This window comes from Enterobacter sp. RHBSTW-00593, assembly GCF_013784105.1.
Classification (GTDB): Bacteria; Pseudomonadota; Gammaproteobacteria; order Enterobacterales; family Enterobacteriaceae; genus Enterobacter; species Enterobacter ludwigii.
The window spans coordinates 2,125,279-2,181,415 of sequence record NZ_CP056393.1 but is presented as its reverse complement, the minus strand read 5'-3'; the positions used below and the strand labels follow the sequence as shown (position 1 = coordinate 2,181,415).

53 protein-coding genes and 2 pseudogenes (2 of these 55 running past the window's edge) are annotated in these 56,137 nt (G+C 55.1%); 22 read left to right on the top strand and 33 right to left on the bottom strand.

What is annotated here, in order from left to right:
* Window positions 1–343 carry the end of a LysR family transcriptional regulator gene (locus HV242_RS10340; protein WP_014169947.1) on the top strand. It extends 593 nt beyond the left edge of the window, so the window shows 343 of its 936 coding nt (coding positions 594–936); its start codon lies off the left edge, out of view; the stop codon is at window positions 341–343.
* Window positions 344–379: 36 nt separating this feature from the next.
* On the opposite strand, the gene HV242_RS10335 is transcribed toward HV242_RS10340, so the two are convergent.
* Window positions 380–748: a MerR family transcriptional regulator gene (locus HV242_RS10335; protein ID WP_020884230.1), complete on the bottom strand. Its 369-nt coding sequence runs from the start codon at window positions 746–748 to the stop codon at window positions 380–382.
* Between the two features lie 96 nt (window positions 749–844).
* On the opposite strand from HV242_RS10335, the gene HV242_RS10330 reads away from it, so the two are divergent.
* The 4 genes from HV242_RS10330 to HV242_RS10315 all read left to right on the top strand — a co-directional run bounded on the left by HV242_RS10330 (window position 845) and on the right by HV242_RS10315 (window position 6,791).
* The gene (locus HV242_RS10330; RefSeq protein ID WP_032681083.1) at window positions 845–1,663 is read left to right on the top strand and encodes an SDR family NAD(P)-dependent oxidoreductase; all 819 of its coding nucleotides are present in this window, start codon (window positions 845–847) and stop codon (window positions 1,661–1,663) included.
* A 273-nt stretch (window positions 1,664–1,936) separates the two neighbouring features.
* Window positions 1,937–2,551, top strand: coding sequence for a TetR/AcrR family transcriptional regulator (locus tag HV242_RS10325; protein WP_014169944.1), 615 nt, complete (start codon window positions 1,937–1,939; stop codon window positions 2,549–2,551).
* A gap of 74 nt (window positions 2,552–2,625) precedes the next feature.
* The gene (locus tag HV242_RS10320; protein WP_050736753.1) at window positions 2,626–3,735 is read left to right on the top strand and encodes an efflux RND transporter periplasmic adaptor subunit; all 1,110 of its coding nucleotides are present in this window, start codon (window positions 2,626–2,628) and stop codon (window positions 3,733–3,735) included.
* Window positions 3,732–6,791 (top strand): efflux RND transporter permease subunit, encoded by a 3,060-nt coding sequence (locus tag HV242_RS10315; RefSeq protein ID WP_050736752.1) that lies wholly within the window; start codon window positions 3,732–3,734, stop codon window positions 6,789–6,791. The genes HV242_RS10320 and HV242_RS10315 overlap by 4 nt, the downstream gene beginning before the upstream one ends.
* Here the strand turns inward: HV242_RS10315 and HV242_RS10310 are convergent.
* Window positions 6,714–7,694, bottom strand: a complete 981-nt coding sequence (locus tag HV242_RS10310; RefSeq protein WP_044868249.1) for a LysR family transcriptional regulator — start codon at window positions 7,692–7,694, stop codon at window positions 6,714–6,716. The two genes, HV242_RS10315 and HV242_RS10310, sit on opposite strands and share 78 nt — an antisense overlap.
* A 128-nt stretch (window positions 7,695–7,822) precedes the next feature.
* Here HV242_RS10310 and HV242_RS10305 point away from each other — a divergent pair, with 128 nt between their 5' ends.
* On the top strand, window positions 7,823–9,217 hold the full coding sequence (locus HV242_RS10305) for an amidohydrolase family protein (protein WP_050736751.1): 1,395 nt from the start codon (window positions 7,823–7,825) through the stop codon (window positions 9,215–9,217).
* Here the strand turns inward: HV242_RS10305 and HV242_RS10300 are convergent.
* Window positions 9,214–9,501: a DUF1330 domain-containing protein gene (locus tag HV242_RS10300; protein WP_014169939.1), complete on the bottom strand. Its 288-nt coding sequence runs from the start codon at window positions 9,499–9,501 to the stop codon at window positions 9,214–9,216. The genes HV242_RS10305 and HV242_RS10300 overlap by 4 nt on opposite strands.
* A gap of 149 nt (window positions 9,502–9,650) precedes the next feature.
* Between HV242_RS10300 and HV242_RS10295 the strand changes: the two genes are divergently transcribed.
* The gene (locus HV242_RS10295; RefSeq protein WP_050736750.1) at window positions 9,651–10,556 is read left to right on the top strand and encodes a LysR family transcriptional regulator; all 906 of its coding nucleotides are present in this window, start codon (window positions 9,651–9,653) and stop codon (window positions 10,554–10,556) included.
* Between the two features lie 220 nt (window positions 10,557–10,776).
* Window positions 10,777–11,688 (top strand): omptin family outer membrane protease, encoded by a 912-nt coding sequence (locus HV242_RS10290; protein WP_407027317.1) that lies wholly within the window; start codon window positions 10,777–10,779, stop codon window positions 11,686–11,688.
* Window positions 11,689–11,783: 95 nt separating this feature from the next.
* Here the strand turns inward: HV242_RS10290 and paaY are convergent, their stop codons facing one another.
* The 13 genes from paaY to paaA form a co-directional block, all read right to left on the bottom strand.
* Entirely contained in the window at window positions 11,784–12,380 is a 597-nt protein-coding gene (gene paaY / locus HV242_RS10285) for a phenylacetic acid degradation protein PaaY (RefSeq protein WP_020884237.1), read from the bottom strand.
* Window positions 12,381–12,389: 9 nt separating this feature from the next.
* Complete coding sequence (gene paaX / locus HV242_RS10280; protein ID WP_014169935.1) at window positions 12,390–13,325, bottom strand: phenylacetic acid degradation operon negative regulatory protein PaaX; 936 nt, start codon at window positions 13,323–13,325, stop codon at window positions 12,390–12,392.
* Window positions 13,326–13,447: 122 nt separating this feature from the next.
* The gene (paaK, locus tag HV242_RS10275) at window positions 13,448–14,764 is read right to left on the bottom strand and encodes a phenylacetate--CoA ligase PaaK (protein WP_014169934.1); all 1,317 of its coding nucleotides are present in this window, start codon (window positions 14,762–14,764) and stop codon (window positions 13,448–13,450) included.
* A 26-nt stretch (window positions 14,765–14,790) separates the two neighbouring features.
* Entirely contained in the window at window positions 14,791–15,996 is a 1,206-nt protein-coding gene (gene pcaF / locus HV242_RS10270) for a 3-oxoadipyl-CoA thiolase (protein ID WP_044867799.1), read from the bottom strand.
* Window positions 15,996–16,418, bottom strand: coding sequence for a hydroxyphenylacetyl-CoA thioesterase PaaI (paaI, locus tag HV242_RS10265; protein ID WP_020884240.1), 423 nt, complete (start codon window positions 16,416–16,418; stop codon window positions 15,996–15,998). The genes pcaF and paaI overlap by 1 nt, the downstream gene beginning before the upstream one ends.
* Window positions 16,408–17,835, bottom strand: a complete 1,428-nt coding sequence (gene paaH, locus HV242_RS10260; protein WP_050736748.1) for a 3-hydroxyacyl-CoA dehydrogenase PaaH — start codon at window positions 17,833–17,835, stop codon at window positions 16,408–16,410. Before paaH ends, paaI begins: the two co-directional genes overlap by 11 nt.
* Window position 17,836: 1 nt before the next feature.
* Window positions 17,837–18,625 carry a 2-(1,2-epoxy-1,2-dihydrophenyl)acetyl-CoA isomerase PaaG gene (gene paaG / locus HV242_RS10255; protein WP_104439964.1) on the bottom strand — a complete coding sequence of 263 codons (789 nt, stop codon included), beginning with the start codon at window positions 18,623–18,625 and terminating at the stop codon, window positions 17,837–17,839.
* Complete coding sequence (gene paaF / locus HV242_RS10250; protein ID WP_050736747.1) at window positions 18,625–19,392, bottom strand: 2,3-dehydroadipyl-CoA hydratase PaaF; 768 nt, start codon at window positions 19,390–19,392, stop codon at window positions 18,625–18,627. The genes paaG and paaF overlap by 1 nt, the downstream gene beginning before the upstream one ends.
* The gene (gene paaE, locus HV242_RS10245) at window positions 19,389–20,459 is read right to left on the bottom strand and encodes a 1,2-phenylacetyl-CoA epoxidase subunit PaaE (RefSeq protein ID WP_050736746.1); all 1,071 of its coding nucleotides are present in this window, start codon (window positions 20,457–20,459) and stop codon (window positions 19,389–19,391) included. The genes paaF and paaE overlap by 4 nt, the downstream gene beginning before the upstream one ends.
* 7 nt (window positions 20,460–20,466) lie before the next feature.
* On the bottom strand, window positions 20,467–20,964 hold the full coding sequence (paaD, locus tag HV242_RS10240) for a 1,2-phenylacetyl-CoA epoxidase subunit PaaD (RefSeq protein ID WP_025204283.1): 498 nt from the start codon (window positions 20,962–20,964) through the stop codon (window positions 20,467–20,469).
* Window positions 20,965–20,978: 14 nt separating this feature from the next.
* On the bottom strand, window positions 20,979–21,725 hold the full coding sequence (gene paaC, locus HV242_RS10235) for a 1,2-phenylacetyl-CoA epoxidase subunit PaaC (protein ID WP_032678084.1): 747 nt from the start codon (window positions 21,723–21,725) through the stop codon (window positions 20,979–20,981).
* A gap of 8 nt (window positions 21,726–21,733) precedes the next feature.
* On the bottom strand, window positions 21,734–22,021 hold the full coding sequence (gene paaB / locus HV242_RS10230) for a 1,2-phenylacetyl-CoA epoxidase subunit PaaB (RefSeq protein WP_050736745.1): 288 nt from the start codon (window positions 22,019–22,021) through the stop codon (window positions 21,734–21,736).
* An 11-nt stretch (window positions 22,022–22,032) separates the two neighbouring features.
* Window positions 22,033–22,962 (bottom strand): 1,2-phenylacetyl-CoA epoxidase subunit PaaA, encoded by a 930-nt coding sequence (gene paaA, locus HV242_RS10225; protein ID WP_014169925.1) that lies wholly within the window; start codon window positions 22,960–22,962, stop codon window positions 22,033–22,035.
* A gap of 284 nt (window positions 22,963–23,246) precedes the next feature.
* Between paaA and paaZ the strand changes: the two genes are divergently transcribed.
* From paaZ to HV242_RS10210, 3 genes are all read left to right on the top strand, one after another.
* Window positions 23,247–25,286: a phenylacetic acid degradation bifunctional protein PaaZ gene (paaZ, locus tag HV242_RS10220; protein ID WP_050736744.1), complete on the top strand. Its 2,040-nt coding sequence runs from the start codon at window positions 23,247–23,249 to the stop codon at window positions 25,284–25,286.
* A gap of 165 nt (window positions 25,287–25,451) precedes the next feature.
* Window positions 25,452–27,728 carry a primary-amine oxidase gene (tynA, locus tag HV242_RS10215; RefSeq protein ID WP_050736743.1) on the top strand — a complete coding sequence of 759 codons (2,277 nt, stop codon included), beginning with the start codon at window positions 25,452–25,454 and terminating at the stop codon, window positions 27,726–27,728.
* A gap of 261 nt (window positions 27,729–27,989) precedes the next feature.
* Window positions 27,990–29,096, top strand: a complete 1,107-nt coding sequence (locus tag HV242_RS10210) for a GGDEF domain-containing protein (protein ID WP_050736742.1) — start codon at window positions 27,990–27,992, stop codon at window positions 29,094–29,096.
* 41 nt (window positions 29,097–29,137) lie between these two features.
* Here the strand turns inward: HV242_RS10210 and HV242_RS10205 are convergent, their stop codons facing one another.
* A complete protein-coding gene (locus tag HV242_RS10205; protein WP_050736741.1) occupies window positions 29,138–30,637 on the bottom strand; it encodes an aldehyde dehydrogenase family protein in 1,500 nt (499 codons plus the stop codon).
* A 241-nt stretch (window positions 30,638–30,878) separates the two neighbouring features.
* Here HV242_RS10205 and feaR point away from each other — a divergent pair, with 241 nt between their 5' ends.
* Window positions 30,879–31,787: a transcriptional regulator FeaR gene (feaR, locus tag HV242_RS10200; protein ID WP_050736740.1), complete on the top strand. Its 909-nt coding sequence runs from the start codon at window positions 30,879–30,881 to the stop codon at window positions 31,785–31,787.
* Here feaR and HV242_RS10195 read toward each other — a convergent pair whose 3' ends face one another.
* From HV242_RS10195 to HV242_RS10180, 4 genes are all read right to left on the bottom strand, one after another.
* Entirely contained in the window at window positions 31,788–32,105 is a 318-nt protein-coding gene (locus HV242_RS10195) for a YdbL family probable chaperone protein (protein WP_014169919.1), read from the bottom strand.
* A 7-nt stretch (window positions 32,106–32,112) separates the two neighbouring features.
* The gene (locus tag HV242_RS10190; protein WP_014169918.1) at window positions 32,113–32,304 is read right to left on the bottom strand and encodes a YnbE family lipoprotein; all 192 of its coding nucleotides are present in this window, start codon (window positions 32,302–32,304) and stop codon (window positions 32,113–32,115) included.
* Complete coding sequence (locus HV242_RS10185; protein WP_014169917.1) at window positions 32,301–34,940, bottom strand: YdbH family protein; 2,640 nt, start codon at window positions 34,938–34,940, stop codon at window positions 32,301–32,303. Before HV242_RS10185 ends, HV242_RS10190 begins: the two co-directional genes overlap by 4 nt.
* 217 nt (window positions 34,941–35,157) lie before the next feature.
* Window positions 35,158–35,481 carry a hypothetical protein gene (locus HV242_RS10180; RefSeq protein ID WP_020884249.1) on the bottom strand — a complete coding sequence of 108 codons (324 nt, stop codon included), beginning with the start codon at window positions 35,479–35,481 and terminating at the stop codon, window positions 35,158–35,160.
* Window positions 35,482–35,733: 252 nt separating this feature from the next.
* Between HV242_RS10180 and HV242_RS10175 the strand changes: the two genes are divergently transcribed.
* Window positions 35,734–36,723: a 2-hydroxyacid dehydrogenase gene (locus HV242_RS10175; protein ID WP_050736739.1), complete on the top strand. Its 990-nt coding sequence runs from the start codon at window positions 35,734–35,736 to the stop codon at window positions 36,721–36,723.
* A 38-nt stretch (window positions 36,724–36,761) separates the two neighbouring features.
* Here HV242_RS10175 and HV242_RS10170 read toward each other — a convergent pair whose 3' ends face one another.
* Window positions 36,762–37,958 (bottom strand): MFS transporter, encoded by a 1,197-nt coding sequence (locus tag HV242_RS10170; RefSeq protein ID WP_049022805.1) that lies wholly within the window; start codon window positions 37,956–37,958, stop codon window positions 36,762–36,764.
* A 219-nt stretch (window positions 37,959–38,177) separates the two neighbouring features.
* On the opposite strand from HV242_RS10170, the gene HV242_RS10165 reads away from it, so the two are divergent.
* From HV242_RS10165 to iraP, 3 genes are all read left to right on the top strand, one after another.
* The gene (locus tag HV242_RS10165) at window positions 38,178–38,786 is read left to right on the top strand and encodes a TetR/AcrR family transcriptional regulator (RefSeq protein ID WP_072126414.1); all 609 of its coding nucleotides are present in this window, start codon (window positions 38,178–38,180) and stop codon (window positions 38,784–38,786) included.
* 51 nt (window positions 38,787–38,837) lie between these two features.
* Entirely contained in the window at window positions 38,838–39,743 is a 906-nt protein-coding gene (locus tag HV242_RS10160) for an alpha/beta fold hydrolase (protein ID WP_049022938.1), read from the top strand.
* A gap of 135 nt (window positions 39,744–39,878) precedes the next feature.
* On the top strand, window positions 39,879–40,214 hold the full coding sequence (iraP, locus tag HV242_RS10155) for an anti-adapter protein IraP (RefSeq protein ID WP_063858440.1): 336 nt from the start codon (window positions 39,879–39,881) through the stop codon (window positions 40,212–40,214).
* An 88-nt stretch (window positions 40,215–40,302) separates the two neighbouring features.
* Here iraP and asd read toward each other — a convergent pair whose 3' ends face one another.
* The 3 genes and pseudogenes from asd to HV242_RS10140 form a co-directional block, all read right to left on the bottom strand.
* On the bottom strand, window positions 40,303–41,421 hold the full coding sequence (gene asd, locus HV242_RS10150) for an aspartate-semialdehyde dehydrogenase (protein WP_020884253.1): 1,119 nt from the start codon (window positions 41,419–41,421) through the stop codon (window positions 40,303–40,305).
* A 234-nt stretch (window positions 41,422–41,655) separates the two neighbouring features.
* Window positions 41,656–41,849, bottom strand: a pseudogene (locus HV242_RS10145) (M3 family metallopeptidase); the annotation flags it as partial.
* Between the two features lie 37 nt (window positions 41,850–41,886).
* Complete coding sequence (locus tag HV242_RS10140) at window positions 41,887–42,339, bottom strand: cyclophilin-like fold protein (protein WP_020884254.1); 453 nt, start codon at window positions 42,337–42,339, stop codon at window positions 41,887–41,889.
* A gap of 572 nt (window positions 42,340–42,911) precedes the next feature.
* Between HV242_RS10140 and HV242_RS10135 the strand changes: the two genes are divergently transcribed.
* On the top strand, window positions 42,912–43,658 hold the full coding sequence (locus HV242_RS10135; protein WP_020884255.1) for an SDR family oxidoreductase: 747 nt from the start codon (window positions 42,912–42,914) through the stop codon (window positions 43,656–43,658).
* 283 nt (window positions 43,659–43,941) lie between these two features.
* Here HV242_RS10135 and HV242_RS10130 read toward each other — a convergent pair whose 3' ends face one another.
* Together HV242_RS10130 and HV242_RS10125 are read right to left on the bottom strand one after the other, a co-directional pair.
* On the bottom strand, window positions 43,942–44,616 hold the full coding sequence (locus HV242_RS10130; RefSeq protein ID WP_032681106.1) for a glutathione S-transferase family protein: 675 nt from the start codon (window positions 44,614–44,616) through the stop codon (window positions 43,942–43,944).
* Window positions 44,617–44,695: 79 nt separating this feature from the next.
* The gene (locus tag HV242_RS10125; RefSeq protein ID WP_040017378.1) at window positions 44,696–45,442 is read right to left on the bottom strand and encodes an SDR family oxidoreductase; all 747 of its coding nucleotides are present in this window, start codon (window positions 45,440–45,442) and stop codon (window positions 44,696–44,698) included.
* Window positions 45,443–45,578: 136 nt separating this feature from the next.
* On the opposite strand from HV242_RS10125, the gene HV242_RS10120 reads away from it, so the two are divergent.
* Both HV242_RS10120 and HV242_RS10115 read left to right on the top strand, forming a co-directional pair.
* The gene (locus HV242_RS10120; RefSeq protein WP_040017377.1) at window positions 45,579–46,481 is read left to right on the top strand and encodes a LysR family transcriptional regulator; all 903 of its coding nucleotides are present in this window, start codon (window positions 45,579–45,581) and stop codon (window positions 46,479–46,481) included.
* A 288-nt stretch (window positions 46,482–46,769) separates the two neighbouring features.
* Window positions 46,770–47,276, top strand: coding sequence for an AAA family ATPase (locus tag HV242_RS10115; RefSeq protein ID WP_040017376.1), 507 nt, complete (start codon window positions 46,770–46,772; stop codon window positions 47,274–47,276).
* Window positions 47,277–47,352: 76 nt separating this feature from the next.
* On the opposite strand, the gene HV242_RS10110 is transcribed toward HV242_RS10115, so the two are convergent.
* From HV242_RS10110 to dcp, 3 genes and pseudogenes are all read right to left on the bottom strand, one after another.
* On the bottom strand, window positions 47,353–48,030 hold the full coding sequence (locus tag HV242_RS10110; RefSeq protein WP_050737422.1) for a DUF1963 domain-containing protein: 678 nt from the start codon (window positions 48,028–48,030) through the stop codon (window positions 47,353–47,355).
* Between the two features lie 164 nt (window positions 48,031–48,194).
* Window positions 48,195–48,485 (bottom strand): annotated as a pseudogene (locus tag HV242_RS10105) (DUF4113 domain-containing protein); the annotation flags it as partial.
* Window positions 48,486–48,569: 84 nt separating this feature from the next.
* Window positions 48,570–50,603, bottom strand: a complete 2,034-nt coding sequence (dcp, locus tag HV242_RS10100) for a peptidyl-dipeptidase Dcp (RefSeq protein ID WP_063858652.1) — start codon at window positions 50,601–50,603, stop codon at window positions 48,570–48,572.
* Window positions 50,604–50,745: 142 nt separating this feature from the next.
* Here dcp and ydfG point away from each other — a divergent pair, with 142 nt between their 5' ends.
* Window positions 50,746–51,492 (top strand): bifunctional NADP-dependent 3-hydroxy acid dehydrogenase/3-hydroxypropionate dehydrogenase YdfG, encoded by a 747-nt coding sequence (gene ydfG, locus HV242_RS10095; protein ID WP_050736719.1) that lies wholly within the window; start codon window positions 50,746–50,748, stop codon window positions 51,490–51,492.
* 91 nt (window positions 51,493–51,583) lie between these two features.
* Complete coding sequence (locus tag HV242_RS10090; protein ID WP_014169893.1) at window positions 51,584–52,270, top strand: GntR family transcriptional regulator; 687 nt, start codon at window positions 51,584–51,586, stop codon at window positions 52,268–52,270.
* Between the two features lie 35 nt (window positions 52,271–52,305).
* Here the strand turns inward: HV242_RS10090 and HV242_RS10085 are convergent, their stop codons facing one another.
* A complete protein-coding gene (locus tag HV242_RS10085) occupies window positions 52,306–52,737 on the bottom strand; it encodes a universal stress protein (protein WP_050736718.1) in 432 nt (143 codons plus the stop codon).
* Between the two features lie 289 nt (window positions 52,738–53,026).
* Between HV242_RS10085 and ydfZ the strand changes: the two genes are divergently transcribed.
* Window positions 53,027–53,230: a putative selenium delivery protein YdfZ gene (ydfZ, locus tag HV242_RS10080; protein WP_013096785.1), complete on the top strand. Its 204-nt coding sequence runs from the start codon at window positions 53,027–53,029 to the stop codon at window positions 53,228–53,230.
* A gap of 43 nt (window positions 53,231–53,273) precedes the next feature.
* Here the strand turns inward: ydfZ and HV242_RS10075 are convergent, their stop codons facing one another.
* Window positions 53,274–54,737, bottom strand: coding sequence for a mannitol dehydrogenase family protein (locus HV242_RS10075; protein ID WP_050736717.1), 1,464 nt, complete (start codon window positions 54,735–54,737; stop codon window positions 53,274–53,276).
* A gap of 220 nt (window positions 54,738–54,957) precedes the next feature.
* On the bottom strand, window positions 54,958–56,137 hold the 3' portion of the coding sequence (locus HV242_RS10070) for an MFS transporter (protein WP_014169890.1). Its footprint extends 200 nt past the window's final position; 1,180 of the gene's 1,380 nt are visible here — the last part of the coding sequence; the start codon falls outside the window, past its right edge; its stop codon occupies window positions 54,958–54,960.

Sequence of the window (56,137 nt, the reverse complement as noted above, 5' to 3'; positions counted from 1 at the left end):
GATGAATGAATGGCGGTTTGAGGTTGAGGGGAAAGAGCGCGTCGTTCGCGTAGAGCCTGCCATGGTCTGTGATGACGGGGCACTGCTTCGTCAGTGGGCCCTCGACGGGGCTGGCATTGCGGGCAAATCGTGGTGGGACGTGAAGGACGATGTCGAGAAAGGAAGGCTGAAAGTGTTGCTTGCCGGAAGCTTCACCGGCTTTAGCCGGTTTGATCGCAAAGATGTCGGGCTACAGTTTGTCTATCCGCAACGGAAACTCCAGCCGCTTCAGGTCACCGCATTTAGCCAGTTTTTTATCGACTGGCTTAAAAAGACTGAACGCGGTGAGCTGATGACGTCGTAAAGCCGCCTGTTGCGTTAAACGGCCCGCGTCGGCCGATTAAAATACATCAACACACGGCTGACCGACTTTATGAAGGGCATCGGTCAAGCGGGTCCGAAGTTCATTCAGCGCCGCTTCTTTCTCCGCCAGTTGCGCCAGTTTGCGCCGCAAAGCGGCCTGTTTTTCCTCCGCGGTAAAGCGGTCATCAACCCAGACCGCCAGAACATCGGCGATTTCAGCCAGGGTAAACCCCAGCATTTTGGCATGCCCGATCAGCTTCAGCCGTTGTAAATCCACAGCCGAGTAGACTTTGTAGTTATTACTGCCGTTTGGCTGCGGAATTTTTTCCAGCAAGCCCGCCCTTTCATAATAACGCACCGTCTCTTTCGATAACCCAGTTCTGGCACACAGCTCGCCGATCCTCATCGCGTCGTTCTCACCTTGTAAAAATCACGCTTGACCGTGTACCTGAGTACACGGTTTATCCTGTGCCGCACAGACAGGGAAAACGGGATTTATGTTATGAATTCTTTTGATTATACAGGAAAAACAGCACTGGTTACCGGTGCATCCTCGGGCATAGGACGGGAGTTCGCCCGCCAGCTCGCGGCCCGTGGCGTGGGGTTAATCCTGGTTGCCCGCTCCGAGGCAACGCTGCAGGCGCTTGCGGCTGAGCTTCACAAAACGCACGGCGTATCACTCACCGTTATCGTGCAGGACTTAACGCTGCCTGAGGCCATTACCCACATTGTGGAACGGCTGGAAGCGTTACGGCTTTATCCCGATATTTTGATTAATAGCGCGGGGTTTGCCACCTACGGGCGATTTGAAAAGCTATCTCTGGCGCGCCAGCGTGAAGAGATCAACGTCAACTGCGTTGCCCCCGTGGCGCTCGCGCACGCCCTGCTGCCCGCCATGCTGCGTAAAGGTTCAGGCGTGATGATTAACGTGGCCTCAACCGCTGCCATGCAACCGGATCCGTATATGGCAATTTATGGGGCAACAAAGGCATTTTTACTCTCCTTTTCGAACGCGCTGTGGGGAGAATACCGCGCCCACGGCATCCGCGTGCTGGCGCTTTGCCCCGGCGCAACGGATACCGCCTTTTTTGAGGTGGTGAATGCCGAGGAAGCGTCAGTGGGCAAAAGAATGCCAGCGCAGAACGTGGTCGCGCTGGCGTTACGGGCCGTGGATACGCAACGCAATACGCTGATCCCCGGCTGCGGCAACTGGCTGCTGGGCCAGTTACACCGGTTTGTCACCCGCCGACGTCTGGCGATCATTGCTGAAAAAGTATTACGACCTAAGCCCGCCGGTCAGGGGACGCGCTCAGACGCATAATCCCGTTCAGGCCAAAGCGTGACGTTTCAGTGCCGCGCAATTGCACTGAAACGCGCGCAATCTCTCGCAAAGACTGACAATATCCCGCGAAAAACAGTGATACACTTAGCCGACCTGGTTGATGATGCAGTCTTAACGGCTCAGGGCTAACGAGTATTATCCCTCGGGTTCCACAGACGACTGTGCATGTGCCATCTGCCCACTCAACCATGTGACCCAATTACCAAATGGTCACACGTTGTCAATCGGAGCCTGTCACGCTAAGCTGAAATAATGACTAAAGACATGAACACCCCATCCACACGTGGTCCACTCGATCACACGGTCCGAGAGCAAATCGTCGAAGCTGCGTATGAGCACTTCGGCCATTACGGCTATGAAAAAACCACCGTCGCCGAACTTGCGAAAGCCATCGGTTTTTCAAAAGCCTATATCTATAAATTTTTTGATTCCAAGCAGGCAATCGGCGAGGTCATCTGCGCGAACCGTCTTGATATGATCATGGCGGCGGTCAATGCAGCCATCGCTGATGCGCCATCCGCAAGCGAAAAGCTGCGTCGTCTGTTCAGGGCGCTCACCGAGGCGGGAAGTGAACTGTTTTTCCATGAGCGTAAACTCTACGACATTGCCGCCGTTGCCGCGCGGGACAAGTGGCCTTCAACCGAAAGGTATTCCGAACGTCTGCTGAAGCTGATTGAGAGCATTGTTGTCGAGGGCAGAAAAGCCGGTGAGTTCGAGAGAAAAACCCCTCTGGACGAAGCTACACTGGCGATCTATATGGTGATGTGCCCTTTCATTAACCCTGTTCAGCTGCAGTACAACCTCGAAGCCGCCCCGACCGCGGCGGTTGTCCTCTCCTCTCTGATTTTGCGAAGCCTGGCCCCCTGATTAGTGACCATTGACTTTATTGGTCACTCGAATGAGAATGCGGATACCGTCCTGTTAATGTAATAAGGGTTCCCATGCTCAGGCTTCATTCAGCCCGCCTTGCCGTATGCCTCCTGCCGTTTGCCCTGGTGGCATGCGGCGATAACCACGCCAGTGACGATCCGCGCACGCAGCCACCGCTTGTCAGGTCTGCGTCCGTGATCCCTGCGAACGAGACGTCACGCGCCTTTACCGGCGTGGTGGTGGCAAGAACGCAAAGTGATTTAGGCTTCAGGGTGCAGGGCAAAATTCTCGAACGTCTTGTCGATACGGGTCAGACCGTTAAGCAGGGCCAGCCTTTAATGCGTCTGGATCCTGTTGATCTGAAATTACAGGCGCAGGCCCAGCAGCGAGCGGTGGATGCTGCCCAGGCGCGCGCGCGTAAAGCGTCCAGCGATGAGGCGCGTTATCGCGGCCTTGTGGCATCCGGTGCAGTGTCGGCGTCGGAATACGACCAGATTAAAGCCGCAGCCGACAGCGCCAGAGCGGAGCTCAGCGCTGCCCGGGCACAGGCAGGCGTGGCGCAAAACGCCACCGGTTATGCCGTGCTACTTGCCGATTCAGACGGCGTGGTGATGGAGACGCTTGCCGAGCCTGGACAGGTGGTCAGCGCCGGGCAGGCGGTGGTCCGTCTGGCCCGCGCGGGGCAGCGCGAGGCGCTGGTCCAGTTGCCGGAAACCCTGCGCCCTGCAGTAGGAAGTACAGCCCTGGCAACGCTCTACGGTAACGAAAAACAGCCCGTTAGCGCGAAGCTGCGCCTGCTGTCTGATTCAGCCGATGCGACCACCCGTACCTTTGAGGCCCGATACGTGCTGGATGGCGCGCTGGCGAACGCGCCGCTGGGGGCGACCGTGACGCTGAGCATCGAACACGGCAAAGGCGATAGCCGGGTAATGCAGGTTCCTCTGGCGTCTCTCTACGATGCGGGGAAAGGGCCTGGCGTCTGGCGTATTTCCGCTCAGCCGACAAAAGTCGTCTGGCAGCCTGTCAGGGTGCTTAGCGTAGGGGATGATATCGCCAGAGTAACCGGCGGCGTGCAGCCCGGAGAGAAGATTGTTGCGTTAGGTGTCCATCTTCTGCACGAAGGCGAAGCGGTCCGGCTGGCGGAACAGCGCGATGCCACTCAGGCGGGGATGACACCATGAGTGGAGGTCACTTCAACCTGTCAGCGCTTGCGGTACGCGAGCGCTCGGTCACGCTGTTCTTGATTATTCTGGTTACCCTTGCCGGTATTTTCTCGTTTTTTGGCCTTGGCCGCGCGGAAGATCCCCCCTTCACGGTTAAGCAAATGACGGTTATCACCGTCTGGCCCGGGGCAACCGCACAGGAAATTCAGGATCAGGTCGCCGAGCCGCTGGAAAAACGTCTGCAGGAACTCAAATGGTATGACCGCACGGAAACGTATACCCGCCCCGGTATGGCGTTTATCACGTTGTCATTGCAGGACAAAACCCCGCCTTCTCAGGTTCAGGAAGAGTTTTACCAGGCGCGAAAGAAACTGGGGGATGAAACCAAAAACCTTCCGGCGGGCGTCATGGGGCCGATGATCAATGACGAGTTTTCCGATGTCACCTTTGCCCTTTTTGCACTGAAAGCGAAAGGCGAACCACAGCGTCTGTTAGTGCGTGACGCCGAAGCCCTGCGCCAGCAGCTTTTGCACGTTCCGGGCGTAAAGAAAGTGAACATCATCGGGGAACAGGCCGAGCGGATTTACATCTCCTTTTCGCATGACCGTCTGGCGACCCTGGGACTCTCGCCGCAGGATATTTTCACCACGCTCAACAGCCAGAACGCATTAACCGCGGCGGGCTCGATTGAAACGCGCGGGGCGCAAATCTTTATCCGCCTCGACGGCGCTTTCGATAAATTGCAGAAGATCCGCGATACGCCCCTGATCGCGCAGGGCAAAACGCTCCGGCTGTCCGACGTGGCAACGGTTGAACGGGGCTATGAGGACCCACCGACCCTGCAGATCCGTAACCAGCAAGAACCCACCCTCCTGCTCGGTATTGTGATGCGTGAAGGCTGGAACGGCCTGGCGCTGGGTAAAGCGCTGGATGCTGAAACGGCAAACATCAATGCCAATATGCCTCTGGGGATGACCCTGACGAAAGTCACCGATCAGTCGGTGAATATCCGCTCGTCGGTCGATGAGTTCATGATCAAGTTCTTCGTCGCCCTGCTGGTGGTGATGGTGGTGTGTTTTGTCAGTATGGGGTGGCGCGTGGGCATCGTTGTCGCGGCGGCAGTGCCGCTGACGCTGGCGGTCGTTTTTGTCGTGATGGAAGCCTCCGGTATAAACTTCGACCGCGTTACCCTGGGCTCCCTTATTCTCGCCCTCGGCTTACTGGTTGATGATGCCATTATCGCCATCGAAATGATGGTGGTAAAAATGGAGGAAGGCTACGACAGAATCAAAGCCTCCGCCTACGCCTGGAGCCATACCGCCGCGCCAATGCTGGCAGGAACCCTGGTGACAGCCATCGGGTTTATGCCGAATGGTTTTGCGCAGTCAACCGCCGGGGAGTACACCAGTAATATGTTCTGGGTAGTCGGCCTCGCCCTGATAGCTTCGTGGTTTGTGGCGGTGGTATTCACCCCTTATCTGGGCGTCAAAATCCTGCCGGACATCGCAAAAGTCGAAGGCGGTCATGCCGCCATCTATGACACCCCGCGCTATAACCGTTTTCGTCATACCCTGAGCCGCGTGATCGCCCGAAAATGGATCGTCGCCGCGTCCGTTGTGGCCATCTTCACCCTCGCAGTACTGGGGATGGGACTGGTTAAAAAACAGTTTTTCCCGACGTCCGACCGCCCCGAGGTGCTGGTGGAAGTGCAGATGCCGTATGGCACATCGATTGAGCAAACCAGCGCCGCCACCGCGAAAATCGAAGCGTGGCTGCGCAAACAGCCTGAAGCCAGCATCGTCACCGCCTACATTGGCCAGGGTTCACCGCGTTTTTATCTGGCGATGGCCCCTGAGTTGCCCGATCCCTCTTTCGCGAAGGTTGTCGTCATGACGGACAGCGAGAAGTCACGCGAGGCGCTGAAGTTCCGCCTTCGCGAAGCGGTAGCCCGCGGGCTGGCTCCGGAGGCACGCGTGCGGGTCACGCAGCTGGTGTTCGGGCCTTATTCTCCCTTCCCGGTCGCCTGGCGAGTAATGGGACCGGATGTCAATAAACTGCGTGACATTGCAGATAACGTCAAAGGTGTGCTGCAGGCCAGTCCGATGATGAGAACCGTCAATACCGACTGGGGTTCACGCGTACCGACCCTGCATTTCACCCTCGATCAGAACCGCCTGCAGGCTACCGGTTTAACGTCGAACGCCGTTGCCCAGCAGCTTCAGTTTCTGCTGTCGGGCGTTCCCATCACCTCCGTGCGGGAAGATATTCGCTCGGTACAGGTTACGGGCCGCGCCGCGGGTGATATCCGCCTTGATCCGGCGAAGATAGAGGGCTTTACCCTGGTGGGTAACGCCGGGCAACGCGTTCCGCTGTCACAAATCGGGGAGATTGAGATCCGAATGGAAGATCCGCTGTTGCGCCGTCGCGATCGTACGCCCACGATTACCGTGCGGGGAGACATTGCCGAAAACCTTCAGCCCCCGGATGTGTCAACCGCCATCATGAAACAGCTGCAACCCATTGTTGATTCGCTTCCACCTGGCTATCGCATCGAAATGGCGGGATCGATTGAGGAATCCGGCAAAGCCACCCAGGCCATGGCCCCGCTGTTCCCCATCATGATTGCCCTGACGCTGCTGATAATCATTCTGCAGGTGCGTTCACTCTCGGCCATGGTCATGGTATTCCTGACCGCACCGCTGGGGCTTATTGGTGTGGTTCCTACGCTGCTGCTTTTCAATCAGCCGTTTGGCATCAATGCCCTCGTCGGCCTGATCGCGCTTTCGGGGATCCTGATGCGAAACACGCTGATTCTCATTGGTCAAATCGATCACAACCAGAAGGACGGTCTCGATCCGTTCCACGCCGTGGTTGAGGCGACCGTACAGCGCGCGAGGCCGGTCTTACTGACGGCCATGGCCGCCGTGCTGGCGTTCATTCCCCTGACGCACTCCGTGTTCTGGGGAACGCTGGCCTACACGCTGATTGGCGGAACGCTAGGGGGAACCATTATTACCCTCGTCTTCCTGCCTGCAATGTATGCGATCTGGTTTCGGATCAAGCCCGCCGCCTGACGGTGCCGGGCTGGCGTCCGGGATAAGCCCGGCAATCCAGTCTGCAAAGGCACGCACTGCGGGAGAGAGAAAACGCTGATGGGGATAAAGCAACGTGACGGGCACCGAAGGCGGTTGCCAGTCAGCCAGAACCTCAACCAGCCTTCCCTCCCGCAGATGCGCTGAGACAATACTCTCAGCCAGCTGCGCCAGCCCGAAACCTTCAAGGCACATGTTGATATAAAGCCCGGTGGCATTTACGGCCGCTTCGCCGCGGACAGGGATGGAGACGGTCTCTGTCCCGCGGACAAAGCGTAACGCATCCGCCCGTCGGGTCTGATCGGAAAAATAGTGTATCGCCCGATGCTGTGATAAGTCGTCTGGCGAGCGGGGAGTACCGAACTTCCTGAGATAGTCCGGTGAGGCACAGGTCACCCAGCGAAACCGGCCCAGAGGACGGGCAACAAGAGTCGAGCTATTCAGATCACCCGTTCGGATCACACAGTCCACCCCCTCCTGCACCAGATCAACCTGCCGATCGTTGACGCCCAACATCAGGTAGATATCCGGATAAAGCCGATAAAAATCTTTCAGGTGAGGCATCACGATGAAATCCGCGATCCCGCCCGGCATATCCACCCGCAAGCGTCCCTGCGGGCGCCGGACTGACGCCGTCAGGCTCGTTTCGGCATGATCGATTAACGCCAGTATTTCCTGGCATTGCGCCAGATACTGCACACCTTCAGCGGTGAGGCTCACCCGCCTTGTCGTTCTGTTAAGCAGGCGCACCTGGAGGTAATTCTCCAGATTTTTTATGCTGCTGGTGACCGTTGACGAAGGCAGAGAAAGCGTTTCGGCTGCGCGGACAAAGCTTCCGGCCTGCGCTACCCGCATGAAGATCTGCATTGCCTGAATACGATCCATTTTTTCTCCCCCGACCGTCGCTCACATTATTCTTCGTAGATTATGAATAATGAAAACACGTTAAGCATCTTTTTCGCCGTAATCGGGTGGCGTAATTTCTCACCCATGAAGAGACAAAGGACAAGAAGATGAGCGATTACCTGAGAAATATGATTAACAATCAAAGCATAACTCCACCCGCCACGTTGATTAAGGGCGCAACCCTGCTCAGCATGGATGACAGGGTGGGTAATTTTGAACGCGGCGATATCCTTATCGAAGGCGCAAAGATCGTCGCCATTGGTGAAAATCTGGCAGCAGAAGGCGCCCGCATAATAGATGCCACACATATGATTGCCATGCCGGGTCTGGTGGATACCCATCGTCATGCCTGGGAGGGACAACTGCGCCGCATTAACCCCGACGCCAAAACGCTTGAAGATTACTGCAACGCCACGCACTTCTCGTTTGCCAGGTATTATCGCCCTGCCGATATTTATATCGGCAACCTGCTCACCGCCCTGGGGTGTATTGATGCCGGTATCACTACGGTGATTGATAATTCCCATAACAGCCGCACCGCTGCGCATTCGGACGCGGCCGTTGAGGCCCTGCTGGATGCAGGGATCCGCGCCGTACACGCTTCCGGTGCACCGGTGTCCGGAGAATGGGACCGCGCGCACTGGCCCGGTAACTGGCAGCGCCTGCAAGAAAAGTATTTCCAGAATAACCCTGAAAGTCTTGTTTCGCTGGCGGTCATGGCCCAGCTGGAGCCGGAGAGATGGCTGGAGGCCCGCAGGCTGGGGTTGCCAATCGTGACCGAATTCTTTGGGGGTGAAATGGCGTCGCAGCTTGAGGCGCTGCATCAGCAGGGGCTTCTGGGACCGGACAATATTTTTAATCACTGCACCGCACTGCCGGACGACGGATGGAAAATCCTGCGGGACGCGGGCGTACGCGTGAACGTCTGCCCCCGCTCCGATGCGCACTACGGTATCGAAGACGGCATGTTTGCCCTTCAGTCCGCGCTGCGCCACGGCATCAGCCCCGGCCTCAGCGTTGACAATGAAACGTCGTACAGCGGCGACATGTTTATGGAAATGCGCGTGGCTTTTTACCTCCAGCGCGTCATGGGCATGCATCAGCAGCACTGCTGTGGTTCAGCGCACACCGTAAATACGCTTCATACCCAACAGCTCCTGAAAGCAGCCACCGTCGATGGTGCGGCCTGTGCAGGGTTACAGGAGAGCATCGGCAGCCTGACGCCGGGCAAACAGGGCGACCTGGTGCTTATTAACGCCGGCGATCTCAACCTCTATCCGTCCGGCAATGCATTTGGCACGGTGGTCCATGCGGCAGAGCGCAGCAACATCCATACCGTCATGATTGCCGGACGAATCGTGAAGCAAGACGGCAACGTGCTGGGGGTCGACATCACCCGCCTTCGCGAGGCCATTGATGAATCACGTCATCATCTCTTTACCTCAGCCGGGTATGAGCCGGACATATTTGCCGACGCCTTCCTGCCGCTGGCGCAGGATTAAGCCCCTTCAACCACAACAAATGTCCCGGTTGCCGCCCCCGCGCGCAGCTTTCTGGCGGCCACGTACCCGGGACTGTTATAAAAACGTTTGGCCTCAGCATACGAATCAAACTCTAAAACGACATGGCGTTCATGCGCCTCCCCTTCGAGATTTTCATATTCCCCTGACCAGACGATGACCCGGGGGTTGAACCCCTGCAGCGCTTCCCCAGCAGCGTTCGCATATTCTGCATAGGCAGCAGGATCTGTGACGGTCACGTGGGCGATTAAATAACCTTTATTCATCTTCTTTATCCTTCCTGAGGACTGTTGCCGGTGGTGTAAAACGCATCAACCTGTTTGACAGCGTTACGCGGTATGAAGACACTCTATTAGTCATCAATAAGGGAATAAATCACCCAAAAAATAACGCACTGTTACCTGTAAGGTGAACAATGAAAAACCTGCATGCACTGACTATTTTTGCGCGCGTCGCAGAAATGCAGAGCTTTACTCAGGCGGCGGAGAGCCTGGGCATTAAGAAAGGCCGCGTTTCAACGGTCGTACGTGAGCTTGAGCATGACCTCGGGACGACGCTGTTGCACCGGACTACCCGCGCGGTACAGCTGACCGAAGACGGTCGGGCTTTTTATTCCCGCGCCCGGGATTTGTTAGCAGATGCTGAAGATCTGCAGTCCATGTTTGCGCCTGGCGGCATGTCACTGCGGGGACGTTTACGCGTCGATATGCCAGCAGTGTTGGCCCAAAGCGTAGTGATTCCCGCCCTGCCACAACTGCTGGACGCGCATCCTGAACTTGAAATAGAACTTTCAAGCACAGACCGGCGAGTCGATCTGGTTCAGGAAGGCTTTGACTGCGTGATTCGTTTTGGGCCCATTGTTGATGAGACCCTCATTGCCCGACCGCTGGGTCAGTTACGGATGATTAACGCCGCCAGCCCACGCTATCTGGAGCGCGTCGGAGTGCCCGAGACGATCGACGACCTGCTTCGTCAGGGACACCGAATGGTGCATTACATGCGAAATTTTGGTGCCCGGCCTGATGGCTGGCAGTACCCGGACGGTGATGGCTACCGGTCCGTCATGTTACCCGGCGCCGCGCGGGTCAACAGCGTACCGGCCTATCATGAGGCCGGGCTGGCGGGTCTGGGCTTAATCCAGGGCGGGTATTCCGCGCTGGCGCCCCATATCCAGCGCGGCGCGCTGGTTGAAGTGCTTTCCCATTTGCCTCCTGAACCGCTTAATGCCGCTTTTGTGGTCGCCCATCGGCGTAATTTATCGCAGCGTGTCAGAGCTTTTATGCACTGGACGGAAGTCATTTTAAAACCGTACTTTGATTAATATCCTGCTAAAGATATTCACGCTAATTGTCGGAGGCGGGACGGCAATATTATCTCGGTGAGGGACGTTTTTTGTGAAAGGAATACACAACGCAAATGCGAATAATGACTAAAACTGGCAGTTGATTGTTATTTGTGTGGCTTTTAAAATTTAATTGCAAGGTATTTATTAAATTTTAATTAGGGACATAAAAATGACAAGAAATACGCTTTTACTGACGATGATGGCCGCCTTTTCAGGCACAGTATACGCAGGGGAAACGCAATTTACGCCGAATTTCTCACCTGACAGCGTCACCGTTTCAGCCTCGGGCGGGATGCTCAGCGGGAAATCCCATGAAATGGTGTATGACGACGTCACAGGCAGAAAAATCAGCCAGCTGGACTGGAAAATTAAAAACGTCGCCATCCTGAAAGGCGATATTTCCTGGGATGCATACCCTTTCCTGACCCTGAACGCACGCGGCTGGACCTCGCTGGCATCCGGGTCGGGTCATATGGATGACTATGACTGGATGAACGAAAGACAATCCAGCTGGACAGATCATTCGACGCATCCGGCAACTAACGTCAATTATGCCAATGAATACGATCTCAATGTAAAAGGCTGGATATTGCAGGGCGAAAGCTATAAAGCGGGCGTGACTGCCGGTTATCAGGAAACCCGTTTTAGCTGGACGGCGACCGGTGGCTCTTATAATTATGATAACGGTACCAACACGGGGAATTTCCCGGCGGGCGAACGCGGCATTGGTTATAGCCAGCGCTTCTCAATGCCTTATATTGGGCTTGTGGGTCAGTATCGTATTAATAATTTCGAATTTAATGGCCTGTTTAAATTCAGTGACTGGGTGCGTGCTCATGATAACGACGAGCACTATATGCGCGACCTGACCTTCCGCGAGAAAACCTCAGACTCTCGCTATTATGGTGCGTCAGTGGATGCAGGATATTACGTCACGCCACACGCCAAAGTCTTTGCCGAGTTCGCGTATAGCCGTTACAAAGAGGGCAAAGGCGGCACGCAGATTATTGATACTAACACGGGCGAATCCGGGTCAATTGGCGGTGATGCGGCGGGCATTTCCAACAAAAACTATACCGTTACCGCCGGTCTGCAATACAGGTTCTGATTTCGCGCAACGCATCAGGCCAGCGTAAACATGCACAGGCCCCTGACGGGGCCTTTTTCGATGCGCTGCTTTGACATCAGCAGGTGCGCGCCCCTTCATGACGCCGATTTTGGTCGCAGATCCTCGTCAAACTCCAGACGTTTTCGACCGGGCTCCACTTCGCGCAGGGGTTCGACCTGATGCAGGGTCAGCTTGCAGCGATCCACCAGCACCTGATACTCACGCGTGCCCTGCTTCTTCCAGGCAATTTCCTGCTCGCTCAGCACACGTATCGCTTTTGCCGGACTGCCAATGATCAAATGGTTGGCGGGCATCTCCGCTTTCGCTTTCACAAAGGCCGCCGCGCCGACAATGCTGTTTTCGCCAATCACCGCGCCGTCCATGACCACTGCGTTCATCCCTACCAGAGCGTTACGGCGGATAATACAGCCGTGCAGAATCGCGCTGTGGCCGATATGTCCGTCCTCTTCCACCACCGTGTCCTGCTCCGGGAAACCGTGCATGACGCAGTTATCCTGAATGTTCGCACCGTCTTTCACCACAATCCGGCCAAAATCGCCGCGCAGGCTGGCATTCGGGCCAACATACACGCCTTTGCCCAGGATCACGTCGCCGATGAGCACCGCCGTCGGGTGAACGTAGCTCTCATCAGGCACCACCGGCGTCAGACCGTCAATTTGATAAACGGGCATCTCCACTCCTTATACGATAGTAAGACCACCAAAGCGTTGATAGTAGAGCGTGCCGGGCACAGGCAGTTCGCCGACGGAGGTTTCACCTTTCTCGCTGACAAACGCCAGCGCCCCCGGTGCCACACGCTGATAAATATTAATGCACAGCTGTCGCGCACTTTGTCCGGCCCAGTGTGCAGGCAATAACTCCTCCGGCAACAGCGGGTCTTTCAGCACCACGCGACGGTAAAAATGGATCAGCAACAGCTGGATCTGGAAGCAGCGTTCCGGCGTTAATTCGTCCGGCGCGGCCTCTTTCAGCAGCGGCAGAAGAGGACGGAACGAGTGGATAAACGTCTCGTACATCGCGTTCTGTTCGGTCAACTGCCAGCACTCCTCGACCCGGGCACGCAGCGCCGCGCGGGACAGCGCCAGCGGCGAATGGGCCTCGAAGAAGATGACGTTTTCCGCCACGCCTGCGTCGTGTAAAAGCGACTGCACATCCGCCAGATGCTGCGACGGGGAGGCCATCAGGCTGGGAGCCAGGGTGCCAAAACCCTGCCAGATCAGCTGCTTTTTGACGTCAGCAAGGGTGGTTTTATCCAGGCCTTCCGAGAGCAGCAACAGCCACTTGCCGTCCCACGCGGGGAGTTCAGCACGGTAGATTTTACTCTCCGCGCGGCGGGTCAAACGCAGCCCTTTGTCGCTCAGCCGGTAAAAGCTGCGTCGTCCGATGCGCGACACATCCAGCCAGCCCTCTTTGTTAAGACGAAACAGCGCAGTGCGCACAAAGCGCTCGCCAAACCCCATCCCTTCCAGTAAGGCGGCGAGGCTACCAAGCCAAATCTCGCCGCCGCGATGTGAAAGCGCGTCACCGTATAATGAGGAGATAAGCGACGTTCCGCTAACGGGAACCGAGCTAACCGCGTGCTGGATAAAGGCATCGAGTTTATTCATGTGATTCATTCTGTTGTTATTTTTGGTCTGGATGAATCATAGCATATTCCCCTCACCCCGGCCCTCTCCCAAAGGGAGAGGGAGACAACGTCCCTTCTCCCTTCTGGGGAGAAGGTTAGGATGAGGGAAACTCAACCGTTAGCCGCAACTTTACGCAAATCAAACACCCGACAGGCTTTGCCCTCTGAGCGCGGGATACTGCCGCAGTTGACAATCATCACGTCGGTGGAGATCCCGACCATCGATTTAATCCGATGGCGCAGCTGATGGCACACCTGGCAGCGCTGCTCGTGGGTCAGGGTCAGACTGCTCTCTTTGAGCTCCACCTTCACGGAAAGTGAATCAAGATGGCCGCGGCGATTGACCTCCAGCTGGTAGTGCGGGGAGAGGTGTTCGAACTTCACGATCTCCTCTTCCAGCTGGGACGGGAAGACGTTGACGCCGCGGATGATGAGCATATCGTCACTGCGACCGCTGATCCTGTCCATACGACGCATGGTGCGGGCGGTCCCAGGAAGCAGGCGCGTCAGGTCGCGGGTGCGATAACGAATCACCGGCAGCGCCTCCTTGGTCAGCGTGGTGAACAGCAGTTCGCCCTGCTCGCCATCATTAAGCGGCGTACCGTCGTTCGGGTTGACGATCTCCGGATAGAAATGGTCTTCCCAGATGGTCGGACCGTCGGCGGTTTCGATACACTCCATCGCCACGCCTGGCCCCATGACCTCGGAAAGCCCATAGATATCCAGCGCGGTGATCCCCAGACGTTTCTCGATTTCGCGGCGCATGGCCTGCGTCCACGGCTCTGCGCCAAACACCCCCACACGCAGGGAGCAGGCGCTTGCATCGCCTCCCATCTGACGTTCCAGCTCTTCGATCAGATTGAGGCAGTAGGATGGCGTCACCATGATCATATCCGGCTGGAAATCGCGGATCAGCTGCGCCTGTTTCTCCGTCTGGCCGCCGGACATCGGGATAACGGTCGCCCCTAAACGCTCTGCGCCATAGTGCGCGCCCAGCCCACCGGTAAACAGGCCATACCCATAGGCCACATGAATTTTGTCTTTCGCACTGCCGCCCGCGGCGCGCAGAGAACGGGCCACCAGGTTGGCCCAGTTGTCGATGTCATGTTGGGTATAACCGACGACGGTTGGCTTTCCGGTGGTGCCGGAAGAGGCGTGAATACGCACCACCTGCTCCATCGGTACGGCAAAGGTATCGAATGGATAGTTATCACGCAGGTCCTGCTTGGTGGTGCACGGGAACTTACGGATGTCTTCCAGCGTTTTAAAATCGTCAGGGTGAACGCCCGCGGCGTCAAACTTGCGTTTGTACATCGGAACGTTGTTATAGGCGTGATGCAGCGTCCATTTCAGACGCTCGGTTTGCAGCGCCTGTAATTCGTCAATGGAGGCCGTTTCGATCGGATCAAGCTTTGTTGTATTTGTCATTGTAGGGTACTCACACTGTTATTCGCTCAAACACGCTCAAGGATCATGGCAATGCCCTGACCCACACCGATGCACATCGTACACAGCGCATAGCGCCCGTTGCGTCGATGCAATTCATTGCTCGCGGCCAGCGCCAGCCTGGCACCGCTCATGCCCAGCGGGTGGCCCAACGCAATGGCCCCTCCGTTCGGGTTGACGTGTTCAGCGTCATCCGGCAATCCCAGCTGACGTAACACGCCCAGCGCCTGAGAAGCGAAAGCTTCGTTAAGCTCAATCACGTCCATATCGTTGATGCTGAGCCCGGCACGCTCCAGCACTTTGCGGGTGGCTGGCACCGGTCCTAAGCCCATCAGACGTGGCTCCACGCCAGCGGTAGCCATCGCCACGATCCGCGTGCGCGGCACAAGCCCTTGCGCGTGCGCCATCGACTCGCTGGCGATGATCAACGCCGCAGCGCCATCGTTTACACCGGAGGCGTTACCCGCCGTCACGACACCGTTCCTGCGAAACGGTGTTTTCAGCGCGGCAAGTTGTTCAAGCGTGGTATCAGCACGGGGATGCTCATCTACCGAAACATCCGTAACCGTTCCTTTTTTGCCGGGCACCTGCACCGGCACAATCTCCTGCGCCAGAATGCCGTTCTGCTGCGCCTGAGCAGTACGCTGCTGGCTGCGCAGCGCGAAAGCATCCTGATCGGCCCGGCTGACATTTAACAATTCAGCTACATTCTCTGCCGTTTCCGGCATGCTGTCAGTTCCGAATTGCTGATGCATGAGCGGATTCACAAATCGCCAGCCGAGGGTGGTGTCGAAAATCTCCGCCTGACGCTGGAACGCCGCCGTGGCTTTACCCATCACAAACGGCGCCCGGGACATTGACTCGACGCCGCCTGCAAGCAGCATGTCGCCATCACCCGCCCTGATCGCCCGTGCGGCAAAGCCAATCGCGTCCAGACCCGAACCGCACAGGCGGTTCAGCGTGGTGCCCGAGACCGTCTGAGGCAGTCCGGCCAGCAGCAGCGACATACGCGCCACGTTGCGGTTATCTTCCCCCGCCTGGTTGGCGCAGCCGAAGATCACATCATCAATCCGCTCGAGGTCGAGCTGCGGATAACGGGCCAGCAGCGCACGCAGCGGCACCGCGCCGAGATCGTCGGCGCGAACGCTGGCCAGCGCCCCGCCATAGCGCCCCACCGGGGTTCGAACGCCATCACAAATAAAAGCGTCACGCATCAGGCTTCTCCTGTCACACTGCCGCCGATGCGGTGAGATTTTCCGCGAAACAGGGCAACGGTTTTCTGTTGTTGGTTCTGAATTTCAATGTCATACACGCCGGTCAGTTTGCCCTGATGCTTAACCCGCGCGGTGGCGGTCAGCGTGTCGCCGGCAAACCCCGGGCGCAGAAAATCGATTGAACAGCCTGACGCCACTGCCGCCAGCCCCTGGCTGTTGCAGGCGTAGGCAAAAGCGGTATCGGCCAGTGAAAACAGCTGTCCTCCGTGGCAGGTTTTGTGGCCGTTGAGCATCTGCGGGGTGATGGTCATCGTTACTACCGCGTAGCCATCGTCCATGTCGATGATGTCGATCCCCAGCGCCTGGGCGCAGGCGTCCTGTTCATACATGGTGCGGGCGTTATGCCAGGCGTTATGACTCATAGCTACTCTCCAGAAGCGCACGCTGGCGCAGCAGTGAACAAGGGCGATAGCGTTCTTCGCCGTAATGGCGTTGCAAATTCTCCAGCAGCGTTAACAGCCGTTGCCAGCCCAGACGCTCACCCCAGGCAATGGGCCCGTTCGGGTAATTCACGCCGAGGCGCATGGCGGTGTCGATATCCTTCTCGCTGGCCACCCCTTTTTGCAGCGCATCCAGCGCTTCGTTGGCGATCATCGCCACCGTCCGCCAGACCAGCAGGCCGGGGTAATCGGCAATGCGCAGTACCCGGTGTCCCTGCTGTTGCAGGTACCAGACGGCTTTTTGCGTGGCGGTATGCGGGTTATCCGATGCGGCTGCGATCACCGCCACGTCGCGTTCGATGCGGTCAATCACCACGACCGGACAGTGAAAACGCCGGGCCAGCGCCTGAGCGGTCTCCCCCTGGGTTTCAATCAACAGGAGCTCATCAATTTCCGTGACACCGTCACCTCTTCGCTGCACGCGCATGGGGGTAAAGCTGTCGTTTACTGCGTCAAGCCACGGCACAGACGGTTTCTCGCCGTGCCAGTCGTAAACGCCCTTCCCGCTTTTTTTGCCCAGCCGCCCCGCCAGCACCAGTTCCTGCTGCACCAGCGACGGCAGGAAACGACGTTCCTGCCAGAAGGCATTGAATACGGAACAGGTCACCGCAAAGTTGACGTCCTGACCAATCATGTCGGTCAGCTCCAGCGGTCCCATCGGGAAACCGCCGCCGTCGCGCAGGGCGGCATCAATCACTTCTGGCGCGGCGACCTGCTCTTCCAGGGCGCGCCAGGCTTCAGAATAGAACGGACGCGCAACGCGGTTGACGATGAACCCTGGCGTTGACTGGCAGCGGACGGGCTGTTTCCCCCAGTTCAGCGCCAGCTCGCACAGCGCATCGGCCACTTCGGGCGATGTCGCCAGCCCGCTCACCACCTCGACCAGCTTCATGACCGGTGCAGGATTAAAGAAATGCAGCCCCGCGACGCGCTCCGGATGGTGAACATCCGCCGCAATCGCCGTAACAGAAATGGAGGAGGTATTGCTGGTCAGCAAGGTCTGCGGCGGGCAAATCTGAGCCAGTTGCGCAAACAGCGCTTTTTTGACGTCGATACGCTCAGACGCGGCTTCAATCACCAGATCTGCCGCGGCAAGCGCTTCGATATCCGTTACCGGCAGCAGCCTGGCAAGTATCTGGCTGCCAGCATCGGCGGAAAGTTTTCCGCGAGTCACCCGGGAGGCGAGACGCTGGCGGATCCCGTCAATCGCGCGTGAAATCGCGTCTGAAGCAATGTCATACATCAGAACCTGATGCCCATGACTCGCCGCGACTTCCGCAATTCCCGCGCCCATCGTGCCGCTTCCAATGACGGCGACAGTACGAACCGTGATCGCCATCTTATTTCCCCGTGAATGTCGGTGCGCGCTTGGCAAGGAAGGCGCTGACCCCTTCCCGGTAGTCGTCGCTGCGACCGGCCAGACGTTGATAATCGCGCTCCAGGTCAAGCTGGGCGTCGAGGGTGTTGGTCTCTGCCGTGTTAATCGCCTGCTTAATCAGCCCCAGACCAAAGGTGGGCTGAGAAGCAAAGTGCAGCGCCATCTGCTGGGCCGTGGCGGAGAGGTGTTCGTCATCCACCACCTGCCAGATCATCCCCCAGGCGTGTGCCTGTTCGGCGCTAAGTTTGTCTCCGAGCAACGCCAGCCCCATTGCGCGGGCGCGCCCGGCGACGCGCGGCAGGAACCATGTTCCCCCGCAGTCCGGCACTAATCCGAGCTTGCTGAAGGCCATCACAAAGGTGGCAGAACGGGCGGCAATGACCATGTCACACCCCAGTGCCAGCGTGGCCCCGGCCCCGGCGGCCACGCCGTTGACCGCGCAAATCACCGGTTTCGGCAACGTCGCAAGACGGCGAACCAGCGGGTTGTAGAACGTCTCCACGGACATTCCCAGATCCGGCGCCGGACCGTTAGGGTCGACGTTGCGGTCATTAAGATCCTGACCCGCGCAGAAGCCGCGCCCCGCCCCGGTAATAAGCAGACAGCGGATGGTGTCATCGCGCTCGGCCTGCTTCAGGCACTCAGCGAGTTGCTGATGCATCACGTCGTTAAAGCTGTTCAGACGCTCCGGGCGGTTCAGCGTCAGGGTCATCACGCCTTGTTCTACATGACTGAGAATAAATTCCACGATTAGCGTCCTTTAAAGTCGGGGGTACGTTTCTGTAAGAATGCGTCGATGCCTTCTCGCCGGTCTTCGGTCGCTGAAAGCAGCGTAAACAGCTGTCGCTCCTGGACCAGTCCGGCCTGCAGGGAAACCTCCTGAGACTGGCGCAGCGCCTGCTTCGCCGCCTGGAGCGCCAGCGGTGAGTGTCGTGCCATCAGCGCCGCCTGTTTCAGGGCATATTCCAGCGTCAATGAAGCCGGGAACACATCGCTGACCAGCCCGGCGCGGCGCGCCTGCTGCGCGGTAATGCTCTCCCCGGTCAGCACCATTTTGCTGGCCAGCGATTTGCCCACGCTACGAATCAGGCGCTGCGTACCGCCCGCCCCGGGCATGATCCCGAGCGTAATTTCCGGCAGACCAAAACGGGCGTTATCCCCGGCAATCACCACGTCGCACAGCAGCGCAAGCTCGCAGCCCGCACCCAGCGCGAAGCCGTTGACGGCGGCAATCAGGGGTTTATTGAAGGCGTTGATCCGGGCCCACAGCTGGGGACGGATATCGTTCAGGGTGGCAGGCAGGTCTTTCTCCGCCATTTCGTTGAGATCTGCGCCGGCAGCAAAGCAGCGTGCGTTGCCGTAAATCACGCAAACGGAGAGATCGCGATCGGCCGCAGCGGCGTCAAGCGCGTCAGCAATCTGCTCTAACAGGGCGTTATTCAGCGCGTTGCGTGCCGCCGGACGGTTAAGCGTCAGCTGCATGACACGACCATGACGGGTGACCATCAGTTCGCTCATGCCATCCCCCTAGAGTCGAAATCGACGATCACGTCAGCGGTTAACGGCAGCGACTGACAGCTCAGCACATACCCGGCCGCCAGTTCGTCCGGCTCGAGGCTGTAGTTCGTCGCCATATCAACTTTGCCACGCAGCACTTTGCATTTGCAGGTCGCGCATACGCCGCCCTTGCAGGCATACGGCAGGTCGGCGCCCTGACGCAGGGCGGCATCAAGAATGCTTTCATCGTTTGCCGTGAGGGTAATTTCCCGGTCGCGACCGTCCTGACGCACGGTGACTTTCTGCCCTTCAGCCTGCACGCTGACCGTGCGTTTGCCGGTCGAGCCTGGCGTATTAAAACGCTCAAGGTGAATCGATTTCTCTGGCATCCCCAGCGCTTTCAGCGCCGCTTCCGCGTCGTCCATCATGGCGGACGGGCCACAAATAAAGGCTTCGTCGTACTGGCGGAAGTTGATCAGGGTTTTTGCCAGCGCCTGCAGCTTCTCACCGTCGATACGTCCATGCAGCAGATCGCTGTCGAGCACCTCCTGGCTGAAGATGGCGACCAGCTGCAGACGCTGCGGGTATTTGTCTTTCAGATCGGCAAGCGCCTCGCGAAACATCATGCTCTGGCTACTGCGGTTGCCGTAGATCAGGGTGAAATGACTGTTCGGCTCGATGGCGAGCGTGGCGGACAAAATGGCCAGCATCGGGGTAATGCCTGAACCCGCGGCAATGGCCAGATAGTGCCCTTCCCGGTCAGCGCGCGGCTGGTAACCAAACTGGCCCTGTGGCACCATGACCTCCAGCGCCATGCCCTGTTTGATCTCATCCCGGGCATAGCGGGAAAAACGTCCGCCCTCGATGGCTTTCACCGCTACGCTGATCTCACCCGGCGCGGTACTGCGGCAGATGGAGTAGCAGCGACGCAGCTCATCCTCACCCAGCTTCGCTTTCAGGGTCAGATGTTGTCCGGGACGAAAGCGATAGGCGTCCTGCAACGCCTGCGGTACCGCGAAAGTGATGGTCACCGCGTCGCGGGTTTCGGGTTCCACTTTTGCCACTGTTAATGAATGAAACGTTGTCATGGCAACCTCAAATACATTTGAAATAGTCGAAAGGCTCACGGCAGTCGTTGCAGCGATAAAGCGCTTTGCAGGCCGTCGAACCAAATTCACTGATAAGCGAGGTATGTGTGCTGGCACAGCGTGGGCAACTCACCTCGGCCGGGGCATGCGCGTGGCAGCTGTGGCCCACCGGTGGGCTGATGCCATATGCGCGCAGGCGTTCGCGCGCATCCGCTGTCATCCAGTCGGTGGTCCAGGCCGGTTCGAGCTGAAGCACAATATGTACTGGCGTAAAGCCGTGTGCGGTCATCGCCTCGCGAATCGCGCCAAGCAAATGTTCCGTCGCCGGGCAGCCTGAATAGGTTGGCGTAAAGCCAATAACCCAGCCTTCGCCCTGCGGCGATACGCTACGCACCATGCCTAAATCGGTGATGGTTAACACCGGCACTTCCGGGTCCGGGATCTGGCTTAACAGCGACCAGATTTGAGGGATCTCCGCGGGTGCAATCCCGGCAAAACGCTGCATCTTCACCTCCGTACTTACCACTGCTGACCCGGATGGGCACGCTGGAGATACTGCATTTCTGCGAGCATTGGGCCGAGATGTTCGGTATGCAGCCCGCGCTTGCCCCCCGTGCGATACGCCACTTCCGACGGCACGCTCAGGGTGGCCTCCTGCAAACCGGAAAACACTTCCTGCTCCCACGGCTGACGAAGCTCGCGCGGATCAACCGCGACGCCGGAGGCAATCAACGCCAGCTCGACGTCATCGGCTTCAAACAGCTCGGCCGTAAACCGCCACAGGGTGTCGACCGCCTGCTGCATACGCTGTGAAGATGTTTCCGTTCCGTCCCCCAGACGCACCAGCCAGCCACGACTGAAGCGCAGGTGGTAGCGCGCCTCTTTAATGGCTTTCGCGGCGATGGCGGCAAGCTGGCTGTCGCTGCTGTGGGTCAGGCGTTCATACAGCGCTACGTTCCAGGCATCCATAAAGTACTGGCGCGCAAGCGTGTCGGCGAAACTGCCGTTAGGCTGTTCCACCAGCAACACGTTGTGAAACTGGCGTTCATCACGCCCAAACGCCAGGGTGTCTTCATCGCCCTGACCTTCCAGCTCTGCGGCATAGGTCAGGAAATTGCGCGCCTGCCCCAGCAAGTCGAGACCGATGTTGGCGATCGCGAGATCGATTTCCAGCTCCGGCGCGTGACCACACCAGGCGCCCAGACGCTGGGAGAGCACCAGACCGTTGTCGCCCAGACGCAGGGCATATGCGGATAATGTTTTCATCCCTGACCTCACATGTGCTCGATGCCATCAGGGATGGTGTAAAACGTAGGATGGCGGTAAACCTTACTTTCCGCCGGGTCGAAGAACTCGCCGCTATCTTCCGGCTGAGAGGCGACAATCTCGCTCGCCTTCACCACCCAGATAGAGCAGCCTTCACTGCGACGGGTATAGGCATCACGCGCATTTTCCAGCGCCATGCGATCGTCGGCGGCATGAAGACTTCCCACATGACGGTGGGACAACCCTTGTTTGCTGCGTACGAACACTTCGTACAGCGGCCAGTAGACATTGCTCATCGTGTTTCCTCTTAAGCCACTTTGCGGGCGTGTTGTTTTTCCGCGTGCGCCAGTGCGGCTTCACGCACCCACGCCCCGTCTTCCCAGGCTTTACGTTTGGCAGCCAGACGTTCGTGGTTACAGATACCGCGCCCGTTAATGACCTCATCAAACTCGTGCCAGTCGATCTCGCCAAAGCGGTAGTGACCGCTCTCTTCGTCAAAACGCAGGTCAGGATCCGGAACCGTCATACCCAGCATTTCTACCTGCGGAACCGTGTTGTCGACAAAGCGCTGGCGAAGTTCGTCATTGCCGAAGCGTTTGATTTTCCAGGCGAGGCTGCGGGCGCTGTTCGGCGAGTTGTCATCGTTTGGGCCGAACATCATCAGAGCGGGCCACCAGAAGCGGTTAATGGCGTCCTGCAGCATCTGGCGTTGGGCGTCACTCCCCTGCGCAAGCGCCATACAGGCTTCAAAGCCCTGACGCTGGTGGAAACTCTCTTCTTTACAGATTTTCACCATCGCGCGGGCATAGGGGCCATATGAGGTACGGCAGAGCGCCACCTGGTTGACGATCGCCGCACCGTCCACCAGCCAGCCGATCACCCCGATATCCGCCCAGCTCAGGGTCGGGTAGTTGAAGATGGAGGAGTATTTCATCTTGCCGTCGAGCATCTTCTGGTAGATGTCTTCCCGCGCGCAGCCCAGCGTCTCGGCCGCGCTGTAGAGGTACAAACCGTGCCCGGCTTCGTCCTGCACTTTTGCCAGCAGGATCGCTTTGCGGCGCAGCGTCGGCGCGCGGGTGATCCAGTTTCCTTCCGGCAACATGCCGACAATTTCGGAGTGCGCGTGCTGACCAATCTGGCGGATCAACGTCTTACGATAGGCATCAGGCATCCAGTCCTGAGGCTCAATCGCCGTCTCCTGCGCTATGCGCTGCTCAAAGCGTTGTTCTTGCGTCACGTCATCACCTTTATGATTCGATTATTTACCACTTAAAGTGAAATATTGAATCACTTCATTTCTTAAAAGTTACACAAAGGTTAAATATAACCCCAAGAAATGTTTCCCCATTTTGTGATGGTGCTCGCAAGGCTTTTTGCACAAGGCCTGCACGACGGGGCTTACGGCCCTCTGCTTCATTATGCTGGATCACAATGTTAACAATTCATTAAAACTCAGCTTGCTTTTTATGATTCATGATTAAACTATTGATAGTGAAATCACGTAACACTTGGAGATAAGCGATGCAGCAGTTAGCCAGCTTCTTGTCCGGTGCCTGGCAGTCTGGCCGGGGCCGCGAACGTACTATCCATCACGCCATCAGTGGCGAAGCGCTGTGGTCCGTGACCAGCGAAGGGCTGGACATGGCGGATGCACGTCGCTATGCGATCGCGCGTGGCGGCGAAGCCCTGCGCGCCATGACCTTTATCGACCGGGCCGCCATGCTGAAGGCGGTGGCGAAACATCTGCTTAGTGAGAAAGAGACGTTCTATGCCCTGTCTGCCCAGACCGGGGCGACCCGAGCGGACAGCTGGGTGGATATTGAGGGTGGGATCGGGACGCTGTTCACCTATGCCAGCCTGGGGAGCCGCGAGCTGCCTGATGACACACTCTGGCCGGAAGATGAGCTGATCCCGTTGTCGAAGGAAGGCGGCTTTGCTGCGCGTCACGTACTGACGTCAAAATCGGGCGTGGCGGTCCATATCAACGCCTTTAATTTCCCGTGCTGGGGAATGCTGGAAAAACTGGCGCCCACCTGGCTTGCGGGGATGCCAGCCATTATCAAACCCGCCACCGCCACCGCGCAGGTCGCGCAGGCGATGGTGAAAGCGATTGTGGAGAGCGGTCTGGTGCCGGACGGCGCTATCAGCCTTGTCTGCGGCGGCGCGGGCGATCTGCTGAATCATCTCGACAGCCAGGATGTGGTGACCTTTACCGGCTCCGCCAGCACCGGCCAGAGCCTGCGCATTCACCCGAATATCGTGGCGAACTCCATTCCCTTTACCATGGAAGCCGACTCCCTCAACTGCTGCGTTCTGGGTGAGGATGTGACGCCGGAACAGCCAGAATTCGCGCTGTTTATTCGCGAAGTGGTACGCGAAATGACCGCCAAGGCAGGGCAAAAATGTACCGCCATCCGCCGCATAATTGTGCCTCAGGATCGGATGGATGCCGTCAGCCAGGCGCTGATCGCGCGGCTGCAAAACGTGGTCGTCGGCGACCCGGCAGAGGACGGGGTGAAGATGGGCGCGCTGGTGAACGGCGAGCAACGCGCGGACGTGCAGGAGAAAGTCGATCTGTTGATTGCGGCGGGTTGCCAGGTCAGACTCGGCGGAAAAGCCGATCTGCAGGCTGCGGGGGCATTCTTCCCGCCGACGCTGCTTTTCTGCCCACAGCCAGATGAAACCCCCGCCGTGCATTGCACCGAAGCCTTCGGGCCGGTCGCCACGCTGATGCCCTCCCGCAATTCAGACCACGCGATGCAGCTGGCACGGGCGGGTGGCGGGAGTCTGGCCGGTACGCTGGTCACCGCCGACCCGGCTATCGCCCGCCAGTTTATTGCCGGCGCGGCGCGGGCGCACGGACGAATTCAGATCCTTAACGCCGAATCCGCCAGGGAGTCCACCGGACACGGCTCTCCGCTGCCGCAGCTGGTGCACGGCGGTCCTGGCCGCGCAGGTGGCGGTGAAGAGCTGGGAGGACTGCGTGCGGTGAAGCACTATCTGCAGCGCACCGCCATTCAGGGCAGCCCGACCATGCTTGCCACCATCGGCAAACAGTGGGTACGGGGTGCTGCGGTTCATGAAGATCGCGTTCATCCGTTCCGGAAATACTTTGAAGAACTGCAGCCGGGCGACAGCCTGCTGACCCCGCGCCGCACCCTGACAGAAGCCGATATCGTTAACTTTGCCTGCCTGAGCGGCGATCACTTCTACGCCCATATGGACAAAATCGGCGCGGCAGAATCCATCTTTGGCGAACGGGTGGTACACGGTTACTTCCTGATCTCTGCCGCGGCGGGTCTGTTTGTTGATGCCGGCGTTGGGCCGGTGATTGCCAACTACGGCATGGAAAACCTGCGCTTTATCGAACCGGTTAAGCCGGGCGATACCATTCAGGTGCGCCTCACCTGTAAACGTAAAACGCTCAAGAAACAACGGACCGCCGATGAGAAGCCAACCGGCGTGGTCGAATGGGCCGTTGAGATCTTTAACCAGCACCAGCAGGCGGTCGCGCTCTACTCCATCCTGACGCTGGTGGCGCGCCAGCACGGCGACTTCTGACACGTTCCTCTCTCGCACGTTGACCGGGGTGTGATATCGCCCCGGTCTTTTTTTAACCTGGCAAGACTAACAAATAACCTGGCAGATGCAGGCAAACGCTTTTCTCGGGCGCCTGTCAGGATAAGGCTGTCACAACACAATAAACACAACAAGATGAGGTCTACGATGGGAAGCAATTCTTCTTTTTCTGCCCGTAGAACGGCACTGGCTATGGCCGTTGCGCTGTGTTGCGCCTGGCAATCACCTGTTTTCGCACACGGCAGTGAGGCGCATATGGTCCCGATGGACAAAACGCTGCAGGCGTTTGGCGCCGATGTGCAGTGGGATGATTACGCACAGATGTTCACCCTTGCGAAGGACGGGGCATATGTGAAGGTCAAGCCCGGCGCGAAAACCGCTATTGTGAACGGCAAAACCCTCACGCTGCAGGTGCCGGTGGTCATGAAAGGCAAAAAAGCGTTCATCTCCGAGACCTTCATCAACGACGTTTTCCAGTCGGGTCTCGACCAGACCTTCCAGGTTGAAAAACGCCCTCACCCGTTAAACGCGCTAACGGCTGACGAAATTAAGCAAGCCGTGGAGATTGTGAAAGGCTCTGCGGATTTTAAACCGAACACCCGCTTCACCCAGATAGCCCTGGCCGAACCCGAGAAAGCCAAAGTGTGGGACTTTGTGCTCAACGGCACGGCGGTGGACTCTCCCCGCCAGGCGAACATCACCATGCTGGACGGGAAACACGTTATTGAAAGTCTGGTGGACCTGAAGGATAAAAAGATCCTGCGCTGGGACGCCATTAAAGATGCCCACGGCATGGTGCTGCTGGATGATTTTGCGACCGTTCAGCAGATCATCAACGAGAGTGCAGAGTTTGCCGAGGTTCTGAAAAAGCGCGGCATTACCGATACGAAGAAAGTGATCACCACGCCACTGACCGTCGGCTATTTTGACGGCAAAGATGGCCTGAAACAGGAAGACCGGTTGCTGAAAGTGGTGAGCTATCTGGACGTGGGCGACGGCAACTACTGGGCGCACCCGATTGAGAACCTGGTGGCAGTGGTCGACCTTGAGCAGAAGAAGATCCAGAAGATTGAAGAAGGTGCCGTTGTGCCGGTGCCGATGACGCCGCGTCCGTATGATGGACGTGACCGCATTAACACGCCGAAAAAACCGCTTAACATTATTGAACCAGAAGGCAAAAACTACACCATTACCGGCGATATGATTCACTGGCAGAACTGGGATTTCCATCTGAGTCTGGATTCCCGCGTGGGCCCAATGATTTCGACCGTCACCTACAATGATAACGGCAAAAAACGCCAGATTATGTATCAGGGCTCCCTGGGCGGGATGATCGTCCCTTACGGTGACCCTGACGTGGGCTGGTACTTCAAAGCCTATCTGGATTCCGGCGATTACGGCATGGGCACCCTGACCTCTCCGCTGGTGCGCGGCAAAGACGTGCCGTCCAACGCCGTGATGATCAATGAAACCATTGCCGATTATACCGGTGCGCCGATGGAGATCCCCCGCGCCATCGCCATTTTTGAACGCTACGCAGGACCGGAATATAAACACCAGGAGATGGGTCAGCCTAACGTCAGTACCGAGCGGCGCGAGCTGGTGGTTCGCTGGGTGAGCACCGTTGGCAACTACGACTATATTTTCGACTGGGTATTCCACGAAAATGGCACCATCGGGATTGATGCCGGTGCAACGGGGATTGAGGCGGTGAAAGGCGTACAGGCGAAAACGATGCATGACCCTACTGCCAAAGACGATACCCGATACGGCACATTAATTGATCACAACATCGTCGGGACCACCCACCAGCACATCTATAACTTCCGTCTCGATATGGATGTGGATGGCATCAACAACACGCTGGTGGCAATGGATCCACAGGTGAAACCGAACACCGCCGGCGGCCCGCGAACCAGCACCATGCAGATCAATCAGTACGCTATTGATACCGAGCAGCAGGCGGCGCAGAAATTTGACCCGGGCACCATTCGTCTGCTGAGCAACACCAGCAAAGAGAACCGCATGGGGAACCCAATTTCGTATCAGATAATCCCTTACGCCGGGGGGACGCACCCGGTGGCGACCGGCGCGAAATTTGCCCCGGACGAGTGGATCTATCACCGCCTGAGCTTTATGGATAAACAGCTGTGGGTCACGCGTTACCATCCGGATGAGATGTACCCGGAGGGCAAATTCCCAAACCGCTCAACCCACGATACGGGGCTTGGCAAATACAGCAAAGATAACGAGTCGCTAAACGATCAGGATGACGTCGTCTGGATGACCACCGGCACAACCCACGTCGCGCGCGCCGAAGAGTGGCCAATCATGCCAACGGAATGGGTGCATACCCTGCTCAAACCGTGGAACTTCTTCGACGAAACGCCGACACTCGGCAGGAAAAAAGACGCGCAGAAATAAAAACAGACCGGGCGTAATGCCCGGTTTTTTATTTGCTGACTGTCTCGTCCTGCTTATCGTTATCTTACTCCAGCCATTCTTTAACACCTTCTGCTGACTAGTCTTAAGTTCCGTCGTGACAGCGCCCAACGCGATGCCATACTTGGCTGTATGGGTTAGCTCTTATGGTTTAATATTGTGACACCGTAACGGCGATATGTTCGGACGGTTCCTCCGCCCGTTCCTGTCTCACTTGCTCCCAGAAAAGGATAAAGAGCATTTATGGAAAAAAGAAAAAAAACGACGCCAGAGCGGGCTGCCTGGCCGACGCGTCAGGCGATGGTCATGCACGGGCTGGCGATGAACCTGCCGTGGCTGGCATTCGTCAACATCAGCTTCGCCGTGATGATCCTGCTGCGCCACGTCTCGCTTAAGCCCGACGACCCCCTCTACCTCCGGTCGCTGCCTCTGCTGAAGTTTATCGATGCCTCGATGTTCGGCATTATTATTCTGTCAGCTGCGTTAATCATCATGGCCTGGCGACGTATTGCCGGCATCAGCGTGGTGCTCTTTTTCTGTAGCGTCATCTGGTCGATATCCTGTTTCTGGTTTATCACCGATCTGTTGCTGCCTCACGTCTGGCCCCTGTGCGCGATTCTGTTACTTGCCGGGTTGACGGCGCTCTACTTTTACCCCCATGGGTTACTCTCCTTCGTGATCCCGCTCTGGGTCACGCTACCGGTCGCAAGCTGGGTACTCAATGATGGTGTCAACCTTCACTTTGCCGCCGTCTGGACCGTCTTTACGCTGATTTTGCTCTGCGGGCGTTTCATCCTGATAAGCTGGTTTGATGAAGCCTGGCGACGTAACCAGCAAAACCAGTTGTTGATTTCGCGGCTGGAAGCGCTGGCGCATCAGGATCCGTTAACCCAGACCGCCAACCGTCGCAAGATGGAAGTGGTACTGGAGAATGCCGTTGAGCAGAAAAAAGCCTTCTCGCTGATTATGCTGGATATAGATTATTTCAAACTTTACAACGACACCTATGGTCATCAGGCCGGTGACGAATGTTTGACCCGCGTGGCGCAGGTGCTCCGGCAGTCGGTGCGAACACCTGACGATGTCGTGTCTCGCTACGGCGGTGAAGAGTTTGTGGTGATCCTCTTTGATTGCCCGGAAAACACAGCCGAAAAAGTTGCCATGCGTATTCAGGACGGCCTGCGCGCGGAGGCAATAGCGCACGATGCCTCAAAAATCAGCGATCACGTCACCGTAAGCATGGGCATTGCAGGAATGGCAGAGGGTCTGGCGGGGACGGAGATTATCGCCCGCGCCGATGAGGCGCTGTACCGGGCGAAAGCGGCCGGACGGGACCGCTGGTCACGATAGCCGTGTCGGGTGGCCGTTGCGCCAGCCCGACACGCTTTGTTTTAATATCGCACACATACCGATTTGGTTTCACACCAGCCATCCAGCCAGTCCGGGCCGAAATCGCGCCCGGTGCCGGACTGCTTCATGCCACCAAACGGCAGGTTGGCGTCGATCAGCGTATGGCTGTTCACCCAGACGGTCCCCGCCTGCAGCCGGTCGGTGTATTCCAGCGCCTTGCTGATATTTTGCGTCCAGACGCTGGCCGTCAGCCCGTATTCGGTGTCGTTGGCCAGCGCCAGCGCTTCTTCGCCATCCGCGACGCGCACCAGGTTGACCACCGGGCCGAACACTTCTTCGCGGGTGAGTCGCAGCGCGGCATCCGGGTTCACCACCAGCGTCGGCGACACGTAATAACCTTTGCCATCCGGCCCCCTGTTACCGGTGATCAACTCCGCATTGCGCGATTTTGCCTCGTCGAGGAAAGTCTGCACTTTATCGCAGTGCGCGCGGGAGACCAGCGGGTTGATGAACGCCTCCGGCGACATGCCCGGCCCGACGCTCAGGGATTTCACCGCCTGTTCAAACCCGCTGACCAGCGTGTCAAACAGCGGCGCTTCAATATAGATACGGGAGCTCGCCGCACAAACCTGCCCCTGGTTCAGGAAACTGCCGGTCATCAGGCCTTCAATTACCCAGGCCGGGTCAGCATCTTTCAGCACGATAGCCGGGTTTTTACCCCCCAGCTCCAGCGTCACCCCCGTGAGCGTATCCGCCGCCGCGCGGGCAATTTGCTTGCCTGTCGCCGTTGAGCCAGTAAAGCTCACTTTGGCAATATGCGGATGTGAGGTCAGCGCGGCACCGCACACCGCACCGCTTCCCGTGACCACATTAAACACCCCGTCGGGGATGCCCGCTTCACTTGCCAGTTCCGCCACGCGCAGCATCGTGAGCGGCGTGGTTTCTGAAGGCTTAATGACAATGGAACACCCCGCCGCCAGCGCAGGCATGACTTTCCACATCCCGATCATCAGCGGGAAGTTCCACGGCACAATCCCGGCCACCACGCCAACCGGCTCTTTGCGCGTCCACGCCTGATAGCGGGCCCCCTGCGGTAAGGGGATGGAGAGGTCGAGGGTTTTACCGGCAATTTTCGTGGTAAGCCCTGCGGTATAGCGCATCCAGTTCAGGGTGCAGCCCACTTCAAAGGCGCGGGAGATATGAATGGATTTCCCCTGCTCCAGCGTCTCAAGCTGGGCCAGCTCTTCGCTGTGCTGCTCAACCAGATCGGCGAAATGCAGCAGGATACGCTCACGTTCCGCCGGTAATTTTCCGGCCCAGCTACGGGCAACAAATGCACGCCAGCCGGACATCACGGCGCGGTCGACATCATCAATGCTGGCATCGGCGGTGGAAGCGATGACGTCGCCCGTTGCCGGGTTATAGACATTGAGCCGCTTTTCACTGTCCGACGCGGCCTGACGCCCTTCAATCCACAGGCCATGATGTCGGTCTAAAAACTGCTGTACGGCAGGCTGAACGGCTACCTGAGATTCAGACATAGGGTACTCCTTCGTTTTTATTCGCAGGGTGTTAATGCAGTCTAAGAGGGGTTTTGGATTCTCGCTTTTGTCTCTGTGACATTCGCTTTGCCACCTGTGACAGGCTCCGCAAATCGTGATAATTCCGTCTTATAACGCTGTTACCGGTGAGTGTTCTTTCCTATAGTCAGCCTCATAGCTCTGACAAAATGCAACACAAATGCAACAATGCAAAAACATTGACGGTGCAGCGAGATAAGCGATGGCGTGTGCAAGCGAAGAGGAACAGTATCAACAGTGGCTGGCACAAATTAACCAGGTCTGCGGGCGTTTTAATGCGCGTCCGCTGGAGGGGGAATTCGTCGGCGAGCTGGAAACCAGCTATGCCCGTAGCCTGAAGTTAAGCACCGTAACCGCAGGTGGCGTTAACCTGTTCCGATCCCGCCATGAGATTAACGACAGTAACGATGCCTGGTTCTACACCGTATTTCAGCTGGAAGGCAGCGCGGAGATTGAACAGGACGACCGCCGCGCGGTGCTGAAGACCGGCGATATCACGCTGCTTGATGCTTCCCGCCCGTGCTCCATTGCCTGGCATGAAAAATCCCGCCAGATTTCGCTGCTGGTTCCGCGCCAGATTATTGAGCAACAGTGTCGTTTTCAGGAGGTAAGATGCGCGCTCACCCTTTCGCGCACGCTGCCCACCGTTCAGTTAAGCCACCACCTGCTGATGGAAAGTATGGGGAATGCCGATCTGAGTGACCGGGAGAGTGAAGCGGCGCTGGAAGCGATGATCTGTCTGCTTCGGCCCGCGTTCCAGCAGCGCGACGTGGCTCAGCCACGTAAAGAACGCCTGTTCCGCAATGTGCTGTCATTGATTGACGATCATATTCAGTCTGAATCACTGCGACCGGAATGGATTGCCGCACAGAGCGGGATGTCGGTGCGAAGCCTCTACCGCATGTTTGCTGATAAGGGGCTGGTGGTCGCCCAGTACATTAAAAACCGCCGTCTCGACCTGTGCGCACAAGTGTTGCGCTCCGCCAGCGATGATGAAAAGCTGGCGGGCATTGGCTACAGCTGGGGCTTTTCCGACCACAGCCATTTTTCAACCGCTTTTAAGCAACGTTTTGGCGTCTCGCCTGGCGAATATCGTAAGCGCTTTCGCTAACTACTTCTTCAGCCATTTCCCGTTGATGCCTTTCACGTACTCGCCCGGCTGGGCGCGGGCAACCAGCTTTTGCCCTGCCATTTTCGCCACTTCATCCACCGGCAGATTGTTGCTGTCAGCCAGCTTCTGATAGCTTTCCGTGCGCGCGGCGTTAATGCGATTGACCAGCGCCAGGGTTTCCGCATCCTGTTTGATTGGCGCAAGATAACCGCTCAGGGTTTCCCCCACGCGCCCCTGCGTCCGGGCGTCATTTAAGGTCAGCGTTGCCGCCTGCACGTTCATGCCGAGCGCCAGTAACATCAGAGCTAATCGTTTCATGGCATCCTCAGAACAGATCGCTGCGTGATTTCAGCAGGGTTTCAACGTCTTTATCGACCTTAATGTGGATCTCATGTTCGATTTTGACATTCATATTGATGGTAATCGGCTCCTTCGGCGCGGCGACTTCAATGCGCGGCGTACAGCCGGTCAGTAGCGCGGCAACGGCAACGGTGAGCACACCAGCCATCTTTTTCATTGTTGTTCCTCACTTTCCTTGCCAGTCGAACTGCGGATACCAGGTATTGCCGCGTGTTGCTCAAACCAGGTTTGCAGGTTGTCTCCAAAACGCAGGCTACGCCAGAGGGTAAAGACATTCTCTTCATGGGTATAGTTCAGATTAACGTAGCTGCTTTTACCCTCTACCCGGCTGGTTCCCTTAAGGGTCGCCTGCATGGTTAATTCACCCAGATTATCTAAATTGATTCTTGTCCACGAGCGAGAAATTTCCATATAGCGCAGCCAGTTAATTGCGGCGCCCGCCACCATATTATCTTTTACGATGGCGTCAGCCGTGTCTTTATCGATACGCAGCGTCATCGGGCCGGGGTTGGTCAGCCAGCCATCTTTGATGATCCATTTTTCATTGTCCAGCCAGAATGGCAGCGCCCCGCTCACCGGGCCAGACATCGCAAACTGCTTCGGATTAACGGCACTGATCAGCTCGCTGGAGGAGATATTGTCTACCCGCAACAGCGCCGGATCATGTTGCGGCATCCTCAACTGCTGCATGGTGATTTTTCCGCCGAGGGTTTCCACCTTCACATTGGTGAGCAGAAGCGGGTTCGCCTCACTCCAGGGGTAGTCACCCTGCAGGTCCGCCGTGATATTTCGCGCGGTCACCAGGTTTACCACCTCGCCAATCCGCAAGGTTACCGGGCCGCGCGTTCCCAGCGACCAGGTGCCCTCACTAAACCGGAACGGCAGGACAAAGTCGACGCCGTTGATCTGGTTGTCTGGCATCCAGGCGCTACCGGCTTTCAGCACGCCGTGACCGCCCGCCTCAAAGCCCTGACCCGCGGCGGCCGAGAAGGCCACCTGCGCATACAGTTCGCCGTCACGCAGCGTCATTTTCCAGTCTGGCGGGATCAACGGCTGGAACACGGTGAGCGATTGTTTCGGCCACCAGGCCTGCCCGCGAAGGCGTTCCCCGTCCCAGCGTCCGTTCACCTGTACCGGTCCGATAGCATCGGCATGCAGATCGCCCTTGAACTGGAACAGTGTCGGGTCTGTTCCGTCTACGCTGAAGGTCAGCACCGACGGCGGCAATACGCTGCCGCCGCTGAAACGGGTTTGCCCGGCATTCAGCGACAGCGCTCCGCTGAACGTCGGCTTGTCAGGATCGCGATACCAGCGCACCGGGTTATCCAGCACCAGACGGGGTTTACTGACCTCCATGGCACCGTACTTGAGCTGGTCGAAACCGGTTGAAAGCGCGGTCAGCTCAATAAGTTTGTCGCGCCATTCGCCTTTTCCGGCAACATCCCAGCGCGCATTCATTGGGGTGAAGCCCCCTTTGCCCCAGTAGCGCCACTGCCACAGGCCGTTGTCGGGTAAAAAGTCACTGGCCTGGCCATCCAGATGCAGTTCAAAATCACCCATCTCGTTCTCGTGCGCCCGCAAAATGGCCTGCAGGCGTCCATCGACACCCTTTTGGGTCAGCCTGACGCCCGCCAGCGGCCAGCGAATTTCATCAATATCCAGTGAATCGATAATGCGACCACGTGAGCGCAGCAGCGCGCCCGGCTCAAAGGAGAGCTGTGGTTCATACAGGCTTCCGGTCAGTTTTGCCGGCAGTCTGGCATAGAGCACCAGGTCGTTATGTTTCGCCTCGCCACTCAGATGAAGCGGCATGTCGCTTTGTTCCATACTGAGCCTGCCCGGTCCGATATTCAGCACCGCGTTGCCCTTCCCCGCATCCCCTTGAGTGAGCACATTCAGACGCCCGGTCAGGGTCGCTTTCTCAAGCCCCGCCTGCCAGTTATCGACACGAAGGCCAACGCGCCCGCTCAGCGGCATGCCGGAAAGGTTCCAGTTCCAGCGTCCGTCACTGATATTCAGCTGTTCCGCGGTTATTTGCCACGGCAGATCGAGCAGCGGATCGGGGTTATCCCGCGCCATGACCACCAGTTGCCCCTGATTGGCTTCCCAGTCGAGATCGGCATCGACCAGCGAGGTTAACTGTGGCACGTTAAAGGTCGCAACCGCATGGCCTTTAACCGGCACGCCGTCCGGCACCAGCGGCAGGGTGAATTGTCCCACCAGTTTTATCGGCTGTGGCTGGTCGGGAAGTTGTACATCGAACTGGGTGACAGAGAGGGTCTGACCGCGGAGCATCCCTTTAATACTGACCTGCTCACCGTTGTAGGCAATCTCCTGACGCGCGGGCGTCAGCGACGCCTGAAGTTCTCCCTGCCACTGCTGCCAGGGCGAGAGCGTCAGACGATGGACAGTAAGCCAGGTATTCGGTAACACCGCCTGCCACTGCGCCAGCGTTTTGGGCGCGACCGTGGACGGTGCGGACTGGGGAATTTTATTGAGGCAAACGGAGTTCAGTTCGAGCGCGCCGACATCCAGTTTCCAGCGGCTGGGGTGCGACAGGGTCGCGTTATCGACTCGGGCAATTTCGCAGTCATCCACAAGATAGCGAAGATCGGGGATGATCAGGGCATGACGCGTGAGTCTGGGACTTTGTTCAAAGGCGATGCGTGTCCCGACAGGAAGCCAGATCCCGGCAAGGGTTGGTACCCACTGGGCAAGGGTCATCAGCAGCGTCAGCGGCACCAGAATGAACAGCAGTAAGAGCGCGATTGCGGCTTTGTATGTACCCCTCATGGGCAGTTAATATCCTGATTTAGCGAAAGAATTAAGCCGACAGTGCCGATCATTGTCGCATGTTTAGCCAGTCAGTTGAAGAGAATGCCAAATTTAAGGATAGATGCTCTGACCGTATGCGCTAAAAATTTTATTATACTTAACGTCAATAAGTCATCTTAAATTCAATGGGTTAGGCTGTATTTCAAGACGACCTTCAGCGTTGTAGCGTCAAAAGTTAGAATTTGTTGCGCGGCATTGCCAGCAGGTAAACCATCGCAAAAACCAGGGAACCCCAGTACACGGAGTCATACCGATAAGGATCAAAATCTATGTGCAAAAATCCATTCACAAACTCATGACCATTCGCAAAAATGTTTATCTGTACGGCAGCGACTGCAATCACGAGCAATGTATAAGCAATGAAGAGAGGGTATTTGCGGAGTCGGTTGATTTTTATCTTCCCCAGATACAGGAGGACAAAAATTGCAATAGATACAATAAAATAGCAAAAAGCGGGCCACATAGGTGGGTTTAGGGATAACTCAAGTTGTGGTGACATAATCAATTCTCTTTAGCAATCTGGTACATCTGCCATCCTGTAACGCTTCCACTTCGCCCACCTTCTGACACCTCCGCCCCAGGGTGCATCAAATCTATACTTAAGCAGGGGTGTAGATTGAATATCATAGAGTTAACGGGTAAAGATGCTCTAAAATAATTGATAGAACTTATTGAATTCAATAATATTTCAGAAATTGTAAGATAATTTTAATCATGCTAACGTGAATGCAAAATCACTGGAGAAAGTCTTATGAAACTCGCGGTATATAGCACAAAGCAGTACGACAAAAAGTATCTGCAACATGTTAACGAGGCTTACGGGTTTGAGCTTGAATTTTTCGACTTTCTGCTGTCCGAAAAAACCGCCAAAACGGCGCACGGCTGTGAAGGCGTTTGCATTTTTGTGAATGATGATGGCAGCCGTCCGGTGCTGGAAGAGTTGAAAAAACAGGGCGTGAAATATATCGCCCTGCGCTGCGCTGGTTTCAACAACGTAGATCTTGATGCCGCAAAAGAGCTGGGGCTGAAGGTGGTCCGCGTCCCGGCATATTCTCCGGAAGCGGTCGCGGAACATGCCATCGGTATGATGATGTCACTGAACCGTCGTATTCACCGTGCTTATCAACGTACCCGTGACGCCAACTTCTCTCTGGAAGGGCTGACCGGCTTTACCATGTACGGTAAAACCGCGGGCGTTATCGGTACCGGTAAGATTGGCGTCGCCGCCCTGCGCATTCTGAAAGGGTTTGGTATGCGTCTGCTGGCGTTTGATCCTTACCCAAGCGCTGCCGCGCTGGATCTGGGCGTGGAATATGTCGACCTGCCGACGCTGTTTTCACAGTCTGACGTTATCTCCCTGCACTGTCCGCTGACGCCGGAAAACTATCACCTGCTCAACCAGGCGGCGTTTGACCAGATGAAAGATGGCGTGATGATCATCAACACCAGCCGCGGCGGGTTGATTGATTCCCAGGCCGCTATTGAAGCGCTGAAGACCCAGAAGATTGGCGCGCTGGGGATGGACGTGTATGAGAATGAGCGCGATCTGTTCTTTGAAGACAAATCTAATGACGTGATCCAGGACGACGTATTCCGCCGTCTGTCTGCCTGCCATAACGTCCTGTTCACCGGACACCAGGCGTTTCTGACTGCCGAAGCGCTGATCAGCATTTCAGAAACCACGCTGGGGAACTTGCAGCAGCTGGAAAAGGGTGAAGAGTGCCCTAACACTATCGTGTAAATCTATATGCCGGGTGCGGCTCTGCCCTGCCCGGCCAGCTACGCCCGGTCTGGTTTCCAGCACCGGTGAGCAAAGCGCCACCAGAGCAGGACAGCCAGCAGCGCAATGGCGCTGAGCACGCTAAAGGCCGTCGCAAAAGAGTAATGACCGGCAATCGTGCCGGTTAACGCCGGGCTCATTGCTGCCCCGACACCCTGCATCAGCATGACCACGCTCTGCCCGGCATTCACGTGCCCACTCCCGCGCAACAGCACCACGATAAACGACGGCACGACAACGCCCAGGATCCCCGCGGCCAGACCATCAAGAATTTGTACCGGGATCATCATCAACGGGGCGTCTGTGGAGGCTGCCAGTGCCGCCCGAACGGGCATAATAAGCAGGGCCAGCATGATGAAACGCCAGTAACCGTAGCGCTCAATTCGACCTGCCACCCCCATGGCGACGGGGATCATCACCGCCTGAGAAATGATGACGGTGGCCGCCGCAAATAATCCGGGATTGATGGTTGCCGGTGCCGCAGCAACCCTCATGCTCAGCATCGGCAGCAGTGCGGCATTGGCCAGATGGAACAGCAGCAGCGTCAGCCCGGTTATCAACAGCGCCCGGTTTTTAATCAGCACCGCGACGCCGGGGACCGGTTGACGGTCTGAAGAGGTCAGCCCCCGCGCCGCATCGTTGTCGATATCTGTATGACGAATGGCAAGCAGCGCGCACAACGTCAGAAGCGTCGTACAGGTCATCAGCAGGAAAATGCCCCCGACGCCCCAGAACCAGGCAATGCCGCCTGCAATCACCGCCGTCAGGAAATTGCCGGCGTGGTTGAACGCCTCGTTCTTCCCCATCTGCGCGCTAAACCCGCTCGGGCCCGTCAGACCCAGCGTAATACCCGCAATCAGTGGCCCCACAAACGCCGCGCAGATACCGGTGATAATTTGCGAGACGGCGACGACGCCGCTCTGCTGACTAAACCAGAGCAGCAGCGTACTCAGCGTAATGGCGATACAAAGCAGTGCCAGAACCGAACGCTTATTGCGGGAGGTATCCGTAATAAATCCCGCCGGCAGCGTTGCCAGTAATCCCGCCAGCCCCCCGGCGGTCATCAGGATGCCGATATCATCCGGGGTCCAGTGACGTTCCGTCAGGAAGATGCCGAGAAAGGGCCCGAGGCCATCGCGAACATCAGCAATGAAAAAACTTGTCAGGCACAACGCCCGCAGTGAACGAAGAGACATACTTCCTGCCTTTTGCATATTGGCTGGCTCTGTTAGCGACGGCCTGTACGTTCGACGCCCTGTTAAAATCACGATGCAGTATACCGGAGCGTGTTGAAGCTAAAATGACCTCTCCACTCTTCTGCCGCGGCAAACTCTTTTTATAGAACTTCACGCTTTCCAGATACGCCCATTTATGGGAGTATTTAGGAATCGATTGTTTCCTAAATGATGAACACAATGTCTGAGAAGCTACAGAACGCACGCGAGCGCGGACGTCCGCGGCAGTTTGATCTCGATGCGGCCCTGGATCTGGCGATGCCGGTATTCAGAGAAAAGGGTTACCACAGCGCGTCGATAAGTGACCTGAGCGACGCGATGCAGCTCACTGCGGGCAGTATTTATAAAGCCTTTCACGATAAACGTGGCCTGTTCCTGCAGGTATTCGCGCGTTATACCTCCCTGCGCAATCAATCGTTGCGCGAGCGTCTGGCGCGACAACCTGATGGCCGGGCCAAAATAGCCGAGCTGCTGAACTTTTATCTTGAATCGGCCAGCGCTGTCGAAGGACGCCGCGGCTGCCTGGTGGTCGGCAGCACCCTTGAACTCAGCCAGTTTGACGGCGAAATTGCCGGGCTGGTGCAGAGCGCGCTTGCGCGAAATCAGCACGCGATCCTCCAGCTGATCGAACAGGGTATGCATGACGGTTCAGTTAATTCGCGACACGACGCGCAGGCGTTGAGCGGCGTTTTGCTGTGCCTGGTCCTGGGCATGCGTGTGGCGGGCAAAGCCGGAGAATTACCGGCACGCGAACGGCTGGTAGAGACGGTGATGGCGCTACTCGCCTAAAAAATTTATCCATAAAGGAAATGATCATTTCCTAAATAGCTGGAGGTAGTCATGTCTGAGAATTCAATCCCCCTTCCGTGGTCGCAGCCTGTCGCGGGCTTGCCCGATTTTGCGCACTATTACTCAACGGTTGATGGGGTTCGTCTGCACTATGTCAGAGGCGGACAGACGCAAGGTGAAACAATCGTGCTGCTTGCAGGCTTCCCGCAAAGCGGGTTTGCCTGGCATAAGGTGATGGCTCTTTTAGCCGATCGTTACGATATCATTGCACTCGACCTCCCGGGCCAGGGCGACTCCGATAAGCCACAGTCTGGCTACGATACCCTTACGCTTGCCAGTTCGGTTTTTGGGCTGGTGCAGACACTCGGGATCACAAGACATTACCTGGCCGCCCACGATGTAGGTGCATGGGTTGCCTGGCCGTATGCCCTGCGTTATGAACAGCAGGTAATCAAGCTGGCTCTGCTTGATGCCGGTATCCCGGGTATTACTTTGCCGGACGCCCTGCCCGCGACGCCAGAAAAAGCCTGGAAAACCTGGCACTTCGCGTTTCATCTTCTCCCCGACCTGCCGGAAGCCTTAATTAGCGGGCGTGAAGAGATTTACCTCGAATGGTTCCTGCGGCGAAAAACCGCCAGTCCGATGGCCTTTAGCGATGCGGATATCGCCCGGTATGTCCGCCTGATGCAGCAAAACGGCGCGCTGCGTGCCGGGCTGGCCCCTTACAGAGAAGCGGCGGTCTCCGCTGTTCAGAACCGGACGCTGGCTGAAACGCAAAAACTTCGGGTGCCGCTGCTGGCCGTCAGTGCCGATCAGGGTTCGATTGCCGATATGGCTGCCCCGCTTCGCCAGTTTGCAGAGACGGTGAGTGGCATTACGCTTGCTCATTGCGGTCATTTCATTCCGGATGAACAACCTCAGGCCCTGAGTGAGGCCCTGGCAGACTTCTTCCGTTAACAGGAAGCGCACGGTGTTGATCACTGCTGGCACCGTGCCCTGCTTCATCAACAAAGACAATTGCTGTCGCCATAAAATAAACCTCGCTCAAAATTTATTAAGGAGTTAATCTCGCAAAGAAAATAAGGGGGCATTATGAAAAACTTGATACTCAGTGTTATCGCAAAAATTTCCAAAATGGACGCTGAAGCTAAAGAGCTGGCGGCCAAAGTAGAAGCACAGTCTTTGTTGATAGGCGCGTTGTTACTGACCATTGGTAAAAATGGCGGTATGAACGAAATGCTCGAGAATGTCAGAAAAGCGATCAACGCGGCGCTTGAAGCAGCAGATACGCTGCTCAAATCCGACGCTGAAATGTTACTGAACGAATTCAATAACCTGATTTTATTAACCCAGCTACTCGAAACTAATGACTCAGAGATAAGTATCGAGTCGTTAAAGGAAGCCCCAGGCGAAACGGCCTCAGATTGAAACCCATTCCTAGAGGCTGGAGTTCAGTCTCCAGCTTCTCGTTAAACCCACGCCTTACGCGCAGCGCGCCATGACCGTGTGAGCGTGATTAGACTTTACCAAGCAGAATATTCAACATCCGTCGCAAGGGTTCCGCAGCGCCCCACAACAGCTGATCGCCGACCGTCAAAACCGAGTATATAGGGTCATTGTTAAGCGACATTTTCTTGTAACGGCCAATACCCACCTGCAGCGAACCGCTAATGTTAGCGGGAGTCAATTTACTGACACTGTCATCCTTATTATTGGGCACATAGTTAACCCATGGATGGGAATGCGTCACAAGCTCTGCAAATTCTTCTTCGCTGACTTCACGCTTGAGCTTCAGGGTTATTGCAGCACTATGGCAACGGATCACACCGACCCGAATACACAAGCCATTTACTGCAATCGTACCCGGAGAGAGACCAAGAATTTTGTTCGTTTCTGCCTCACCCTTCCATTCTTCTCTGCTATTACCATCCCCTAAATCGCTGTCAATCCATGGAATAATATTGCCCATTAAAGGCGCGCCGAAATTCTGGATGGGCATGTTAGCACTGGTAATTAATTCACTCACTTTATTGACTAAAGGAAGCACTGAACCTGAGGATTCCAGCTCATCAGAAGATAAATGTTTACTGATATAAGCGCTTTGAGCAATTAATTCCCGGACATATTTAGCACCCGCTCCGGATGCAGACTGATAGGTCATCACACTCATCCATTCTATCAGGTCAGCTTTAATTAACCCTGACAGTCCCATAAGACTCAGCGTAATGGAACAGTTGCCCCCAACAAAAAGTTTAATTCCCTCTTTGATGGCACGATCGATATTTGTGCGGTTGACCGGGTCGAGAATAATGCAGGCTTTTTCATCCATCCGGAGCGCTGAGGCCGCATCAATCCAGTAACCTTGCCAGCCATGGCTAATCAACGCCGGATAAATTGCTTTGGTATAATCCCCGCCCTGACAGGTTATGATGATATCCATTTCGGCCAGAGCGCTAATAGAATTAGCATCTTTGAGTGTGTGGTTGACGCCACCAATGACGGGACCAGCGGCACCTGCACTGGAAGTACTGTAAAAATGCGCGGAAATATTGTCGAAGTCGTTCTCTTCGACCATTCTTTGTAACAAAACAGAGCCCACCATTCCTCGCCAACCAACAATACCAACCTGCTTCATTTGCTTAACCTTAATGACGTTATGAGAATGTTAATTTTTCAAAAGATGTTATATCTCATCCCACATTAATGGTCATTACGAATTGCATCACATTCGGCAATTATTAAAATGTTTCATACGGCATCAGAAATTTTTATACCTTTTACACGGCATAAATAATTAAAGTTGTGGGTAAGACATAATCAAACAAAAACCGGGCATCACGCCCGGTTTGGTTTCTGACCTGAATAAGCGCTACGCACTCAATCCACGATTCTCCAGCATCGGTTCAATCTCGGATCGTGCCCACGCCACTGGCGGTAAAGTTCAGCTCAATCACTACTGCTCCCGCGCGACAAAATCGCCTTGCGGAATGTCTGCCCGTTCTCGCGGGTTAAGCCGCCCTGCTCAACAAACCACTGATAGCCATCGTCTGCCAGCATTTGCGTCTAAAGGTAATCCAGATTCAGTGTTTGATAATACAGGTCAACCTTTTTTATCTGCTGTAAACGTTGCTATTACTTCTTTTTCATCTGCTAGTTTACCAAGATTTTCTGGCGCTATTATTCTACCAACGGGTGTGTATCCGTAGTTTGTCTGAAAGGTCTCATAAAAAAGTACCAGGGTACGATGGCCATATAACATGAGATCGCCCTGATTAATGGTTCCAGGTTTGACCTGGCGGGTCGGTAAGGGACGGGGCAGATCAGCAAATTTCTCGTTCCCGTTAAGTTCCTCCATCGTTAGAGTCAGGGGAAGCTGTTCAATAAATGCCTTTGCGGCTGGATTATTCTTAAGTTCAACGTAAAAAGTTTGCTGATTGATAGTCATTTTAATGGTCACGGCTTCTTCCTTGTCTGGTTGCAAAGAATTACTGGCACGAACCGGGAATAAAAAGCTCGTGATGATAACAAATAACAGGAATAATATTTTTTTCATCCAGATTCTCTCCCGCAAATGTGCTGCACCTTTCAGGTGCAGCATCAATGATTATTTTAGATAAGCTTTGAAAAAGAAGTCAATTTATCAAATGGGTTCAGAACCGTATGCTTTTCACCGGACTCCTCTCTTACTGAAAATTCTACACGAAAGATGAATGCTGACTAGCTAATGAATGCTTAATGGGCTTATAAGCTATAGTTATGTTTTGTGAGTATTTCACCGATGAAACGTAATCTGAATGGCCTCCTTTATTCCATTACCGTCACCCGCGAAGGCAGTTTAACCCGTGCGGAGGCTTAACCAGGGGGCGCAACCGGCTTTCAGTCAGGCAATATCGGCGCGGGAATAACGGCTGCAGATCCTACTGCTCACACGAACTACCCGTAACGTAACTCCAATTAATGAGCTGTACTCATAATCAATATAAGTTTATACGCATTATCGAATTAATGCTCTACTGCTAAGATTATCCCTGTTCAGGAATGTGTCACTGAAGTCTGAAGAGATTGAACCTGATCTCAGTCTGATAGTGGTGACAACAGCCCATCTCCTATCCAGGAATAGTAAAAATGACAGATAACATCATAGGCAAAGTAATTGTAATCACGGGCGCATCAAGCGGTATGGGTGAAGCGGCTGCACGTTATCTTGCTGAAAAAGGAGCAAAGGTTGTGATGGCAGCGCGGAGAATAGACCGCATAGAGGCCATTGCGAGTGAGCTCCAAAAGCAGAATAAAGAAGCCATCGCCGTCGCAACCGATGTGACGAAACTTGATGACGTAAACAACCTCATTGAGACTGCGGTCAACAAATTCGGTCGTGTAGATGTTCTTATCAATAATGCCGGCCTGATGCCACTTTCCCGCCTTGAACAGGGAAATGTCGATGAATGGAATCAGATGATTGATGTCAATCTGCGCGGGGTTCTACACGGGATTGCTGCGGTGCTGCCTTATATGAAATCACAAAAAACAGGTCATATCATTAACACCGCATCTGTTGCTGCACACCTTGTCTTCCAGAGTTCTGCTGTCTATTCGGCGACAAAATTTGCTGTTCGTGCATTAACCGACGGTTTGCGCCAGGAAATGGCGGCGTATAACATTCGCGTCACGTTAGTCTCCCCCGGTGCTGTTAAAACAGAACTGCTGGAGCATATAACGGATAAAGATGTTAAGGCTGCAAACCAGGATTACGTTGAAAATATTGGCGTGCCAGCAGAAACCTTTGCACGCATGGTAGCCTTCGCAATAAATGAGCCAGAAGATGTTGGTGTGAGTGAAATTATTTTCAGACCAACGGCTCAGGAATTGTAATTAGTTTAGTGGCGGCAACTGGAGAAAAACTAACAGGATTTAGGCTTTCAGATTCGGCATACCCCTATGCCTTTTCCTAAGCCTAAAAACACGATTTTTCCTGCACCTAACAGCGAGAAATGTCCGCTTCTGGCACAAAGCGGACAAGATGGCTAGGCTGAAGGTCTGTTGTGAGCGAAAAGCGGAAGTTCGCATTTGTCGTAACAACCGGGAGCTGGGACTATCATTGGCATCTGATAATCAACAGGGAGAAGAGCAGGTCACGGTTTCTCAAAAAATATCTTCAGGCAGCGAGAATTGCAGAATGCTGACGAAGATGATTTTGGAAAAGTTCTGCATAATCTGGTGATACAGCGGCATTTACGCTTTCCCTTTTCGCAAGTGCAGTTTTCCATGCGGAAATCCGCGGAAGTCCCTCAAAAATCGCCTCAGATACTGATGCATCAATGATGGAGAAGTAACGGAAAACAGGAGCGTAGATCGCATCAACCATACTAAATTTGGAACCCGAGAAATAAGGCCCTGAATTCAATTCAGATTCAATATATTCAAGTTGCTCACGGAGCACAGCGCGTTTGCTGTCTGCCATGGCCTGATCAGTCGCATTTAAAAATTGCCAGGCATTTCCAAGCATTAATGTAGAGAACTCGATCCATGCTCGCTGTCTAGCCCTTTCTAATGCATCGTCAGCATACAGCGAATCACCATCTTGCGTTTCATTAAGATACTCGCAGATCACCATGCTCTCAAAAATAATGGCATCTTCGCCCTCTGCATGATGCACTTTAAGTAGCGGTACCTTGCCGGTGGGTGACAGAGCAAGAAACCAGTCAGGCTTCGCCGACAGATCTACATTTACACGGTCAAATGGCACATTTTTTTCGAGAAGAACGATCGCTGAACGCTGCACAAAGGGACACAATGGGTGGCTAATCAGTGTCAGGTCATGGGTAGACATCTCAACCTCCAGATAAAATAATAGCCCGCCGCCATAAAAGGTGGCGGGCTTGATGAATTGTAAATCTTATTTTGGTGGCTTAGATTGAAACGCCGCCGTCGATGATGATTTCTGAACCCACGGTCCAGGCAGACGCATCGGAGGCAAAGTAAAGCACCGCTTGCGCGACTTCCTGAGGCTTACCAAAACGACCGGCAGGGATGGTTGCAACGATATCTTTCATCACTTGATCATGATATTCCACGGGGATCCCCGCCTTATCGTAAAGCGGCGTGTCAACCGGGCCTGGGCTCACCGCGTTGATACGGATCCCGCGAGAAAGTAACTCGTTAGACAGTGTTTTCGACATGTTGAGTAATGCGGCTTTGGTGGAGCCATAAACTGAAGAGTTCACCGGGCCCGTGTGCGCATTTATAGATGTATTAAAGACCACTGATGCAGAGCTTGCGAACACTGGCAACAGCGCCTGCATCAGGAAATAAGGACCTTTAACGTTGATATCATAAATGCGGTCGAACATTTCTTCTGTCCATGCCTCAATTGGCATATACATTGATATACCCGCATTCAGGAAAGCAATATCCAGCTCACCAAAATGTTCCTGAACCGTCTGAGCCAGCGCTTTCTGTGCATTCACATCTGCAGAATCCGCGCTCACGACGACCACATCTTTACCCAGCTCGAGTTTCGCCTTTGCGACAGAATCAGGGTTAATACCAGTAACCATTACGCGTGCACCTTCTGCGACAAACAGCTTCGCGGTTGCAAGACCAATACCACTTGTTCCACCCGTGATGAGTGCGCGTTTACCTTGTAATCTGGACATGAACATATCTCCCGTGAGTTTTAACAGCTGATCGGCAAATGACCGATTTGATCGCCACTCTATACTCATGCTTTAAGGGTGATAAGATTGTATTTATGAATATGTTCCATGCGTTAAAAGCATAAATAGGTTTAGGATGGACAGATTACTTTTGATGACATGCTTTGTCCGCACTGCGGAGACAGGCAGCTTTTCTGCAGCAGGCAGGGATTTAGGCTTAGGGCAACCGAACGTGAGTCGTCATGTTGCAACCCTCGAAGAGCATTTGCAGACCAGATTACTCCACCGATCAACCCGCAAGCTTTCCCTGACTCCTGAAGGAGAACGTTATTATCTGGAAGCAAGGCGTATTCTGGAAGCGGTCGAAGAGTCAGAGTCTTCTTTCAGAGAAAATGTGACGCCCACAGGGTTACTGCGCGTTGCTTGTCCCACTGCACTGGCTCACACATTTTTGATTCCACGCATACCCGATTTTTTAGAACGCTACCCTGAGCTAACACTCGATCTACAGATTAATGACCGCTATATCAATCTCGTTGATGAAGGCGCTGAGCTGGCAATCCGCATTGGTCACCTTGAGGACAGTGCAATGCGTGCCCGCAGACTTGGCATGTATGAGCGAGTCTGTGTTGCCAGTCACAAGTACCTGGCTGAACATGGGATTCCTGACACCCCGGAGGATTTAAAAAAACATGATTGTTTGATCTATACCCTGTTATCAACGGGCGCTACCTGGAGATTTCGGGATATGGATGTGCCTGTTTCTGGCCGGCTCAGGGTCAATTCACCTGAAGCAGTGCAGAAATTTGTCAATGCGGGGGTTGGGATCGCACAGGGCCCAGAATGGTTGTTCGAGGAGGGACTGGCAAATGGCAACTTACAATTATTACTTGCGGATTACACTGCATCTCCCGTTCCCATTCAGGCTGTTTATGTTGCAAATCGACTTTTACCAAAACGCGCGATTGTGTTCATGGATTTTGTTGCTGAGATTTTTGAAAAAAATCCCGGCTTCAAAGTTTACAACCCATTGAAATGAAACTGAGATGACGAACTGACCGGCTGGCCGTAAATTGCATAGCAAGGTGTAAATAACTTCCGCTCTTGGCACAGAGCGGCCAAACTCACTGGATTGGACATTCAATGTATAAGGGAAAAAATTGCTGATTTTGCATTCAGGCCCTGTTAACTTGAATGACAATGAAAACACACTCTGTCCTATTCCATTCAATGATTATTATCACCTGTCTGACTCAGGTGGGATAACTTTCGCCATTTTCCCGCCGGTAAGGCGGGCCTTACCGGTAACAATCCAGTGAGGTAAATAATGGATATCGCTTCAGTCACAACGTCAGAAAAACCCACTTTGCACTTGTTATGTGGGAAAATTGCATCAGGCAAATCCACATTGTCAGCAAAGTTAGGTGCATTACCTGGCACCATAATTGTCAGTGAAGATTATTGGCTGGCTGCCCTCTTTGCCAATGAAATGCAATCCATAGCTAATTATGTGCAGTATTCCTCAAGACTCAGAAACGCTATGAAGCCTCACCTGGTGTCGCTACTCAAAGCGGGTTTATCCGTAGTTCTGGACTTTCCGGCAAACACACAAACCAATCGTGAATGGATGATGAGCATCATTAAGGAGTCAGGTGCCAGTAACAGGCTGCATTACCTGAAAGTTACTGATGAAGTATGTAAATCCCGCTTGCGCGCCCGTAATGCAGAAGGAATGCATAAATTTATAGCCTCAGATCAACAATTTGAAACCATAACGCACTTTTTCGCAGAGCCAACGGCTGATGAAGGGTTTGATATTATTGAATACAGCTGAATTTACCTTTCTGCACAAAGCGGACCGGCATAAGAGCCGCAAGGTCCGCTGTGAGCGATGAGAGGACGTTGAGTTTCTAGTAAAACTGACATGAAAACGTCCAAAGTCCCTCTGGGGATTTGTGAAAGTAGCCGATACCATTGTCCGCCCACATCCAGTTTACTTTTTCTTCTGACCCCACTTGAAAGACAAAATCTTGAATCCCCACACCATGTTGTATCTCCATTGGATATCCTCCAACCTTGGTTCCCCTGTACCGGTTAAAACCATCATAGAATCTATCACTTGCATCCTCATCATCGTTTACGTCAGACAAGTCAATAATATCCCAAGCATCCTCCCATCCTGGAGCATCATCATTGACACTCACCCACCGAACCGGAAATGCTCGATATGGAGTGTTAATTGCAGGCAATAACTCAAGCCCATCAAGGGTGGCGTATTCTCGTATTAGCCACCCCTCGCCATGAGGTTTATCAAATGGATGGCTTTCCATATTATGATAAAGCACTAAGAGCGCGATCCCCTTCAGTTGTTCAGGAATCACGGGAAGCTCATCTACGCGAATCTGGAGAAGCGGAAACATCGGCTGCCCCTTCCAAACTGGCAACCCTTCACCTGGAAGAGCGACTCCTTTTAAAAACCAGGATGTAATTGGGTCTGCTGTAGGGCGGAAACCACCGACTTGTGCCACAGATGCAGTACGTAATTTGGATCTGAGTTCTTCTAAAACTAACGCACTCTTGGATTTCATAATTGCATCCTTGCGTATGCCCATACTTTTGGATTCTGAAATAGAGAAGTTTTTATTATATATCGTAATTATTACCCAACAGACCTAAATATTCCTGTGCTTCCTCTTCAGAATAGTAACGGAGGTCCGCTTCTGGCACATAACGGCCCTGGAAATTGGGAAAATCACCGGACACTTAGCAGATCTGAATATCTGGTCGTATATCTCGGCGACAGCATTTCACGTTTCATCTGCCAATACTGCTATATGCCCTGCCCTGCAAAGTGAAGCGTGCCTTTCCCGTCTTTCGCATTCAGGTGATCGAGCACCTCAATCAACTTTTCGCTGCCAGCATACGGTGCGTTCTCATCGAAAAGGTTGAGCTGGGCCAACCCCAGGCTGAAGAAGTCACCCAACATTATTCCGGCTTTCTGGTAACGATGGTCATCCTTCCGGATTTTATCCAGGCACTTTATGCGGCGTTAATGATTTTGGGGAAGAAAAAATCGGACAAAAAACCGGGCATCGCGCCCGGTTCTGTTCCCATACTAAAAAAGCCCTTAAACACTCAATCCACGATTCTCCAGCATCGGTTCAATCCTCGGATCGTGCCCACGCCACTGGCGGTAAAGTTCAGCTAAATCACTACTATTCCCGCGCGACAAAATAGCCTCGCGGAATTTCTGTCCGTTTTCTCGAGTCAAACCACCCTGCTCGACAAACCACTGATAGCCATCGTCTGCCAGCATCTGGGTCCACAGGTAGGCGTAATACCCCGCCGCATAGCCGCCGCCGAAGATATGGGCGAAGTAGCTGCTGCGATAGCGCGGTGGAACGGCGGGCAGATCCAGCCCCTCTTTGTGCAGTGCTGCCGCTTCAAAAGCGTCAACATCGTCCACGGGTTCGCTGATGCCGTGCCAGTTCATATCCAGCAGCGCAGCGCTAAGCAACTCGGTCATGTCATAACCTTTATTAAACTGCGTCGCGTTAAGCATTTTATCGCGCAGCGCCTCCGGCATCGGCTCTCCGGTCTGATAGTGGCGGGCATAGTGGGCAAACACCTGCGGATGGCTCGCCCAGTGCTCGTTGATTTGCGATGGGAACTCGACAAAATCACGCGGCGTATTGGTGCCGGAGAGGGAGGCGTAGCGCTGGCTGGCAAACAGACCGTGCAGCGTATGACCAAACTCGTGGAACAGGGTGACCACATCGTCCCAGGAGATCAGCGCCGTCTGACCGTTAGCCGGTTTTTGATAGTTGCAGACATTGTAGATAACCGGGCGCGAGGCAAACTCATACGATTGCTCGACGAAATTCCCCATCCACGCCCCACCGGCTTTCGATTCGCGGGCAAAGAAATCACCGTAGAACAGCGCCATCCCTTCACCGGTGTGGTCGAAAATTTCCCACACACGGACATCAGGATGGTAAACCGGAATATCGAAACGCTCGACAAAGCGGAGGCCAAACAGCTGGCTTGCAGCCCAGAATACGCCATCCTGCAACACGGTGTTGAGCGCAAAGTACGGCTTGATTTGCGACTCGTCGAGAGCATATTTCGCCTGGCGCACACGCTCAGCATAAAAGGCCCAGTCCCACGCCTGCACGGTGAACCCGCCCTGCTCGTTATCAATCACGTTTTGGATATCGGCCTGCTCAAGCGTCGCTCGGGTGCGTGCGGCGGGCACAATTCCGCGCATAAAAGCCAACGCGGCGGCAGGTGTTTTCGCCATTTGATCGGCGATACTCCAGCTTGCGTAGTCCTCAAACCCCAACAATTTTGCCTGACGCGCACGCAACGCGGTGAGACGCAGGATCAGTGCCCGGGTATCGTTTTCATCCCCTTTCTGGGTACGCGTCCAGCCCGCGTTAAACAAATTTTCGCGCGTCTGACGGTCACGCAGCGCGGAAAGTGCGGGTTGTTGAGTGGTATTCAGCAGCGGAATCAACCAGCGATCGTTCAGCCCTTTCTCCGCGGCGGCATGGGCAGCCGTCGTAATCTCGTCAGGACTGAGTCCATCAAGCTGATGTGCATAATCCACGACCAGCCCACCGGCTTTGGTGGCGGCCAGCAGACGCTGATTAAACTGGCTGGTGAGGGTCGCCGCCTCGGTATTCAGCGCTTTCAGCTCCGCTTTTTCTGCATCATTCAGCCGCGCACCGGCCAGCACAAAGTGCTGGTACGTCTCTTCTGCCAGCCGACGGGATTCGGCGTCCAGCGCAGCACAATCCTGCCAGACGCTCTCCACGCGAGAGAACAGCGTGTCGTTAAGCCAGATATCGTTCGCCAGGGCAGCAAGCTCGGTAGAGATCTGCTCCTCAAGCGCCTGTAAGTCATCATTGGTGTGCGCAGAGGTCATGGCGAAGAAAACACTGCTGACACGCGAGAGCATGGCACCGCTTTTTTCGAGCGCCAGCACGGTATTGTTGAAATCGGGGGCGGCCGTTTGCGCGACAATCGCGTCAATTTCGGCTCGCTTCTGGCGTATCGCTTCATCGAATGCCGGGCGGTAGTGGCCGTCGTTGATTTCGTCGAATCGGGGTGCCTGATAAGGCAACAGGCTGCTTTCAAAAAAGGGATTAGTGGCCGACATCTTTCACTCCTGAGTACGGTTATCTTCCCAGAGTAGGCCAGGCCGCCACTGCCTGCAATGCCGTCATACAAATGTTGCCTTAACGCATCCTTCGCGGCCGTGCTATGTTAGTACAACACAAAAAGCGTTGAGGAACAGTGAGATGATTATTTTAGTTACCGGGGCAACGGCAGGTTTTGGTGAAAGCATCACGCGTCGCTTCGTCGCCAACGGGCATATGGTGATTGCGACGGGTCGTCGTCAGGAGCGTCTGCAGGAGCTGAAAGATGAACTGGGTGACAGCATCCTGACCGCGCAGCTTGATGTCCGTAACCGTGCCGCCATCGAAGAGATGATTGCTAACCTGCCGGCCGAATGGCGTGCCATTGACCTGCTGGTCAACAATGCCGGTCTGGCGCTCGGTATGGAGCCTGCCCACAAAGCCAGCGTCGAAGACTGGGAAAACATGATCGACACAAATAACAAGGGGCTGGTGTACATGACCCGCGCCGTGCTGCCAGGCATGGTTGAGCGCAATCGCGGCCACATTATTAACATCGGTTCGACCGCCGGAAGCTGGCCTTATGCGGGCGGTAATGTTTATGGCGCGACCAAAGCCTTCGTGCGTCAGTTCAGCCTTAACCTGCGTACCGATCTGCACGGCACCGCCATTCGCGTGACCGATATTGAGCCGGGCCTGGTAGGCGGAACCGAATTTTCCAACGTTCGGTTTAAAGGTGATGACGCGAAAGCAGACAAAACCTACGAGAATGCGAACGCCCTGACGCCGGAAGATGTCACCGAAGCGGTCTGGTGGGTGGCAACGCTGCCAAAACACGTCAACATTAACACGGTAGAAATGATGCCAGTCAGCCAGAGTTTTGGCGGACTTAGCGTCCATCGTGGCTAAAATTGCCCTTCCCGGCCTGCGGGCCGGGTCTGTTTCAGGCCATAAAAGAATGGTAGTATGTTCAGGCTAACTCTCTGAGAAATGACAACTCATGGCCGCTGAATCGCAACTCAATCCTACCCAGCCCGTAAACCAGCAAATCTATCGCATTTTGCGACGTGATATTGTCCATTGCCTGATCCCACCCGGAACGCCGCTCTCTGAAAAAGAGGTGTCCGTGCGGTTTGACGTGTCCCGCCAGCCCGTGCGTGAGGCGTTTATCAAGCTTGCAGAAAACGGTCTGATTCAGATCCGCCCGCAGCGCGGCAGCTATGTAAACAAAATCTCGCTCTCCCAGGTGCGTAACGGGTGTTTTGTCCGTCAGGCCATTGAGTGCGCGGTGGCGCGCCGTGCCGCATCGCTGATTGACGATAACCAGTGCTACCTGCTGGAGCAAAACCTGCATCAGCAGCGTATTGCGATTGACCGCAAACAGCTCAACGACTTCTTCCAGCTTGATGACGAGTTTCACCAGAAGCTGGCGCAAATTGCGGACTGTCAGTTGGCCTGGGACACGATTGAAAACATCAAAGCCACCATCGACCGCGTGCGCTATATGAGTCTCGACCATGTCTCCCCACCGGAAATGTTGCTCCGACAGCATCATGATATTTTCAGTGCGCTGGAAAAACGCGATCAGGACGGTGTAGAAAAAGCGATGACGCTGCACCTGCAGGAAATCAGCGAATCCGTACAGTTAATTCGTCAGGAAAACAGCGACTGGTTTAGCGAAGAGTAAAATACGCCGCCCCCGTTTCGGTTGCGGCGAAGAGATTAGCGAACCACCAGCACCGGAATACTCGCATAGCGCAGGATAGATTCCGCATTTGAACCGAGCAGATGGGTGCTGATGCTCGGGTTTTTCGACCCGATGACGATCACGTCATATTCCCCTTCTTTGCTCAGTTTGATAATTTCATCACGCACGTTGCCAAAGCAGACCAGGCTGTCGATATTCTCCCCGGGGAGATCAAACAGCCTTTTCAGCTCGTTCATTTTCTTCCCGGATTCAGCGGTCATAAACGCTTCAAACTTTTTGATATCGGCGTTGAATCCGCGCAGCAACGAGCGGCTGCTGTTGGGGAGAATGTTCACCAGCGTAATCGACGCGCCTTCCGCCTTTGCAAGGTTGGCCGCGTGGCGAACCGCTTTGTCGCTCAATTCCATTTCAAATACATCAACAGGCATTAAAATCTTCTTATACATAAGCCTGACTCCTTATTCCTGTGAAAGGGGTATTCCCTGCTCCAAGAATGACAGCCGGAATATAAACAAACCCTAAACGCTTGCCTGCAGAAACTATCAATAAAGGAAAATAAATGTGGGCTTTGTAAATTGCTGTCGTGAACCGTCAGCACCCACCAATATTGAGAAAAAAGTGTGAGTTTGATCAAAAACAAAAAAATGAGATGCAGACAGGCGTATTTATAGTGCCCCGTGAACGGTGAAACCTGAAATAGCGCCGTAACGGATAAGTGAGAGAGGAGAAAATACCATGATGACATACGACCGTAACCGTAACGCAATTACCACCGGCAGCCGTGTAATGATCAATGGCACAGGACACACCGGCGTGATTAAAGCGATCCACAGCGAAGGGCTGGATGCCGCGCAGGTGCGTCGCAGCAAAACGGTAGAAGTGGAAGGTTGCGAAGGTAAGTTCGAACCGATTGAACTGATTCGCCTGGGTATGCACTGATTCGTGCGACATCACGCCGCCGCACGCGGCGGCATGTGATGACTTAGCAGTTCGCCGCGTACTCTGCGACCGTGGCTTTTGCACCTTTTTGCAGTAACGCCTGGTAAGCACGCATTACCGCATCCACAAAGACGGTTTCATGCGGGAGTTCTTTGCCAAAAATGGCCTCAATGCCCAGCAGCGCCTTCACCCGGTCTTCGCCCTCAGCACTTCCCTTCACCGCCGCCTGAATGACCGCCAGCTGCGGGTCGCTCACGTCGATAGCGTTGCCCTGCTCATCGACACCACCGACATACCGCATCCAGCCTGCAATGCCTAATGCCAACAGCGGGAAGCTTTTTTGATGCACCAGATGCCAGCGCACGGAATCGAGCATACGCTGCGGGAGCTTCTGGCTGCCGTCCATCGCGATTTGCCAGGTACGGTGACGTAACGCCGGGTTGCTGTAGCGGGCAATCAACAGGTCAGCATAGTGGCCTAAATCAACGCCTTTCACTTTTAAGGTCGGCGCCTGCTCGTTCAGCATCAGCGCATGGGCGGCAGTACGGTAGTGCGCGTCTTCCATGCAGTCGTTGATATGCGGGTACCCCGCCAGATAGCCAAGATACGCGAGGAAAGAGTGACTGCCGTTAAGCATGCGCAGCTTCATCTCTTCAAACGGAATGACGTCTGAAACCAGCTCCGCCCCGGCCTTTTCCCACTGTGGACGGCCTGCAACAAAGTTGTCCTCAATCACCCACTGACGGAACGGTTCGCACGCCACGCCTGCCGGGTCACGAACGCCGGTCAGCTGTTCAATTTTATCCAGCGTCTCCGGTGTAACCGCGGGAACAATGCGATCCACCATGGTGGACGGGAAAGTGACGCTGGATTCAATCCAGTCTGCCAGCTCGCCGTCAACCGCGCGGGCATAAGCGCAGGTCACATTACGCATGACGTGACCGTTCTCCGGCATATTGTCACAGGACATGACGCTAAACGCGGGCAGCCCGGCAGCTTTGCGTCGCGCGAGTGCTTCCACCACCACACCCGGCGCAGATTTCGGCTGATGCGGGTTTTGCAGGTCGGCGGCGATTAACGGGTGATCGAGCATCAGTTTCCCGGTCGCCGGCGAGTGGCAATATCCCTTTTCAGTAATGGTGAGCGAGACAATCGCCACCTGCGGCTCACACAGTGCGGCCAGCACGCGTTCCAGCCCGTCAACCTGTGCATGCAGTGCGTTCCTGACCACGCCCACCACCCGCGATGTCCACGCATCGGCAGACATTTCCGCCACGGTGTAGAGATGATCCTGTGCGTTCAAATCGGCAATCTGCTGTTCACCGCCAATCAGGTTTACCTCACAGTAACCCCAGTCGCTGTTGTGTTCCGCGGCGAGAATGTCGGCATACACCGCCTGGTGCGCACGGTGAAATGCGCCAAACCCTAAATGAACAATGCGTGCCTTGAGGCGATCGCGATCGTACTGAGGAAGCGTCGCTTTCGCCTGTAATAACCGGTTTTCCATGATTAAGACTCGTTAAGTTATGTACGCTGGGATTCGCTGCCGCTCTATATGAGCAGCAGCGCCTGCTGACTACACCAACTAGAATGGCAGTCGGGGTAAAAAAGAACTGCCATTAACCATACTGATCCTGCAGTTTGAGATTTTGATTTATATTAACTTTTACGCATGTGGTGTGACATGACCATAAAGTTGTGTGATAGGTCACTAAAGATATAAACCATTACCGCCGCGATGAAACCGCCCCATAGCCGACGGAATCACGTGCCGGCCCCTCCGCCGCATCTTCCGCCACACTCAAATCACGATCGCAGACCTCTGGCATGCAGATGGCGGCGATCAGCCCAATCACGGAGTAAGCGATCATCATGGCGACAATTGGCCACCAGGAACCGGTCATATTGCAGAAGATCCCGGCGAGCACTGGCCCAAAGCCTACCGCCACCAGCCCGCCCGCCTCTTTTGAGATAGCCATCCGGGTAAAGCGGTTACGCGAGCCAAACATCTCCGCCATCGTGATGTTTTCCAGGGCAAACAGTCCCAGTACGGCGAAATTATGGATAACGATGATGGAAAGCATGATCACGCCCGGCGCATAGCTCTTATCAACGATAATCGACAGCATCGGGTACGCCAGAATAATGGCGGAGATATTGAGCAGAATGTACGGCAGACGACGCCCTACTTTATCGGAGAGCCAGCCCAACAGCGGGATAGAGATAAACCCGAGAATTGAGCTTATCATCAGTGCATCGGTGGGGATCGCTTTATCGAACAGCAGCGTCTGAACCAGATACCCGGCAAGAAACGTCTGGATCAGACCTGAATTCCCCGCCTGACCAAAACGCAGCCCGGTTGCCAGCCAGAAGGACTTACTCTTGACCATCGCTGCAAATGATAAATCGTGTTTTGTCACCGGTGCGGTTGTCTCAGCCTCGTTCACTTTTTCAAATACCGGGCTCTCCTTGAGGTTCATTCGCAGCCAGATGGCGAAGATCATTACCACCACGCTGGCAAGAAACGGGACACGCCAGCCCCAGGCAACCAACTGTTCGCGGTCGAGGGCGAAGAACATAATTGCCCAGATAGCCGTTGCACTTAGCGTCCCGCAGTTGGTGCCCATCGCCACCAGCGAGGAGATAATGCCGCGTTTCCCTTTAGGGGCATACTCCGCCAGCATGGTCCCGGCGCCGGAGATTTCAGCCCCTGCCCCCAGCCCCTGGATAATACGCAGCGTCACTAACAGGACGGGCGCGAAAATCCCAATCTGCGCGTAGGTCGGCAAGACCCCGATCAGGGTCGTGCAGATCCCCATCATAGTAATGGTGATAAACAGCACCTTTTTACGGCCAATGCTGTCGCCCATTCGGCCGAAGATAAAGGCGCCGACAATGCGCGCGATA

What these genes read in the sequence shown, in the direction of transcription:
- HV242_RS10335 (WP_020884230.1), bottom strand. Translation starts at nt 748, where the DNA reads ATGAGGATCGGCGAGCTGTGTGCCAGAACTGGGTTATCGAAAGAGACG.
- HV242_RS10330 (WP_032681083.1), top strand. Translation starts at nt 845, where the DNA reads ATGAATTCTTTTGATTATACAGGAAAAACAGCACTGGTTACCGGTGCA.
- HV242_RS10325 (WP_014169944.1), top strand. Translation starts at nt 1,937, where the DNA reads ATGACTAAAGACATGAACACCCCATCCACACGTGGTCCACTCGATCAC.
- HV242_RS10320 (WP_050736753.1), top strand. Translation starts at nt 2,626, where the DNA reads ATGCTCAGGCTTCATTCAGCCCGCCTTGCCGTATGCCTCCTGCCGTTT.
- HV242_RS10315 (WP_050736752.1), top strand. Translation starts at nt 3,732, where the DNA reads ATGAGTGGAGGTCACTTCAACCTGTCAGCGCTTGCGGTACGCGAGCGC.
- HV242_RS10310 (WP_044868249.1), bottom strand. Translation starts at nt 7,694, where the DNA reads ATGGATCGTATTCAGGCAATGCAGATCTTCATGCGGGTAGCGCAGGCC.
- HV242_RS10305 (WP_050736751.1), top strand. Translation starts at nt 7,823, where the DNA reads ATGAGCGATTACCTGAGAAATATGATTAACAATCAAAGCATAACTCCA.
- HV242_RS10300 (WP_014169939.1), bottom strand. Translation starts at nt 9,501, where the DNA reads ATGAATAAAGGTTATTTAATCGCCCACGTGACCGTCACAGATCCTGCT.
- HV242_RS10295 (WP_050736750.1), top strand. Translation starts at nt 9,651, where the DNA reads ATGAAAAACCTGCATGCACTGACTATTTTTGCGCGCGTCGCAGAAATG.
- HV242_RS10290 (WP_407027317.1), top strand. Translation starts at nt 10,777, where the DNA reads ATGATGGCCGCCTTTTCAGGCACAGTATACGCAGGGGAAACGCAATTT.
- paaY (WP_020884237.1), bottom strand. Translation starts at nt 12,380, where the DNA reads ATGCCCGTTTATCAAATTGACGGTCTGACGCCGGTGGTGCCTGATGAG.
- paaX (WP_014169935.1), bottom strand. Translation starts at nt 13,325, where the DNA reads ATGAATCACATGAATAAACTCGATGCCTTTATCCAGCACGCGGTTAGC.
- paaK (WP_014169934.1), bottom strand. Translation starts at nt 14,764, where the DNA reads ATGACAAATACAACAAAGCTTGATCCGATCGAAACGGCCTCCATTGAC.
- pcaF (WP_044867799.1), bottom strand. Translation starts at nt 15,996, where the DNA reads ATGCGTGACGCTTTTATTTGTGATGGCGTTCGAACCCCGGTGGGGCGC.
- paaI (WP_020884240.1), bottom strand. Translation starts at nt 16,418, where the DNA reads ATGAGTCATAACGCCTGGCATAACGCCCGCACCATGTATGAACAGGAC.
- paaH (WP_050736748.1), bottom strand. Translation starts at nt 17,835, where the DNA reads ATGGCGATCACGGTTCGTACTGTCGCCGTCATTGGAAGCGGCACGATG.
- paaF (WP_050736747.1), bottom strand. Translation starts at nt 19,392, where the DNA reads ATGAGCGAACTGATGGTCACCCGTCATGGTCGTGTCATGCAGCTGACG.
- paaE (WP_050736746.1), bottom strand. Translation starts at nt 20,459, where the DNA reads ATGACAACGTTTCATTCATTAACAGTGGCAAAAGTGGAACCCGAAACC.
- paaD (WP_025204283.1), bottom strand. Translation starts at nt 20,964, where the DNA reads ATGCAGCGTTTTGCCGGGATTGCACCCGCGGAGATCCCTCAAATCTGG.
- paaC (WP_032678084.1), bottom strand. Translation starts at nt 21,725, where the DNA reads ATGAAAACATTATCCGCATATGCCCTGCGTCTGGGCGACAACGGTCTG.
- paaB (WP_050736745.1), bottom strand. Translation starts at nt 22,021, where the DNA reads ATGAGCAATGTCTACTGGCCGCTGTACGAAGTGTTCGTACGCAGCAAA.
- paaZ (WP_050736744.1), top strand. Translation starts at nt 23,247, where the DNA reads ATGCAGCAGTTAGCCAGCTTCTTGTCCGGTGCCTGGCAGTCTGGCCGG.
- tynA (WP_050736743.1), top strand. Translation starts at nt 25,452, where the DNA reads ATGGGAAGCAATTCTTCTTTTTCTGCCCGTAGAACGGCACTGGCTATG.
- HV242_RS10210 (WP_050736742.1), top strand. Translation starts at nt 27,990, where the DNA reads ATGGAAAAAAGAAAAAAAACGACGCCAGAGCGGGCTGCCTGGCCGACG.
- HV242_RS10205 (WP_050736741.1), bottom strand. Translation starts at nt 30,637, where the DNA reads ATGTCTGAATCTCAGGTAGCCGTTCAGCCTGCCGTACAGCAGTTTTTA.
- feaR (WP_050736740.1), top strand. Translation starts at nt 30,879, where the DNA reads ATGGCGTGTGCAAGCGAAGAGGAACAGTATCAACAGTGGCTGGCACAA.
- HV242_RS10195 (WP_014169919.1), bottom strand. Translation starts at nt 32,105, where the DNA reads ATGAAACGATTAGCTCTGATGTTACTGGCGCTCGGCATGAACGTGCAG.
- HV242_RS10190 (WP_014169918.1), bottom strand. Translation starts at nt 32,304, where the DNA reads ATGAAAAAGATGGCTGGTGTGCTCACCGTTGCCGTTGCCGCGCTACTG.
- HV242_RS10185 (WP_014169917.1), bottom strand. Translation starts at nt 34,940, where the DNA reads ATGAGGGGTACATACAAAGCCGCAATCGCGCTCTTACTGCTGTTCATT.
- HV242_RS10180 (WP_020884249.1), bottom strand. Translation starts at nt 35,481, where the DNA reads ATGTCACCACAACTTGAGTTATCCCTAAACCCACCTATGTGGCCCGCT.
- HV242_RS10175 (WP_050736739.1), top strand. Translation starts at nt 35,734, where the DNA reads ATGAAACTCGCGGTATATAGCACAAAGCAGTACGACAAAAAGTATCTG.
- HV242_RS10170 (WP_049022805.1), bottom strand. Translation starts at nt 37,958, where the DNA reads ATGTCTCTTCGTTCACTGCGGGCGTTGTGCCTGACAAGTTTTTTCATT.
- HV242_RS10165 (WP_072126414.1), top strand. Translation starts at nt 38,178, where the DNA reads ATGTCTGAGAAGCTACAGAACGCACGCGAGCGCGGACGTCCGCGGCAG.
- HV242_RS10160 (WP_049022938.1), top strand. Translation starts at nt 38,838, where the DNA reads ATGTCTGAGAATTCAATCCCCCTTCCGTGGTCGCAGCCTGTCGCGGGC.
- iraP (WP_063858440.1), top strand. Translation starts at nt 39,879, where the DNA reads ATGAAAAACTTGATACTCAGTGTTATCGCAAAAATTTCCAAAATGGAC.
- asd (WP_020884253.1), bottom strand. Translation starts at nt 41,421, where the DNA reads ATGAAGCAGGTTGGTATTGTTGGTTGGCGAGGAATGGTGGGCTCTGTT.
- HV242_RS10140 (WP_020884254.1), bottom strand. Translation starts at nt 42,339, where the DNA reads ATGAAAAAAATATTATTCCTGTTATTTGTTATCATCACGAGCTTTTTA.
- HV242_RS10135 (WP_020884255.1), top strand. Translation starts at nt 42,912, where the DNA reads ATGACAGATAACATCATAGGCAAAGTAATTGTAATCACGGGCGCATCA.
- HV242_RS10130 (WP_032681106.1), bottom strand. Translation starts at nt 44,616, where the DNA reads ATGTCTACCCATGACCTGACACTGATTAGCCACCCATTGTGTCCCTTT.
- HV242_RS10125 (WP_040017378.1), bottom strand. Translation starts at nt 45,442, where the DNA reads ATGTCCAGATTACAAGGTAAACGCGCACTCATCACGGGTGGAACAAGT.
- HV242_RS10120 (WP_040017377.1), top strand. Translation starts at nt 45,579, where the DNA reads ATGGACAGATTACTTTTGATGACATGCTTTGTCCGCACTGCGGAGACA.
- HV242_RS10115 (WP_040017376.1), top strand. Translation starts at nt 46,770, where the DNA reads ATGGATATCGCTTCAGTCACAACGTCAGAAAAACCCACTTTGCACTTG.
- HV242_RS10110 (WP_050737422.1), bottom strand. Translation starts at nt 48,030, where the DNA reads ATGAAATCCAAGAGTGCGTTAGTTTTAGAAGAACTCAGATCCAAATTA.
- dcp (WP_063858652.1), bottom strand. Translation starts at nt 50,603, where the DNA reads ATGTCGGCCACTAATCCCTTTTTTGAAAGCAGCCTGTTGCCTTATCAG.
- ydfG (WP_050736719.1), top strand. Translation starts at nt 50,746, where the DNA reads ATGATTATTTTAGTTACCGGGGCAACGGCAGGTTTTGGTGAAAGCATC.
- HV242_RS10090 (WP_014169893.1), top strand. Translation starts at nt 51,584, where the DNA reads ATGGCCGCTGAATCGCAACTCAATCCTACCCAGCCCGTAAACCAGCAA.
- HV242_RS10085 (WP_050736718.1), bottom strand. Translation starts at nt 52,737, where the DNA reads ATGTATAAGAAGATTTTAATGCCTGTTGATGTATTTGAAATGGAATTG.
- ydfZ (WP_013096785.1), top strand. Translation starts at nt 53,027, where the DNA reads ATGATGACATACGACCGTAACCGTAACGCAATTACCACCGGCAGCCGT.
- HV242_RS10075 (WP_050736717.1), bottom strand. Translation starts at nt 54,737, where the DNA reads ATGGAAAACCGGTTATTACAGGCGAAAGCGACGCTTCCTCAGTACGAT.